General features: G+C 57.8%; 53 protein-coding genes, 2 tRNA genes and 4 pseudogenes (2 of these 59 running past the window's edge). 40 read left to right on the forward strand and 19 right to left on the reverse strand.

What is annotated here, in order from left to right; genetic code table 11:
* Positions 1-163, forward strand: the 3' portion of a protein-coding gene (locus HMPREF1024_RS15975; RefSeq protein WP_009308388.1) for a DUF3574 domain-containing protein. It extends 272 nt beyond the left edge of the window; only the last 163 of its 435 coding nucleotides appear in the window; its start codon lies off the left edge, out of view; its stop codon occupies positions 161-163.
* A gap of 30 nt (positions 164-193) precedes the next feature.
* Here HMPREF1024_RS15975 and HMPREF1024_RS15970 read toward each other — a convergent pair whose 3' ends face one another.
* Positions 194-1,378, reverse strand: a complete 1,185-nt coding sequence (locus HMPREF1024_RS15970) for a NupC/NupG family nucleoside CNT transporter (protein ID WP_002898911.1) — start codon at positions 1,376-1,378, stop codon at positions 194-196.
* A gap of 270 nt (positions 1,379-1,648) precedes the next feature.
* On the opposite strand from HMPREF1024_RS15970, the pseudogene efeU reads away from it, so the two are divergent.
* The 4 genes and pseudogenes from efeU (at position 1,649) to phoH (ending at position 6,240) form a co-directional block, all read left to right on the forward strand.
* Positions 1,649-2,480: pseudogene (efeU, locus tag HMPREF1024_RS0126245) on the forward strand (iron uptake transporter permease EfeU).
* 51 nt (positions 2,481-2,531) lie between these two features.
* Positions 2,532-3,659 (forward strand): iron uptake system protein EfeO, encoded by a 1,128-nt coding sequence (efeO, locus tag HMPREF1024_RS15965; protein WP_009308391.1) that lies wholly within the window; start codon positions 2,532-2,534, stop codon positions 3,657-3,659.
* A gap of 4 nt (positions 3,660-3,663) precedes the next feature.
* Positions 3,664-4,947, forward strand: coding sequence for an iron uptake transporter deferrochelatase/peroxidase subunit (efeB, locus tag HMPREF1024_RS15960; protein WP_004147893.1), 1,284 nt, complete (start codon positions 3,664-3,666; stop codon positions 4,945-4,947).
* Between the two features lie 504 nt (positions 4,948-5,451).
* Entirely contained in the window at positions 5,452-6,240 is a 789-nt protein-coding gene (phoH, locus tag HMPREF1024_RS15955) for a phosphate starvation-inducible protein PhoH (protein ID WP_002898923.1), read from the forward strand.
* A 381-nt stretch (positions 6,241-6,621) separates the two neighbouring features.
* On the opposite strand, the gene HMPREF1024_RS15950 is transcribed toward phoH, so the two are convergent.
* From HMPREF1024_RS15950 to HMPREF1024_RS15940, 3 genes are all read right to left on the reverse strand, one after another.
* Positions 6,622-6,709, reverse strand: a tRNA-Ser gene (locus tag HMPREF1024_RS15950).
* Between the two features lie 145 nt (positions 6,710-6,854).
* Positions 6,855-7,532: an isochorismatase family protein gene (locus HMPREF1024_RS15945; RefSeq protein ID WP_009308392.1), complete on the reverse strand. Its 678-nt coding sequence runs from the start codon at positions 7,530-7,532 to the stop codon at positions 6,855-6,857.
* Between the two features lie 18 nt (positions 7,533-7,550).
* Complete coding sequence (locus HMPREF1024_RS15940) at positions 7,551-8,411, reverse strand: pirin family protein (RefSeq protein WP_004199757.1); 861 nt, start codon at positions 8,409-8,411, stop codon at positions 7,551-7,553.
* Between the two features lie 114 nt (positions 8,412-8,525).
* On the opposite strand from HMPREF1024_RS15940, the gene HMPREF1024_RS15935 reads away from it, so the two are divergent.
* Positions 8,526-9,431: a LysR family transcriptional regulator gene (locus HMPREF1024_RS15935; RefSeq protein WP_004179309.1), complete on the forward strand. Its 906-nt coding sequence runs from the start codon at positions 8,526-8,528 to the stop codon at positions 9,429-9,431.
* A gap of 95 nt (positions 9,432-9,526) precedes the next feature.
* On the opposite strand, the gene HMPREF1024_RS15930 is transcribed toward HMPREF1024_RS15935, so the two are convergent.
* Positions 9,527-9,614: transfer RNA gene (locus tag HMPREF1024_RS15930), tRNA-Ser, on the reverse strand.
* A gap of 268 nt (positions 9,615-9,882) precedes the next feature.
* On the opposite strand from HMPREF1024_RS15930, the gene ghrA reads away from it, so the two are divergent.
* The 6 genes and pseudogenes from ghrA (at position 9,883) to HMPREF1024_RS15905 (ending at position 14,147) form a co-directional block, all read left to right on the forward strand.
* Positions 9,883-10,821, forward strand: a complete 939-nt coding sequence (gene ghrA, locus HMPREF1024_RS15925) for a glyoxylate/hydroxypyruvate reductase GhrA (RefSeq protein WP_009308393.1) — start codon at positions 9,883-9,885, stop codon at positions 10,819-10,821.
* Between the two features lie 88 nt (positions 10,822-10,909).
* Positions 10,910-11,647, forward strand: coding sequence for a phosphatase (locus HMPREF1024_RS15920; RefSeq protein WP_009308394.1), 738 nt, complete (start codon positions 10,910-10,912; stop codon positions 11,645-11,647).
* A 22-nt stretch (positions 11,648-11,669) separates the two neighbouring features.
* A complete protein-coding gene (locus tag HMPREF1024_RS15915; RefSeq protein ID WP_004140758.1) occupies positions 11,670-12,224 on the forward strand; it encodes a molecular chaperone in 555 nt (184 codons plus the stop codon).
* Positions 12,225-12,327: 103 nt separating this feature from the next.
* Positions 12,328-12,807 (forward strand): annotated as a pseudogene (locus HMPREF1024_RS0126250) (DUF1097 domain-containing protein); the annotation flags it as partial.
* 152 nt (positions 12,808-12,959) lie between these two features.
* Positions 12,960-13,487 carry an O-acetyl-ADP-ribose deacetylase gene (gene ymdB, locus HMPREF1024_RS15910; protein WP_002898953.1) on the forward strand — a complete coding sequence of 176 codons (528 nt, stop codon included), beginning with the start codon at positions 12,960-12,962 and terminating at the stop codon, positions 13,485-13,487.
* 66 nt (positions 13,488-13,553) lie between these two features.
* Positions 13,554-14,147, forward strand: coding sequence for a TetR/AcrR family transcriptional regulator (locus HMPREF1024_RS15905; RefSeq protein WP_004179313.1), 594 nt, complete (start codon positions 13,554-13,556; stop codon positions 14,145-14,147).
* A gap of 34 nt (positions 14,148-14,181) precedes the next feature.
* Here the strand turns inward: HMPREF1024_RS15905 and mdoC are convergent, their stop codons facing one another.
* Complete coding sequence (mdoC, locus tag HMPREF1024_RS15900) at positions 14,182-15,342, reverse strand: glucans biosynthesis protein MdoC (RefSeq protein WP_002898962.1); 1,161 nt, start codon at positions 15,340-15,342, stop codon at positions 14,182-14,184.
* Between the two features lie 251 nt (positions 15,343-15,593).
* On the opposite strand from mdoC, the gene mdoG reads away from it, so the two are divergent.
* The 3 genes from mdoG to HMPREF1024_RS15885 all read left to right on the forward strand — a co-directional run bounded on the left by mdoG (position 15,594) and on the right by HMPREF1024_RS15885 (position 19,962).
* Positions 15,594-17,147: a glucans biosynthesis protein MdoG gene (gene mdoG, locus HMPREF1024_RS15895; RefSeq protein WP_004140751.1), complete on the forward strand. Its 1,554-nt coding sequence runs from the start codon at positions 15,594-15,596 to the stop codon at positions 17,145-17,147.
* Positions 17,140-19,668, forward strand: a complete 2,529-nt coding sequence (gene mdoH / locus HMPREF1024_RS15890) for a glucans biosynthesis glucosyltransferase MdoH (protein ID WP_002898967.1) — start codon at positions 17,140-17,142, stop codon at positions 19,666-19,668. Before mdoG ends, mdoH begins: the two co-directional genes overlap by 8 nt.
* 66 nt (positions 19,669-19,734) lie before the next feature.
* Positions 19,735-19,962 (forward strand): YceK/YidQ family lipoprotein, encoded by a 228-nt coding sequence (locus HMPREF1024_RS15885; protein WP_002898978.1) that lies wholly within the window; start codon positions 19,735-19,737, stop codon positions 19,960-19,962.
* Here the strand turns inward: HMPREF1024_RS15885 and HMPREF1024_RS15880 are convergent, their stop codons facing one another.
* The 3 genes from HMPREF1024_RS15880 to HMPREF1024_RS15870 all read right to left on the reverse strand — a co-directional run bounded on the left by HMPREF1024_RS15880 (position 19,963) and on the right by HMPREF1024_RS15870 (position 22,759).
* Positions 19,963-20,349: a MysB family protein gene (locus HMPREF1024_RS15880; RefSeq protein ID WP_002898981.1), complete on the reverse strand. Its 387-nt coding sequence runs from the start codon at positions 20,347-20,349 to the stop codon at positions 19,963-19,965.
* A 91-nt stretch (positions 20,350-20,440) separates the two neighbouring features.
* On the reverse strand, positions 20,441-21,667 hold the full coding sequence (mdtG, locus tag HMPREF1024_RS15875; RefSeq protein WP_002898984.1) for a multidrug efflux MFS transporter MdtG: 1,227 nt from the start codon (positions 21,665-21,667) through the stop codon (positions 20,441-20,443).
* Positions 21,668-21,838: 171 nt separating this feature from the next.
* The gene (locus HMPREF1024_RS15870) at positions 21,839-22,759 is read right to left on the reverse strand and encodes a Kdo(2)-lipid IV(A) acyltransferase (RefSeq protein WP_004140735.1); all 921 of its coding nucleotides are present in this window, start codon (positions 22,757-22,759) and stop codon (positions 21,839-21,841) included.
* Between the two features lie 205 nt (positions 22,760-22,964).
* Between HMPREF1024_RS15870 and HMPREF1024_RS15865 the strand changes: the two genes are divergently transcribed.
* Positions 22,965-24,029, forward strand: a complete 1,065-nt coding sequence (locus HMPREF1024_RS15865; RefSeq protein WP_002898987.1) for a rhodanese-related sulfurtransferase — start codon at positions 22,965-22,967, stop codon at positions 24,027-24,029.
* Here the strand turns inward: HMPREF1024_RS15865 and HMPREF1024_RS15860 are convergent.
* The 7 genes and pseudogenes from HMPREF1024_RS15860 to mdtH form a co-directional block, all read right to left on the reverse strand.
* On the reverse strand, positions 24,015-24,128 hold the full coding sequence (locus HMPREF1024_RS15860) for a DUF2770 family protein (protein WP_002898988.1): 114 nt from the start codon (positions 24,126-24,128) through the stop codon (positions 24,015-24,017). The genes HMPREF1024_RS15865 and HMPREF1024_RS15860 overlap by 15 nt on opposite strands.
* A 71-nt stretch (positions 24,129-24,199) precedes the next feature.
* The gene (gene solA / locus HMPREF1024_RS15855) at positions 24,200-25,318 is read right to left on the reverse strand and encodes an N-methyl-L-tryptophan oxidase (RefSeq protein WP_009308396.1); all 1,119 of its coding nucleotides are present in this window, start codon (positions 25,316-25,318) and stop codon (positions 24,200-24,202) included.
* A 125-nt stretch (positions 25,319-25,443) separates the two neighbouring features.
* Positions 25,444-25,698, reverse strand: coding sequence for a biofilm formation regulator BssS (gene bssS / locus HMPREF1024_RS15850; protein ID WP_002898992.1), 255 nt, complete (start codon positions 25,696-25,698; stop codon positions 25,444-25,446).
* A 302-nt stretch (positions 25,699-26,000) separates the two neighbouring features.
* Positions 26,001-26,253, reverse strand: a pseudogene (dinI, locus tag HMPREF1024_RS0126260) (DNA damage-inducible protein I).
* Positions 26,254-26,325: 72 nt separating this feature from the next.
* Entirely contained in the window at positions 26,326-27,372 is a 1,047-nt protein-coding gene (pyrC, locus tag HMPREF1024_RS15845) for a dihydroorotase (RefSeq protein WP_004176586.1), read from the reverse strand.
* A gap of 125 nt (positions 27,373-27,497) precedes the next feature.
* A complete protein-coding gene (locus tag HMPREF1024_RS15840) occupies positions 27,498-28,058 on the reverse strand; it encodes a lipoprotein (protein ID WP_004150824.1) in 561 nt (186 codons plus the stop codon).
* A gap of 113 nt (positions 28,059-28,171) precedes the next feature.
* A complete protein-coding gene (mdtH, locus tag HMPREF1024_RS15835; RefSeq protein ID WP_002899096.1) occupies positions 28,172-29,380 on the reverse strand; it encodes a multidrug efflux MFS transporter MdtH in 1,209 nt (402 codons plus the stop codon).
* Positions 29,381-29,609: 229 nt separating this feature from the next.
* On the opposite strand from mdtH, the gene rimJ reads away from it, so the two are divergent.
* The 4 genes from rimJ (at position 29,610) to murJ (ending at position 33,431) form a co-directional block, all read left to right on the forward strand.
* Entirely contained in the window at positions 29,610-30,194 is a 585-nt protein-coding gene (gene rimJ, locus HMPREF1024_RS15830) for a ribosomal protein S5-alanine N-acetyltransferase (RefSeq protein WP_002899099.1), read from the forward strand.
* 9 nt (positions 30,195-30,203) lie between these two features.
* The gene (locus HMPREF1024_RS15825) at positions 30,204-30,857 is read left to right on the forward strand and encodes a YceH family protein (RefSeq protein WP_004179323.1); all 654 of its coding nucleotides are present in this window, start codon (positions 30,204-30,206) and stop codon (positions 30,855-30,857) included.
* 15 nt (positions 30,858-30,872) lie between these two features.
* Positions 30,873-31,784, forward strand: a complete 912-nt coding sequence (locus HMPREF1024_RS15820; RefSeq protein WP_004140718.1) for a Gfo/Idh/MocA family protein — start codon at positions 30,873-30,875, stop codon at positions 31,782-31,784.
* Positions 31,785-31,895: 111 nt separating this feature from the next.
* A complete protein-coding gene (murJ, locus tag HMPREF1024_RS15815; protein WP_002899104.1) occupies positions 31,896-33,431 on the forward strand; it encodes a murein biosynthesis integral membrane protein MurJ in 1,536 nt (511 codons plus the stop codon).
* Positions 33,432-33,485: 54 nt separating this feature from the next.
* Here the strand turns inward: murJ and HMPREF1024_RS15810 are convergent, their stop codons facing one another.
* Complete coding sequence (locus tag HMPREF1024_RS15810; protein ID WP_004176581.1) at positions 33,486-34,700, reverse strand: MFS transporter; 1,215 nt, start codon at positions 34,698-34,700, stop codon at positions 33,486-33,488.
* A gap of 16 nt (positions 34,701-34,716) precedes the next feature.
* On the opposite strand from HMPREF1024_RS15810, the pseudogene HMPREF1024_RS0126265 reads away from it, so the two are divergent.
* A pseudogene (locus HMPREF1024_RS0126265) lies at positions 34,717-35,746 on the forward strand (LysR family transcriptional regulator).
* A gap of 38 nt (positions 35,747-35,784) precedes the next feature.
* Here HMPREF1024_RS0126265 and rne read toward each other — a convergent pair.
* Positions 35,785-39,027, reverse strand: coding sequence for a ribonuclease E (gene rne / locus HMPREF1024_RS15805; RefSeq protein ID WP_009308400.1), 3,243 nt, complete (start codon positions 39,025-39,027; stop codon positions 35,785-35,787).
* 699 nt (positions 39,028-39,726) lie between these two features.
* Here rne and rluC point away from each other — a divergent pair.
* Positions 39,727-40,680: a 23S rRNA pseudouridine(955/2504/2580) synthase RluC gene (rluC, locus tag HMPREF1024_RS15800; RefSeq protein WP_148672056.1), complete on the forward strand. Its 954-nt coding sequence runs from the start codon at positions 39,727-39,729 to the stop codon at positions 40,678-40,680.
* A gap of 37 nt (positions 40,681-40,717) precedes the next feature.
* Here the strand turns inward: rluC and HMPREF1024_RS15795 are convergent, their stop codons facing one another.
* Positions 40,718-41,302 carry a nucleoside triphosphate pyrophosphatase gene (locus HMPREF1024_RS15795; protein WP_002899273.1) on the reverse strand — a complete coding sequence of 195 codons (585 nt, stop codon included), beginning with the start codon at positions 41,300-41,302 and terminating at the stop codon, positions 40,718-40,720.
* 141 nt (positions 41,303-41,443) lie between these two features.
* Here HMPREF1024_RS15795 and yceD point away from each other — a divergent pair, with 141 nt between their 5' ends.
* The 18 genes from yceD to thiK all read left to right on the forward strand — a co-directional run.
* Complete coding sequence (yceD, locus tag HMPREF1024_RS15790) at positions 41,444-41,965, forward strand: 23S rRNA accumulation protein YceD (RefSeq protein WP_002899276.1); 522 nt, start codon at positions 41,444-41,446, stop codon at positions 41,963-41,965.
* 16 nt (positions 41,966-41,981) lie between these two features.
* Positions 41,982-42,155, forward strand: coding sequence for a 50S ribosomal protein L32 (gene rpmF / locus HMPREF1024_RS15785; RefSeq protein ID WP_000290724.1), 174 nt, complete (start codon positions 41,982-41,984; stop codon positions 42,153-42,155).
* A 203-nt stretch (positions 42,156-42,358) separates the two neighbouring features.
* A complete protein-coding gene (gene plsX / locus HMPREF1024_RS15780) occupies positions 42,359-43,456 on the forward strand; it encodes a phosphate acyltransferase PlsX (RefSeq protein WP_004224085.1) in 1,098 nt (365 codons plus the stop codon).
* 53 nt (positions 43,457-43,509) lie between these two features.
* Entirely contained in the window at positions 43,510-44,463 is a 954-nt protein-coding gene (locus HMPREF1024_RS15775) for a beta-ketoacyl-ACP synthase III (RefSeq protein WP_002899288.1), read from the forward strand.
* Positions 44,464-44,478: 15 nt separating this feature from the next.
* On the forward strand, positions 44,479-45,408 hold the full coding sequence (gene fabD, locus HMPREF1024_RS15770; RefSeq protein ID WP_009308402.1) for an ACP S-malonyltransferase: 930 nt from the start codon (positions 44,479-44,481) through the stop codon (positions 45,406-45,408).
* 12 nt (positions 45,409-45,420) lie between these two features.
* Complete coding sequence (fabG, locus tag HMPREF1024_RS15765) at positions 45,421-46,155, forward strand: 3-oxoacyl-ACP reductase FabG (protein ID WP_002899294.1); 735 nt, start codon at positions 45,421-45,423, stop codon at positions 46,153-46,155.
* Positions 46,156-46,365: 210 nt separating this feature from the next.
* Complete coding sequence (acpP, locus tag HMPREF1024_RS15760) at positions 46,366-46,602, forward strand: acyl carrier protein (protein ID WP_000103754.1); 237 nt, start codon at positions 46,366-46,368, stop codon at positions 46,600-46,602.
* A gap of 88 nt (positions 46,603-46,690) precedes the next feature.
* Entirely contained in the window at positions 46,691-47,932 is a 1,242-nt protein-coding gene (gene fabF, locus HMPREF1024_RS15755) for a beta-ketoacyl-ACP synthase II (protein ID WP_002900666.1), read from the forward strand.
* A gap of 125 nt (positions 47,933-48,057) precedes the next feature.
* Positions 48,058-48,867 (forward strand): aminodeoxychorismate lyase, encoded by an 810-nt coding sequence (gene pabC / locus HMPREF1024_RS15750; RefSeq protein ID WP_002900669.1) that lies wholly within the window; start codon positions 48,058-48,060, stop codon positions 48,865-48,867.
* 1 nt (position 48,868) lies between these two features.
* Positions 48,869-49,891 carry a cell division protein YceG gene (gene yceG / locus HMPREF1024_RS15745; protein WP_004176577.1) on the forward strand — a complete coding sequence of 341 codons (1,023 nt, stop codon included), beginning with the start codon at positions 48,869-48,871 and terminating at the stop codon, positions 49,889-49,891.
* Positions 49,881-50,522, forward strand: a complete 642-nt coding sequence (gene tmk / locus HMPREF1024_RS15740) for a dTMP kinase (protein WP_002900674.1) — start codon at positions 49,881-49,883, stop codon at positions 50,520-50,522. Before yceG ends, tmk begins: the two co-directional genes overlap by 11 nt.
* Entirely contained in the window at positions 50,519-51,523 is a 1,005-nt protein-coding gene (gene holB / locus HMPREF1024_RS15735; protein ID WP_009308406.1) for a DNA polymerase III subunit delta', read from the forward strand. Before tmk ends, holB begins: the two co-directional genes overlap by 4 nt.
* A 10-nt stretch (positions 51,524-51,533) precedes the next feature.
* The gene (locus HMPREF1024_RS15730; RefSeq protein WP_009308408.1) at positions 51,534-52,328 is read left to right on the forward strand and encodes a metal-dependent hydrolase; all 795 of its coding nucleotides are present in this window, start codon (positions 51,534-51,536) and stop codon (positions 52,326-52,328) included.
* A gap of 296 nt (positions 52,329-52,624) precedes the next feature.
* Positions 52,625-54,058, forward strand: coding sequence for a PTS glucose transporter subunit IIBC (gene ptsG / locus HMPREF1024_RS15725; RefSeq protein ID WP_002900680.1), 1,434 nt, complete (start codon positions 52,625-52,627; stop codon positions 54,056-54,058).
* Between the two features lie 261 nt (positions 54,059-54,319).
* The gene (hinT, locus tag HMPREF1024_RS15720; RefSeq protein WP_002900681.1) at positions 54,320-54,676 is read left to right on the forward strand and encodes a purine nucleoside phosphoramidase; all 357 of its coding nucleotides are present in this window, start codon (positions 54,320-54,322) and stop codon (positions 54,674-54,676) included.
* A 4-nt stretch (positions 54,677-54,680) separates the two neighbouring features.
* On the forward strand, positions 54,681-55,055 hold the full coding sequence (locus tag HMPREF1024_RS15715; RefSeq protein ID WP_002900683.1) for a YcfL family protein: 375 nt from the start codon (positions 54,681-54,683) through the stop codon (positions 55,053-55,055).
* A gap of 21 nt (positions 55,056-55,076) precedes the next feature.
* Positions 55,077-55,715, forward strand: a complete 639-nt coding sequence (lpoB, locus tag HMPREF1024_RS15710; protein ID WP_014342994.1) for a penicillin-binding protein activator LpoB — start codon at positions 55,077-55,079, stop codon at positions 55,713-55,715.
* Positions 55,696-56,108: the start of a thiamine kinase gene (thiK, locus tag HMPREF1024_RS15705; protein WP_009308410.1), read on the forward strand. Its footprint extends 415 nt past the window's final position; 413 of the gene's 828 nt are visible here — the first part of the coding sequence; the start codon lies at positions 55,696-55,698; its stop codon lies off the right edge, out of view. The genes lpoB and thiK overlap by 20 nt, the downstream gene beginning before the upstream one ends.

Raw genomic sequence — 56,108 nt, forward strand, 5'->3', positions numbered from 1 at the left:
GAAGGGTCAGGTGGTGCGGGAGCAGAGCAAGGCGCTGATGGTGATCCATGGGCATGACGCGCAGAGCGAGGCCGGTATTGAGGCTCTGCGCCAGGGCTATAAATCACGCTTCGCGCAGGAGTCGGTGATGCGTGTCGACCAGCCGGTCTGCGTGCAGTTCTGAGTAAACGGCGGGGGCAGCCCCGCGTTTGTTTTACAGCACCAGCCCGGCGAAGCTGGCGGAAAGCAGGCTTACCAGCGTGGCGCTATACACCAGCCGCAGGCCGAAGCGGGAGACGATATTGCCCTGCGGTTCATTCAGGCCTTTGATCGCCCCGGCGATAATGCCGATCGAGGCAAAGTTGGCAAACGACACCAGGAATACCGAGAGAATGCCGAGCCCGCGAGGGGTCATGCTGGCGGCAATCTTTTGCAGCTCAATCATCGCCACAAATTCGTTAGCGACCAGTTTGGTGGCCATGATGCTGCCGGCGTTTAGCGCATCGCTCAGCGGGATGCCGATAAGCCACGCCAGCGGATAAAAGACGTAGCCGAGGATCTGCTGGAAGCTGAGACCAAACAGGGTGGCGAATAGCGCGTTAATGGCGCTGATCAGGGCGATAAAACCGATCAGCATCGCCAGAATAATCATCGCCACTTTAAAGCCGGCCAGAATATATTCCCCGAGCATTTCAAAGAAACTCTGCGATTCATGCAGCTTCTCGAGTTTTATTTCCTGCTCGCTGCCTGGCCGCGTCGGGTTAATTACCGACAGCACGATAAAGGTGCTGAACATATTGAGGATAAGCGCTGCGACGACATATTTGGCGTCCAGCATGGTCATATAGGCGCCGACAATCGACAGCGATACGGTCGACATGGCCGTCGCCGCCATAGTGAACAGTCGCCGTGAGGAGAGGTCGCCCAGTACGCCCTTGTAGGCAATGAAGTTCTCCGATTGACCGAGGATCAGCGAGCTGACGGCGTTGAAAGATTCCAGCTTACCCATGCCGTTTACTTTCGACAGCAGGGTGCCAATCACGCGAATAAAAATCGGCAGGATCCGCCAGTGCTGGAGAATACCAATCAGCGCGGAAATAAACACAATCGGACACAGGACGCCCAGGAAAATAAAGGCTAAGCCTTTTTCGCTCATGCCGCCAAAGACGAAATTGGTCCCTTCGGCGGCAAAGCCTAACAGCGAAGCAAAAAAGCCGGAAATATTTTTTACCAGCCACAGGCCGCTTTCGGCGTGCAGGAAAAAGAAAGCGAGCGCTATTTCGATAATAATCAACTGGAGAATATAACGAATACGAATTTTTTGTCTGTCGTAGCTGACAAGCCAGGCCAGGGCGAGGATCACCGCCAGCGCCAGCAGGAAATGAAAAAATGCAGTCATGTTGTTCTTTTCGCAAGTCAATAAGGCCGCCATTTAGCCATAGCCGCTACGGCGGGTAAATATCTGGCGTAAAAAATCCTTTGCTTATTCTTTCCCTTCATAACAGGCGAATATTTTCATAAGTCATTATTTGTCAGCGATTTATTTACAACTGATCATCATTCTCTGCACATTTCGCTTGTGTTTCTGAGCATTGTAATGATAATCACTATCATAAATATTACCTGTTTTTGCATTCGTTGACGGTGCTTTACATTTAAGGGTATTGGCATGTTTGTCCCATTTCTCATTATGTTACGCGAAGGCCTGGAGGCGGCGCTGATTGTCAGCCTGATCGCCAGCTATCTGAAACGCACCCAGCGCGGCAACTGGATTGGCGTGATGTGGATTGGCGTGATCCTCGCGGCGGCGCTATGTCTTGGCTTAGGCATCTTTATCAACGAAACCACCGGTGAATTTCCTCAGCGTGAACAGGAGCTGTTCGAAGGGATCGTCGCGGTCATTGCGGTGGTGATCCTGACGTGGATGGTCTTCTGGATGCGCAATGTCTCACGCAACGTCAAGCAGCAGCTGGAGCAGGCCGTGGACAAGGCGCTGCAGCGCGGTAATCACCACGGCTGGGCGCTAGTGATGATGGTCTTTTTCGCGGTCGCCCGTGAGGGGCTGGAGTCGGTCTTCTTTCTGCTGGCGGCCTTCCAGCAGGGATGTCGGCATCTGGCCGCCGCTGGGGGCGCTGCTGGGTCTGGCCACCGCTATCGTGCTGGGCTTCCTGATCTACTGGGGCGGTATCCGCCTTAACCTTGGCGTGTTCTTCAAATGGACCAGCCTGTTTATTCTGCTGGTGGCTGCTGGCCTGGCCGCGGGGGCGATCCGCGCCTTCCACGAGGCGGGCCTGTGGAACCTGTTCCAGGATACCGCCTTCGATCTGAGCAACGTGCTGTCGACGCATACGCTGTTCGGCACGCTGCTGGAAGGGATCTTCGGTTATCAGGAGACGCCGAGCGTCAGCGAAGTGGCTGTCTATCTGCTTTATCTGATCCCGGCGCTGGTGCTGTTTGCCCTGCCGCCGCGGAATAATACCACTGCCTCGCGGGCTGCCTGATCGGGCGCTGCGAGCTTATAAGCGACACTCTACTTACCGAAAGGGATGATCATGATGATTCATTTTCGCCGTAATGCGCTGCGGGTGACCGTGGCCGCGCTGCTCAGCTCTGCATTCGGTGCTCAGGCTGCGGATATCCCGCAGGTCAAAGTCACCGTCAACGACAAGCAGTGCGAGCCGATGCAGGTGACCGTTAACGCGGGTAAAACCCAGTTTATTATTCAGAACCACAGCCAGAAAGCGCTGGAGTGGGAGATTCTGAAAGGGGTGATGGTGGTGGAAGAGCGCGAAAACATCGCGCCGGGCTTTACTCAGAAGCTCACCGCGAACCTGCAGCCGGGCGAATATGACATGACCTGCGGCCTGCTCACCAACCCGAAAGGCAAACTGATCGTCACCGGCGCCGCCACCAAAGACGCGGCGAAAGCGGATGCGGTGCTGAGCCTCGGCGACGCGATCACCGCCTATAAAGCCTATGTGACGACGGAAACCGCGCAGCTGGTTAGCGGCACCAAAGCCTTTACCGACGCGGTGAAAGCCGGCGATATCGAAAAAGCGAAAGCGCTGTACGCCCCGACGCGTCAGCATTACGAGCGCATCGAGCCCATTGCCGAGCTGTTCTCTGACCTTGACGGCAGCATCGACGCCCGCGAAGACGACTTCGAGAAAAAAGCGGAAGATCCGAAATTTACCGGTTACCACCGTCTGGAAAAAGCGCTGTTTGGCGATAACAGCGTCAAGGGGATGGAAAAATATGCCGATCAGCTGAACAGCGATGTGCTGGAGCTGCAAAAGCGTATCAGCGAGCTGGCGTTCCCGCCGTCAAAAGTGGTGGGCGGCGCGGCAGGATTAATTGAGGAAGTCGCGGCCAGCAAGATCAGCGGTGAAGAAGATCGCTACAGCCATACCGATCTGTGGGACTTCCAGGCCAACATTGACGGCGCGCAGAAAATTGTCGACCTGCTGCGCCCGCAGCTGCAAAAAGAGAACAGCGCGCTGCTGGCGAAAGTGGACGCCAACTTTAAGAAAGTGGACAGCATCCTCAGCAAATATCGCACCAAAGACGGCTTCGAGACCTACGATAAGCTGACCACCGCCGACCGTAATGCGCTGAAAGGGCCGATCACCACCCTGGCGGAAGATCTGGCTCAGCTGCGCGGGATCCTGGGGCTGGACTAAGTCGATGGCACAGCAGAAACCCCACGACGTGAACGAGCCGTCACGTCGTCGCTTACTGAAAGGGATCGGCGCGCTTGGCGGCGCGCTGGCCATCACCGGCGGCTGCCCGGTAGCGCATGCGGCAAAAGCGGAAAGTTCCCCGGGGACGCTCACACCCGACGCGCGCCAGGAAAAGCAGCCATTCTATGGCCGGCATCAGGCGGGCATTCTGACGCCGCAGCAGGCTTCGATGATGCTGGTGGCCTTCGATGTGCTGGCGGCTGATAAAGCCGACCTCGAGCGGCTGTTTCGACTGCTGACCCAGCGTATCGCCTTTTTAACCCAGGGCGGCCCGGCGCCGGACACGCCGAATCCGCGGCTGCCGCCGATGGATTCCGGCATCCTGGGGCCGTGGATTGCGCCAGATAACCTGACCATCACCGTCTCGGTCGGCCATTCGCTATTTGATGAGCGCTTTGGCCTGGCGGATAAAGCACCGAAAAAGCTGCAGCCGATGACCCGCTTCCCCAACGATTCGCTGGATGCCGCGCTGTGCCATGGCGACCTGCTGCTGCAGATCTGCGCCAATACTCAGGATACGGTGATCCACGCCCTGCGTGATGTCATCAAACATACGCCGGATCTGCTGAGCGTGCGCTGGAAGCGGGAAGGGTTTATCTCCGACAGCGCGGCGCGTAGCAAAGGCAAAGAGACCCCCATCAACCTGTTGGGGTTTAAGGACGGCACCGCTAACCCGGCGAGCCACGACAGCGCGTTGATGGATAAGGTAGTGTGGGTGACAGCCGATCAGGACGAGCCGGCCTGGACCGTGGGCGGCAGCTATCAGGCGGCGCGCATCATCCAGTTTCACGTGGAGTTCTGGGATCGGACGCCGCTCAAGGAGCAGCAGACGATCTTTGGTCGCGACAAGCACACCGGTGCGCCGCTGGGGATGAAAAACGAACACGATACCCCGGATTACAGTAAAGATCCTAACGGCGAAGTCATTGCGCTGGATAGCCATATTCGTCTGGCCAATCCCCGCACGCCGGAAACCCAGTCCAGCCTGATGATGCGCCGCGGCTACAGCTATTCGCTGGGGGTTACTAACGCCGGACAACTGGATATGGGGCTGTTATTCGTTTGCTATCAGCACGATCTGGAAAAGGGTTTTCTGACGGTGCAGAAACGGCTTAACGGCGAGGCGCTGGAGGAGTATGTCAAACCGATCGGCGGGGGCTACTTCTTTGTTTTACCCGGCGTAGTTGATGAAAAACACTATCTGGGAGAGTCGCTGCTGCAGGCCTGATACCGACCCTGCCCGTAAGGGCAGGGCGTTTTCTGCTGTTTTTCTCATTTTTCTTATATTTCCTGCCATGTGTTATATTTCTGTAATACAAATGACCGATAGTCTCCTACACTTGCTTAAGAACTATTTGTTGCGTCATTGTGAAAAATAAGTTGCATTAAGAATCTTTTTTGATGTACTTATTACATACGCGGTAGTTCCCGGCAGTGTGACGTTTCACTATGGAGATCGCGAATGGTAAGGTCCCGTACCGGACAACGTAAAACCTCAGACCGTACTCTTCAGCACGGAAGCCCCGCTTCCGGCAGCGATTTTCTTACTCTTTCTCTCTCCGCTTCGCATTATTACAACCTTGGCAGGGTACGCGGTGCGCGTAGCCGCGACTCGTTGTCAGTTCTACCGGCAAGCAATGGCTTACAAGGAAGCCAAACCTCAATCGTTCGTGCGCATAGTCGCGTCGATGTTGACGCGTGTGATGTAAACCAACAACGCAAGGTGCTATCCATGGGAAGACAAAAAGCAGTGATCAAAGCTCGTCGTGAAGCAAAACGTGTGCTGAGACGGGATTCACGCAGCCATAAGCAGCGTGAAGAAGAATCGGTCACATCGCTTGTGCAAATGAGTGGCGTAGAAGCAATTGGCATGGCGCGGGACAGCCGTGATACTTCCCCAATTGAGGCGCGCAATGAGGCTCAGGCGCATTATTTGAATGCCATCGACAATAAGCAGCTGATTTTCGCTACCGGCGAAGCTGGATGCGGCAAGACCTGGATCAGTGCGGCGAAGGCAGCTGAAGCCCTGATCCATAAGGATGTGGACAGAATTATTGTTACCCGTCCCGTTCTGCAGGCCGACGAAGATCTCGGCTTCTTACCGGGAGATATCGCCGAGAAGTTCGCTCCCTATTTCCGACCGGTTTACGATGTGCTGGTGAAAAGGCTGGGGGCTTCCTTTATGCAGTACTGCCTGCGTCCGGAAATCGGCAAGGTGGAAATCGCGCCGTTCGCCTATATGCGCGGACGTACCTTTGAAAATGCGGTGGTGATTCTGGACGAGGCCCAGAACGTGACCGCAGCGCAAATGAAGATGTTTTTAACCCGCCTCGGGGAGAACGTGACGGTCATCGTCAATGGCGATATCACCCAGTGCGACTTGCCCTCTGGCGTGAGATCTGGCCTGAGCGATGCGCTGGCGCGTTTTGAGGAAGACGAGATGATCGGCATTGTGCGTTTCACCACCGATGACTGCGTGCGCTCGGCTCTCTGCCAGCGGACGCTGAAAGCCTATTATTAATCGTCATACTGTGAGCAAGGCCCGGGCTAGCCCGGGCTTTGTTGTTTTTGGGCATCCTCCCGGCGGCGCTGCGCTTAGCCGGGCTACCTGGCGGGTACGGTCTGGTAGCCCGGGAGAGGCATTGCTGCCGACCCCGGGGATGTCTGCGGTGCCACATGCGAAAAAAAAGCCCGTACATGCGTACGAGCTCTTCTTAAAATATGGCGGTGAGGGGGGGATTGACTCGCTTCGCTCGCCCCTGCGTGGCAGCCCGCTCGCAGGCTCGCAGTCTGTCCAACTGGCTGCGCCAGTTGTCGAACCCCGGTCGGGGGTTCTCATCCCCCCTGCGGAGAATATAAAAGAAAAGAGCCTGTACTTGCGTACAGGCTCTCATCTCGAATATGGCGGTGAGGGGGGGATTCGAACCCCCGATACGTTGCCGTATACACACTTTCCAGGCGTGCTCCTTCAGCCACTCGGACACCTCACCATATTGTCTTGCTGCTCACCTTGGGTGGGCAACGGGGCGCTACTATAGGGAGTTGCGTTAAAACGGTCAAGCATATTTTCTTCTTTCTTTGCCGTTCGCTCACGCAATGAACAATGCCCCGCTGCGGCTCAGCGGGGCGGGCGTTTTAGCGCTGGGAATCCAGCTGTTCGTTATTCTTCACGACGTCCTGCGCTTTGCTGTAGCTTTCGATCAGCAGCTGGTAGGCCGGGAAGACTTTGGTGTACACCTCCGCCCATTCTGCGGCGTCCGGGCGATTCCAGGTGCGCTGCAGCTCAGAGGCGACGGCGGCGGTATCCATTGGCACTACGCCGGCCTGTACCACGCGAGCCAGGGTGATCTCCTGCGCCATTTTGCTGTAGGTGCCGGAAGCGTCAATCACGGCAAACACTTTATAACCGTCGGCGACAGCGGCGATAGCCGGGAAGGCCATGCAGACGCTGGTGATGGTCCCGGCGATAATCAGCGTTTTACGGCCGGTCGCTTTCACCGCGGCGACGAATTCCGGGTTATCCCAGGCGTTAATCTCACCTTTACGGGCGATGTATTTCGCATGCGGCGCGTTTTCATGAATATCCGGGATCAGCGGACCGTTCGGCCCCTGCGGCACGGAGGCGGTCGTGATCACCGGGATCCCGGCAAGCGACGCCATCTTGGCCAGCGCGGCGGCGCGAGCGCGCAGCTCTGGCATCGGCATATCGCCGACGGTCTGGAACAGACCGCTCTGATGGTCAATCAACAGCATTGCGGTATCGTTAACATCAATCACCGGACGAGCACCGTTAAAGTTAGCGGGAGTAGACATAGTATTCACCTCAATCAGTTAGATTTGGCCAAAGCGGCCGCTGTTAAAATCGCGTACAGCTTCTGCGATCTGCGTTTTGTTATTCATGACAAACGGGCCATAGCCCACAATCGGCTCCTGTAGCGGTTCTCCGGCCATCAGCAGAACTTTTGCCGGGGCGGTCGCCTCCAGATGCACTGCGTCACCTGCCTGGCTCAGGACGGCCAGCTGGCCTTCGCGAGCAGATTCGGAACCGTTAATGATCACTTCCCCTTCCAGCACCACCAGCGCGGTACTCCAGCCCTCCGGTTGGCGCAGCGTGAGGTCGTGCCCCTGATTCAGCTGCAGATCCCACACGTTAAGCGGTGAGAAGGTATGGGCCGGGCCGCTGACGTCGTCATACTGGCCGGCAATAACCCGAACCTGTCCGGCGCCGTTCGCCAGCGCCACGGTGGGGATCGTCCCGGCGGTAATGCTCTGGTAGCCGGGGGTCGCCATTTTGTCTTTCGCGGGCAGGTTGACCCACAGCTGGATCATCTTCAGCTCGCCGCCGCTGCGGGTGAAGGCCTCCGAGTGGAACTCTTCGTGCAGGATCCCGGCGCCCGCCGTCATCCACTGCACGTCGCCTGGACCAATCACCCCGCCGCGTCCGGTGGAGTCGCGATGCTCTACTTCACCGGCGTAGACGATGGTGACGGTTTCAAATCCGCGATGCGGATGCTCACCGACGCCGCGTTTTTCGCTGCCCGCCGGGAAGGTGTACGGCCCGGCATAGTCGAGCAGTAAGAAGGGGCTCAGCTGCTGGCCGTGCGTCTGATAGGAAAACATCGAGCGAACCGGGAAGCCGTCGCCTACCCAATGCTGCGCAGGCGCGGTGTAGACTCCTGTGATCTGTTTCATGGCTTTCTCCTGTGTATCGGTATCTGATGTGAATAAGCTTATATCCGGGACGACGTATGCGGTAGTGTGCAAAAATGACCTATACTGTTCCAAAAATGGAACAATGGAGGAAGGATGCAGGATCTCAATGACTTCGCCTGGTTTGTCCAGGTGGTAGACCATGGCGGTTTCGCCGCGGCGGGGCGAGCGCTTGACCAGCCGAAATCCAAACTCAGCCGTCGCATTGCGCAACTCGAGGAGCGGTTGGGCGTGCGTTTGATTCAGCGAACCACCCGTCAGTTCGCGGTCACCGAGGTCGGGCAGACCTTTTATCAGCATTGCAAAGCGATGCTGATTGAGGCCGAGGCGGCGCAGCAGGCGGTCGAGACGCTGCGCGCCGAGCCGCGCGGTAGCGTCAGGATCACCTGTCCGGTCACCTTGCTGCATGTCCATATCGGACCGATGCTGGCGCGATTTATGGCGCGCTATCCTGGGGTAACGCTGCATCTTGAGGCGACCAACCGCCGGGTGGATGTGGTCGGGGAGGGCGTTGATGTGGCGATCCGCGTCCGTCCCCGGCCCATCGAGGATAGCGACCTGGTGATGCGCGTGCTGGCGGACCGCGGGCACCGGCTGGTAGCCAGCCCGGATCTCATTTCCCGGCTCGGACGTCCGCAGGCGCCGTCCGAGCTGAGCGCCTGGCCGGGCCTCAGCCTGGGTGCGAACAAGCATCAGCATAAATGGCAGCTCACCGGGCCCGGGGGAGCGAGAGCGGAAGTGTATTTCACGCCGCGAATGGTGACCACCGATATGCTGGCGCTGCGCGAGGCGGCGATGGCCGGCGTAGGCGTGGTGCAGCTTCCTTTATTAATGGTGCGCGATCAGCTGGCGTCAGGTGAATTAGAGGTGGTTCTGGACGAGTGGCAGCCGCGGCGGGAAGTGATCCATGCGGTATTTGCCTCACGGCGCGGGCTGCTGCCCTCCGTCAGGGCGCTGGTGGACTACCTCAGCGAAGAGTATCAGCGGATGGAGGAGGATTAGCTTCGGGATTGGCTTTTCTCGAGGGGCCTCCCCCCCCCCGGCAGAGAATATAAAAGAAAAAAGCCCGTACTTGCGTACGAGCTCTTCTTAAAATATGGCGGTGAGGGGGGGATTCGAACCCCCGATACGTTGCCGTATACACACTTTCCAGGCGTGCTCCTTCAGCCACTCGGACACCTCACCATATTGTCTTTCCCGTTGTTGTCGGGAACGGGCGCTAATGTAGGGAAATACGTATCGCCCGTCAATCAACTTTTTGCAAAAAAAGCGCGTTTAGACAAACTTTGAGCAACTTGCTCCTTAAACGTGCGAAATCCGTTTTTTTTGTCGCCAGTAGCTTTTCCCTTTTCGCTCGGGGGAAATTTGTTATGCTGGCAAACCAATAGAAAACAATGAGTAAAATAAGACGCCAGCGTCAATCGGCCAAAGGCGTCTGCTATCAGGAGCCCCTATGGAGATTATTTTTTACCATCCGACCTTTGATACCCAATACTGGATCTGTGAGCTGGAAAAGCAGTTACCCGGCGCGCGGGTGCGCGAGTGGAAAGCAGGCGATAACCGGTCGGCGGACTATGCCCTGGTCTGGCATCCGCCGGTAGAGATGCTGCAGGGCCGGGCGCTGAAGGCCGTGTTCGCCCTCGGGGCAGGGGTGGACTCTATTCTCAGCAAGCTGCGCGACCATCCGGATATGCTGCCGCTGTCGATTCCGCTGTTTCGTCTCGAAGATACCGGTATGGGACGGCAGATGCAGGAGTATGCCGTGAGCCAGGTGCTCCACTGGTTCCGCCGCTTTGATGACTATCAGGCGCTGAAGCTGGTTTCCCGCTGGCAGCCGCTGCCAGAGTACCGCGCCGACGAATTCACCGTCGGGATTATGGGCGCCGGCGTGCTGGGGGCGAAGGTTGCGGAAAGTCTGCAACCCTGGGGGTTCCCGCTTCGCGTCTGGAGCCGTAGCCGCAAATCCTGGCCGCAGGTGCAGAGCTTCGCCGGCCAGGCCGAGCTGGGCGAATTCCTGCAGGGCACTCGCGTGCTGATCAACCTGCTGCCGAATACCGCCGAAACCGCCGGCATTATTAACCAGACGCTGCTGGCGCAGTTGCCTGATGAGAGCTATGTCCTCAACCTTGCTCGCGGCGTGCATGTCGTTGAAGAGGATCTGCTGGCGGCGCTGAACAGCGGTAAGCTCAAAGGGGCGATGCTCGATGTCTTCAGTCGCGAACCGCTGCCGCAGGAGAGCCCGCTATGGGCGCATCCGCGGGTGGCCATGACCCCCCATGTGGCGGCAGTGACCCGTCCAATGGAAGCTATCACCTACATTGCGGAGACCATTAGCCGGCTTGAGCGAGGGGAGCCGGTAAGCGGTCAGGTCGACCGCCAGCGCGGTTATTAAGACGAGAGAACCCCGCCACGGCGGGGTTTTTGCTAATCAATAGCCCGGTTTCCTGCTATTCTTGCGGCAAACAGAAGAGGAGAATGTGATGTATCCCGTTGACCTGCACATGCATACCGTCGCCAGCACCCATGCCTACAGCACCCTGCACGATTATATTGCGGAAGCAAAGCGTAAAGGGATCAAACTCTTCGCCATCACCGACCACGGCCCGGACATGGCGGATGCTCCGCACTACTGGCACTTCGTTAATATGCGCATCTGGCCCCGCCTGGTAGACGGGGTGGGGATCCTGCGCGGTATTGAGTCGAACATTAAAAATATTGAAGGCGAGATCGACTGTTCCGGACCGATGTTGACTTCTCTCGATCTGATCATCGCCGGATTTCATGAGCCGGTGTTTCCGCCGCAGGATCGTGACACCCATACACAGGCGATGATAGCCGCGATGGCCAGCGGTAAAGTGCATATGATTAGCCATCCGGGTAATCCGAAATACCCAGTGGATATCCCGGCGATTGCCGAAGCGGCGGCTCGCTACCAGGTGGCGCTGGAGATTAATAACTCCTCGTTCGTATCATCGCGCGTGGGCAGTGAAGACAACTGCCGGGCCATCGCCGCCGCAGTGCGTGATGCCGGGGGATGGGTGGCGCTGGGCTCGGACTCTCACACCGCCTTTACCCTCGGGGAGTTTACCGAATGCCGCAAGATCCTTGATGCGGTCGATTTCCCGGAGGAGAGGATCCTCAACGTTTCTCCGCGTCGCCTGCTTAACTTCCTCGAGTCGCGGGGTATGCCGGCGATCCCGGAATTTGCTGACCTTTAATTTGTATAACTGGAATAACTGAATGAACGAGTTTTCAATCCTCTGCCGCGTGCTGGGTTCGCTGTATTACCGTCAACCGCAGGACCCGCTGCTGGTGCCGCTGTTTACCCTGATCCGCGAGGGCAAACTGGCCGCCAGCTGGCCGCTTGAGCAGGACGAGCTGCTGGCGCGTCTGCAGAAAAGCTGTGAAATGCAGTCCCTGGCGACGGACTATAATGCGCTGTTCGTCGGTGAAGCCTGCAGCGTCCCGCCGTACCGTAGCGCGTGGGTGGAGGGTTCCTCGGAAGCGGAAGTTCGGGCTTTTCTGAGCGAACACGGCATCCCGACAGGGGAAGGTCCGGCGGATCATCTCGGCTCGCTGCTGCTGGCCGCCTCCTGGCTGGAGGATCATGCCGCAGAAGACCAGAGCGAGACGCTGGAGCTCCTGTTCGCCGACTATATCCTGCCGTGGTGCGGGACGATGCTGGGGAAAGTCGAAGCCCATGCGCACACGCCGTTCTGGCGCACCATGGCGCCGTTGACCCGCGACGCCATCGCCGCGATGTGGGACGAGCTTCAGGAAGAAGATGAGCAATAATATGTGATGTAAATCACTGTTTGAATGAAACTGAAAGAAAGTTCATTCATATACTGTGTTTTAGATCGCATTCTTCCGGCGCGTATCTGCTAGGATACGCGCCATGAACATACTCTTCGCAATCGCATTAACGACAGGCATCCTCTCCGGGATTTGGGGGTGGGTGGCGGTCGCTCTCGGCCTGCTGAGCTGGGCCGGATTCCTCGGCTGTACGGCCTATTTCGCCTGCCCGCAGGGCGGCTTGAAAGGGCTGGCCATCTCGTCCTGCACGGTGATGAGCGGCGTGGCCTGGGCGTTAGTGATTATCCACGGTAGCGCGCTGGCGCCACAGGTGCAGATCCTCAGCTATATGATGACCGGTGTGGTCGCCTTCCTGATGTGCATTCAGGCGCGACGGACGCTACTGTCGTTTGTCCCGGGCACCTTTATCGGCGCCTGCGCGACCTTCGCGGCAGACGGCGACTGGCGTCTGGTGATCCCTTCCCTGGCGCTGGGTCTGGTCTTTGGCTATGCCATGAAAAATAGTGGCCTGTGGCTGGCGGCCCGTGCGGATAAGCATAAATCGTTCGCCAACGACAACGCCTGTTCGGCGGGACGACTAAAAAACAGGACCTTACGGGTCCTGTTTTTTTATCTTCTCGTCACCGGACAAAGCGATAATCTTGCTCCCGCAGGCGAGAATGCCCTAGTATCGGCAGAAAGCCGTATCCACACGCTATGCCGACAGGAGGAGAAATGGCTGTTAAACCTGAGGTAATTCTCGGCGATATTACGACACTTGATGTCGATGTGATTGTTAATGCGGCAAATCCCTCGCTGCTGGGTGGTGGCGGAGTAGACGGGGCCATCCACCGGGCGGCCGGTCCCGCGCTGCTGGCGGCTTGCAAGCAGGTGCTGCAGCAGCAGGGCGAATGCCCTCCCGGGCATGCGGTAATTACTATTGCCGGCAATCTGCCGGCCAGCGCGGTGATCCACACCGTGGGCCCGGTCTGGCACGGCGGTGACCGCATGGAGGCGCAAACCCTGGCCGATGCTTACAAAAACAGTCTGCAGTTGGCCTCGGCAAACAACTATCGCTCCATTGCGTTTCCGGCGATAAGCACCGGCGTGTATGGCTATCCGAGAGAGGAAGCGGCGGCGATCGCCGTGCGCACCGTCACCGCGTTTCTCACTCGCTATAACCCTCTTGAGCGCGTCCTGTTCGTCTGTTTTGACGAGGAAACGGCGGCTATCTATCGCCGCCTGCTGGCGTCATACCCCTGATTCAACAGAATAGGCTATGATAACCGCCAGTCTTGACGGGAATGATGGGTAGCAGGAGGGAGCAGGGTGTCAGAAGGAAAAGTCCAGCAGAAACAGCAGGCGCGCCGCGCGGAGATCGTTGTCGCTGCGCAAAAATGTTTCGCTGAAAAGGGGCTGCACGGCGCTTCCGTCGCCGATATCGCCCGGGAAGCGGGCCTGAGCGTCGGTCAGCTATATCGCATTTTTGCCAGCAAGGAAGCGATCATCGAAGCGATTGTTAGCGAAATCGTCAACGCCAGAGTCGGGGAGATGATCGATGAGAACCACAATCTGGCGCGTAAAGCGGCGGTTTTGGCTGGCAGGATCCCGACGTCGGCAGCCACCAAAAGCGATAATTATCTGCTGATGGAGATCAATGCCGAGGCCTCGCGTAACCCACGCTTGCGTGAGATCCTGATGCAGGCCGATCGGCGGTTGAAAGAGGAGGGCGGTCGCCTGTCGCAGCGCTACCATCCCGGGCTCAGCGATGCGCGACGCAATGCCGCATCAGAGCTCATCGCCGTTCTGACAGAGGGGGCAGCCTACCGCTGTGAGCTGAGCGCCTCCACCCCGGTCGATAAGGCAGATTTAGAAGCCCTGTACAATATGATTTTCGACCGGCTTTTTGACGAGCAGGCATAATACGGCACGCCTGGCGTGCCGCACAGGCTAATGGTTAGCTGGCCGAGGCTGGGGTTTTGGCCGGTTTGTTCATCGGTTTACCGGAGAACAGGAAACGCAGCAGCGGAATGCGCAGGTGAATTTCATACAGGATCAGGGCAATACCCACCACAAAAACCAACCCGCCAATAAAGCCTAAGGTATTGGACTTAATGACCGGGGTGATCCACGCCCCGTACAGCAGCGTCAGCGGATGGTGCACCAGGTAAATAAACAGCGAAGCATTGACGAAATAGGTTACGCGCGCCGACTGGAAGTTCAGCAGGCGATGGCCGAGCGAAAAGACCACATTGACCATCCACAGCCCAAGCACCATGGTGATCACCGATTCCGTTTCATACATCCAGCCGTCGCCGGAGCCGTACTGCTGGTTCAGCCGGTAGGCGATAAATCCCAGCAGCGCCGCTGCACAGCACCATGGTGACGGGGTGGTAAACATCGCCTTCAGACGCGGATTAATAAAGGTCTGCGCCCCCAGCACAAAGAAGGGAAGATAGAACAGCGTCTGCATCACCACAAAGTTAAACAGACCATTGCTAAGCAGCGGCGGGTAAATCAGGAACAGCGATCGGCGGATCAGCGCGTAAAGCACCCCCAGCGCAAGGAAAATCATCGTTAGCTGGCCCATAGTGACAGTGTCACCAAAGGCTGAGGCACCCCCTGCCGGGCGGCGCGTCAGCCATTTAAACAGCACCACGCCCAGCGAGGTCAGCACCACCAGCACCAGTAAAAACCACAGGTGGGAAATAAGCTCCCACGCCAGGGTGTTAAATTTGTCGTACCCGGAAAGGGTGTGCCAGTTTTCCGCCTTGCCGTTGACGTACTGCAGCATAATAAACTGCGGCAGCGTCAGCAGTGGGATAGCGGTCAGCATCGGAATACCGACCCGTTCGACGCGCACTTTCCACCACTTTTTCAACGGGTAGCGCAGGAACAGCATGTAGGAGAAATAGCCGGAGATGACGAAAAAGACCTGCATCCGGAAGGCATGGATGAAGTCATTAAACAGCGTCAACCACCACGAGGGCTCAGCGCTGTTGACATGCCAGCTGTGGCTGGAATAAATCAGCGAAATGTGGAAAGGGATCCCCAGCAGCATCAGCCAGGCGCGGATGCTGTCGAAGAAATATTCACGCTGTACCGGAGTATTATTCATACGATTCACGACAATCTCAGATAATTCGTCTTATCACTCAAGATGATAACGCTTACATTATCAGCAACCCTACATGAACTCGGGGTACCTGTCTCCAGGATAAGCACGCAAAGTGCAAACGGGATAGCGAACTGTTTATTCCCTGCGCCGCTACGCTGAACAAAGCAGGGATTATGTTGTCGGATTGCCTGAGTTTCCATTAAAATAGATCGGATCGATTTAAGCACACAAAGGGGGAAGTGCTTACTTATATGAAACATAAACCACAGATGATGAAAATGCGTTGGTTAAGCGCAGCCGTAATGTTGTCCCTGTGTACTTCATCTGCATGGGCATTTAGCATTGATGACGTTGCAAAAGAGGCCAAAACGTTAGCCGGGAAAGGCTATGAAGCGCCGAAGAGTAACCTGCCCTCCGCTTTCCGCGACATGAAATACGCGGATTACCAGCAAATTCAGTTTAATCACGATAAAGCTTACTGGAATAACCAGAAAACCCCATTCAAGCTTGAATTTTACCATCAGGGTATGTACTTCGACACGCCGGTCACCATCAATGAAGTGACGGCCACCAGCGTGCGCAAAATTAAATATAGCCCGGACTATTTTAACTTTGGTAACGTTCAGCACGATAAAGACACGGTGAAAGACCTCGGTTTCGCCGGCTTCAAAGTACTGTATCCGATCAATAGCAAAGATAAGAACGATGAGATCGTCAGCATGCTCGGTGCCAGCTACTTCCGCGTGCTGGGTCAGGGTCAGGTTTACGGCCTGTCCGCGCGCGGCCTGGCTATCGATACCGCGCTGCCGTCCGGCGAAGAGTTCCCGCGTTTTCGCGAGTTCTGGATCGAGCGTCCTAAAGCCACCGACAAACGTCTGACTATCTATGCGCTGCTGGACTCCCCGCGGGCAACCGGCGCTTATCGCTTTGTCATCATGCCGGGACGCGACACCGTGGTAGATGTCCAGTCCAAAGTTTACCTGCGTGACAAAGTGGGAAAACTGGGCGTGGCGCCGCTGACCAGCATGTTCCTGTTCGGTTCCAACCAGCCTTCTCCGGCGCTTAACTATCGTCCGGCGCTACACGACTCCAATGGTCTGTCGATCCTGGCCGGTAACGGCGAGTGGATCTGGCGTCCGCTGAACAACCCGAAACACCTTGCCGTTAGCAGCTATGCGATGGAAAACCCGCAAGGGTTCGGCCTGCTGCAGCGCGGCCGTCAGTTCTCGCGCTTCGAGGATCTCGACGATCGTTATGACCTGCGTCCGAGCGCCTGGATCACCCCGAAAGGGGAGTGGGGCAAAGGGAAAATCGAACTGGTTGAAATCCCGACCAACGATGAAACCAACGATAACATCGTGACTTACTGGACGCCGGATCAGCTGCCGGAGCCGGGCAAGGAGATGAACTTCAAGTACACCATCACCTTCAGCCGCGATGAAGACAAGCTGCATGCGCCGGATAACGCTTACGTTATGCAGACCCGCCGCTCTACCGGCGACGTGAAGCAGTCGAACCTGATCCGCCAGCCGGACGGCACCATTGCTTTCATTGTCGACTTCACCGGCGCCGATATGAAAAAACTGCCGGCGGATACCCCGGTCGCCGCCCAGGCGAGTACCGGCGATAACGCTGAAATCGTTGAAAATACCGTGCGTTACAATCCGGTGACCAAAGGCTGGCGAATGATCCTGCGTTTGAAGGTGAAAGATCCGAAGAAAACGACGGAAATGCGCGCCGCGCTGGTTAACGGTGATGACACGTTGAGCGAAACCTGGAGCTATCAGCTGCCTGCCAATGAATAAGATAACAAAGTACATTGACGCATTGCCGCTGTCGGACGCCGAGAAATCGGCGCTGCCGGACACCAGCCTGCAGGCCGTTCATCAGGCCCTGGATGACGACCATCAGACCTTCGCCCGCGAAGACGACTCCCCGCTGGGGTCGGTCAAGGCACGGCTGGCGCATAGCTGGCCGGATTCGCTGTCTGGCGATCAGCTGGTGAAGGACGATGAAGGCCGTACTCAGCTGCATGCGATGCCTAAAGCCAAGCGCTCCTCAATGATCCCGGACCCGTGGCGTACCAACCCGGTCGGCCGCTTCTGGGACCGTCTGCGCGGACGCGATGTCACGCCGCGCTATCTCTCCCGTCTGACGCAAGAAGAGCGCGAGAGTGAGCAAAAATGGCGTACCGTCGGCACCATTCGTCGCTATATACTGCTGCTGCTGACGCTGTCGCAGACCGTGGTAGCCACCTGGTATATGAAAACCATTCTGCCTTATCAGGGCTGGGCGCTGATCAACCCGGCCGACATGGTGGGGCAGAACCTGTGGATCTCGTTCATGCAGCTGCTGCCGTACGTGTTGCAGAGCGGCATTCTGATCCTCTTCGCGGTGCTGTTCTGCTGGGTTTCCGCCGGCTTCTGGACCGCGTTAATGGGCTTCCTGCAGCTATTGATCGGCCGCGATAAGTACAGTATTTCCGCCTCGACGGTCGGTGACGAACCGTTGAACCCGGCGCACCGTACGGCGCTGATAATGCCGATCTGTAACGAAGACGTTGACCGCGTTTTCGCCGGCCTGCGGGCGACCTGGGAGTCGGTGAAAGCGACCGGTAACGCCGCTCATTTCGACGTCTATATCCTCAGCGATAGCTATAACCCCGATATCTGTGTGGCTGAGCAAAAGGCGTGGATGGAGCTGATTGCCGAAGTGCAGGGCGAAGGGCAGATCTTCTACCGCCGCCGTCGTCGTCGAGTGAAGCGTAAGAGCGGCAACATCGATGACTTCTGCCGCCGCTGGGGCAGCCAGTATAGCTATATGGTGGTGCTGGACGCTGACTCGGTGATGACCGGTGAGTGTCTGAGCAGCCTGGTGCGCCTGATGGAAGCGAACCCGAATGCCGGGATCATCCAGTCTTCCCCGCGCGCCTCGGGCATGGACACGCTGTATGCGCGTTGCCAGCAGTTTGCCACCCGGGTGTACGGTCCGCTGTTTACGGCGGGTCTGCACTTCTGGCAGTTGGGGGAGTCCCACTACTGGGGCCACAACGCCATAATCCGCGTGAAGCCGTTCATTGAGCACTGCGCGCTGGCGCCGCTGCCGGGCGAGGGCAACTTTGCGGGGTCGATCCTGTCGCACGACTTCGTCGAAGCCGCGCTGATGCGCCGTGCCGGCTGGGGGGTGTGGATTGCCTACGATCTGCCGGGCTCCTATGAGGAGCTGCCGCCGAACCTTCTGGACGAGCTGAAACGCGACCGTCGCTGGTGTCAGGGCAACCTGATGAACTTCCGCCTGTTCCTTGTCAGAGGGATGCACCCGGTTCACCGGGCGGTCTTCCTTACTGGCGTGATGTCCTACCTGTCGGCGCCGCTGTGGTTTATGTTCCTTGCCCTGTCGACGGCGTTGCAGGTGGTGCATGCCCTTACCGAACCGCAGTACTTCCTGCAGCCGCGTCAGCTGTTCCCGGTGTGGCCGCAGTGGCGGCCTGAGCTGGCCATCGCGCTGTTCGCCTCGACCATGGTGCTGCTGTTCCTGCCGAAGCTGCTGAGTATTATTCTGGTGTGGTGTAAAGGGCCGAAAGAGTACGGCGGATTTATCCGCGTCACGCTTTCACTGCTGCTGGAGGTCCTGTTCTCGGTCCTGCTGGCGCCGGTCCGTATGCTGTTCCACACCGTCTTCGTGGTCAGCGCCTTCCTCGGCTGGGAGGTGGTATGGAATTCGCCGCAGCGTGATGATGACTCCACGCCGTGGGGGGAAGCCTTTATGCGCCACGGCTCGCAGCTGCTGCTGGGGCTGGTGTGGGCGGTCGGGATGGCATGGCTGGATCTGCGCTTCCTGTTCTGGCTGGCGCCGATTGTTGTCTCGCTGATCCTCTCGCCGTTCGTGTCGGCGATTTCCAGCCGGGCGACAGTGGGCCTGCGCACCAAGCGCTGGAAGCTGTTCCTGATCCCGGAAGAGTATTCGCCGCCGCAGGTGCTCAAGGATACCGATGCGTACCTGACGATGAACCGTCAGCGTTCGCTGGACGATGGCTTTATGCACGCGGTGTTTAACCCGTCGTTTAACGCCCTCGCTACCGCAATGGCCACTGCGCGCCACCGTCAGGGTCATATCCTGGAGATCGCCCGCGAGCGCCATGTCGAGCAGGCGCTGAATGAAACGCCGGATAAGCTGAACCGCGATCGCCGACTGGTGCTGTTGAGCGACCCGGTAACCATGTCGCGTCTGCACTATCGCGTATGGGCCGCGCCGGAGAAATACTCTTCATGGGTGAACGCCTATCAGCAGTTGGCGCTTAACCCGCTGGCGCTGAAAACGAAATAAGCCGTACGTTAAGGAAAATACCGGCAGCGATGCCGGTATTTTTTTATCTGAAATACGAGGATGTGGATGCGAATACTACCGATCATTGCCATGGCGCTGCTGCTCAGCGGCTGCGGCAGCATTATCAGCCGTACGGTGCCCGGGCAGGGGCATGGCAATCAATATTACCCGGGCGTACAGTGGGATGTTCGCGATTCGGCATGGCGCTATCTCACCATTCTCGACCTGCCGTTCTCGCTGGTATTTGATACGCTTCTGCTGCCTCTGGACGCCAGCCACGGACCCTATAACTGATTAACGCTCGTCCCACTCGTCGGCTGCCGTCTGCCCCTCTTCGGTGTCCAGCGAGGGCTCGAGCTGAAATTCGCCTTCATCCCATTCGTGGAGCGTATTTTCCTCCAGCCACTCCTGACGCAGCTCTATCTCATCATAATCCCCGTCGAAGACGCTCTGCGCGGCTTCGCCGCTGAGCATCGGGAGGCATTCGCCTTGTTCCTCTTCGTCAGCAAAAAATTCGGCCTGCCAGGCGATATCGCCATCCTGCAGCACATACTTTTGAATGTTGAGCTGCTCAACGTTGGCGCTCTCTTCATCGCTGTCAGGGTTGTTGGCGAGAAATTCTTCACGTGCTGCATCAATAGCTTCTTCAAGCGTGGCGTAGAACATCGAATCCTTTGGCATAGCGAATCTCCTGAGAAGAATATGAATTGAACACGATTCAATCTATAGAAGGCGGTACGCACGGCGTCAAGGGACAGAGCCACTCTCGACGTTAATTTACTGAATGCGAAGTATCCGCGGCTGGCCGACGCAGGCTGAGGGTGGAGTAGATCGCATTAAACAATACCACCCCTGCGGTGACCAGAAATACAGCGCGGAAGCCATAGTTAGCGGAAACCGACGCGCCAATCAGGGGGCCGGTAACGTTGCCAATATCGCGGAACGACTGGTTATAGCTGAAGATTCGCCCGGAGATCTGACTGGTGGAGTTGTACACCAGCAGGGTTTGCACCGCCGGCAGCAGCGCGCCGTCCGCGGCGCCGAGCAGGAATCGCAGGATACCTAACTGCAGCGGGGTCTGAACGAACGACATCGGGATCAGGAGTAGCACCGAGATAATCAGCGCCACGATGAGGATTTTTTCCGGCCCGATGCGATCCCCCAGTTTGCCCAGCCGCGGGGCGCTCATCAGCGCGGCAATGCCCGGCACCGAGGCGATCATTCCGCTGATAAAGGCGATATTACTGACGTTGCCCGCGAGATCGCGTACATAAAGCGTCAGGATCGGCGCAATGGAACCGGTGGCCACCTGGATTATCAGCGAGGTCACAAACAGGCTGAGCACCAGTTTGGGATTCTGCAGCGAAGAGAACACCTCTCTGGCACTGAGCATCTCTTTCCTGGCGATCGGCACAAAATTTTCGCGGATTAAAAACAGGGTAAACAAGAAACAGATAAATAGTACCGCCGCGGTCATAAAGAAGACGGTGCGCAATCCCCAGTGGTCGGCCAGGAAGCCACCTGCCAGCGGGCCGAGCAGGGCGCCGCTTACCGCGCCGGTAGACAGTGTCCCCAGCGCCCAGCCGCTTTTATGGCGCGGGATCTGGGTGGCAATCAGGGCGTTGGCGTTGGGAATAAAGCCGCCCAGCAGGCCGAGCAGTGCGCGCAGCAGCAGAAACTGCCAGATATTCTGCGCCATTCCCATCAGCATCATCACGATGGCCATCCCGAGGGCGGAACGCAGCAGCATGATTTTTCTCCCCTTGCGATCAGCAAGCCCCCCCCAGAACGGCGAGGCGATGGCAGAGAAAAGAAAGGTAATACTAAAGACCAGCCCGGACCACATGTTCAGGGCGCTATGCCCGGTGACGCCGAGCTGTTCGACGTAGAGTGGCAGAAAGGGCATGACCAGGCTGAAGGCGGCGCCGGTTAAAAAGCAGCCAAGCCAGGTCACGGTCAGGTTTCGTTTCCAGTTAATGGGGGTTTCAGCAGACGACATAGGGTTCCACTGGCCTGCGCGGCAGGTCAAATTAAGAGAAAATATGAGCCTGCTAATTATGCGCCTGAGAAATAGATGCCGCAATGGAGGAGAGCTTTTAAAGCTAAAGGAGAGCCTAAAGCCTGAGCGGCGAAGCTTCCCGGCCGGGATGAGCGCGGCCGGGAAAAGGGATCAGTAGCGGGAGGGCATGCCTTCGGGGCGGGTTTTGAAGCGACGATGGAGCCACATATACTGTTCCGGGGCCATCATGATGCACTGCTCAACGATCTTGTTCATCCACGCGGCGGTGGTTTCCGCGTCGTCCAGCGGCGGGGAACACTCTGGCGGCAGGATAATCAGTTCATAACCTTTACCGTCCGGTTTGCGACGCGGGACGAAGGGCACGATGCAGGCTTTGGACATTTTCGCCAGCATCCAGGTGCCGGAGGTGGTCGCCGCCTGGTCGACCGCAAACAGTGGGGCAAAGACGCTGGCGGTCGGGCCGTAATCGTGATCCGGTGCGTACCACACCACTTCGCCTTTTTTCAGTGCCCGGATCATGCCTTTCAGATCCTTACGGTCAATCATATCCTTGTTGGAGCGCAAGCGGCCCCAGGTCTGCAGCCAGTCGATCACCGGGTTGTCGTTGGGGCGATAGACGCCAATCCCCGGCTCGTTCATACCGAACATCCGCGCTCCCATCTCGAGAGTGAGGAAATGAATACCGATCAGCAGAATGCCGCGCTGCTGCGCCTGCACATCGCGAATATGCTCAAAGCCGATGGTGTCGGTCCAGCGGGCGATACGGCGAACCGGCCAGAACCAGGCCATACCGGTCTCCATCAGCCCCATGCCCACCGATTCAAAGTTCATCACCACCATTCGGTGGCGTTCCTGCTCGCTTTTCTCGGGGAAGCAGAGCTCAAGGTTGCGATAGGCGATTTTCGCCCGGCGCTTCATAAAGCGCATGGCCAGACGGCCGATGGCGTTCCCGAGGCGGTAGATCAGCGGGTAGGGCAGTTGGACAACCAGCCACAGCAGGCCGATACCCAGCCACAGCAGCCAATAGCGCGGATGCAACAGCGCCGGAGAAAATTTAGGCAAATGAGTCATTTCATACCCGTATCAGTGAGCAACGTCTTATATTATCGCATTTTTTTACCGGCCAGCCAAAGGCGGCGACAGTCAGCTCGTTTTGTTAAGCGGGGCGCGACCGGGTGAGAGAAATGTAGCGTAAAATGTAGGGATGTAAATTAATTAGCTTTGCTATATCATGCCCGCCGTTTATTTCCTCATTTCTATGTCGAGCAGGTACACCATGCCAGTGTTACACAACCGCATTTCAAATGAGACGTTAAAGGCGCAAATGCTGGCTGAGACCGAGCCGCGCACGACGATCTCATTCTATAAATATTTCACCATTGTCGACCCGCAGGCGACCCGTGATGCGCTGTGGGTTGCCTTAACCCAGCTGAAGGTCTTTGGCCGCATCTATCTGGCCCGGGAAGGGATCAACGCGCAAATCAGCGTGCCGCAAAGCAACGTTGAGGCTCTGCGTGAGTTTCTCTATGGCTTCGATCCGGCGCTGGCGGGGCTGCGTTTCAATATCGCCGTGGAGGACGATGGTAAGTCTTTCTGGGTGCTGCGCCTGAAAGTTCGCGATCGTATCGTCGCCGACGGCATCGACGATCCCTCGTTTGACGCCTCCAATGTGGGGGAGTATCTCAAGGCGGCGGAAGTCAACGCGATGCTTGACGATCCGGATGCCGTGTTTATCGATATGCGCAACCACTATGAATATGAGGTGGGCCATTTCGAAAACGCGCTGGAGATCCCGGCGGATACCTTCCGCGACCAGCTGCCGAAAGCCGTGGAAATGATGCAGGACCATAAAGACAAGAAAATTGTCATGTATTGCACCGGCGGCATTCGCTGTGAAAAAGCCAGCGCCTGGATGAAGCATAACGGCTTCAATAAGGTCTGGCACATCGAGGGTGGCATCATCGAGTACGCCCGTCGCGCCCGCGAGCAGGGGCTGCCGGTGCGCTTCATTGGCAAAAACTTTGTCTTTGATGAGCGGATGGGCGAGCGGATCTCCAATGACGTTATCGCGCACTGTCATCAGTGCGGCGCGCCGTGCGACACCCATACTAACTGCCTGAACGATGGCTGCCATCTGCTGTTTATCCAGTGCCCGAGCTGCGCCGAGAAGTTTGCCGGCTGCTGTAGCGAAGCCTGCATGGAAGAGCATAAGCTACCGGAAGAGGAGCAGCGTAAGCTGCGCGCCGGGCGTGAAAACGGCAACAAAATCTTTAATAAATCCCGTGGCCGGCTGAATACCAAACTCGGGATCCTCGACCCGGAGCCGTCAGAAAAACCATAACCAGACGAGATCGATGATCGCCAGCAGCAGCCAGAGCGCCAGGTAGATCATAAAATGCTCGCGCACGTTGTTGACCAGCATATTAAACAGGCGACGCATAACCGCTCTCAATCACTAACGGCCTCAGCAGAGGCCGTTTCTTTACCCAACGGCAAAAGTGCCGCATTCCATTACGCGTTAAAGCGCGCCAGAGAAAAGGGGGCCAGATTGAAGCTCGATGCTTCGCCCTGAGCAAACTGACTGGCAATTTCGCCCAGCACCGGCGCAAACTTAAAGCCGTGGCCGCTCAGCCCGGTGATCAGCAGCGTGTCTGGCCTGCCTGGCAACGTATCGATAATAAAGTCCTCATCGACGGTATTGTCGTAGGTACAGGAGGCGCCGTGCAGGCAGCCGCCGATGCCAGGCAGGACGTTACGCAAAAACGGGAAGGATTCGGAACCATCGCTGGCGACAGCGCCAAACACTACCCGTTCCTGCGGGGTGGAGATCGGCTGGCCGCCGTTATGCTTGCCAATTTTCAGTTCATTATCTTCCGCCGGGAAACCGTAATATTGATCGCCATTGGGCAACTCGCCGGTGAAGGCCGGGAAGTGATTCTTGCTGCTGTAACGGCCATCGGCCTGGTACCAGGCGAACACCTTGCGTACCGGCTGGATAGGGAGGTCCGGAAGCAGGCGGGTGACCCAGGTGCCGGCGCTGACCAGCAGCTTTTTACCATGATATTCACCGTCGAGGGTATCGATGGTGATCCCGTCAGCATGGTGATGAATAGCCGAGACCGGACAGTTGAATAGCTGCGCGCAGCCTGCTTCCCGCGCCAGACGGATCCAGGTTTCTACGGCCAGTTCGCTGCGCAGTACGCCGGAAGCGGGTTCGAAAATCGCCCGATAGTCATCGGGGAGGCGTATCTCCGGCCAGCGCTGCATCACGGCCTGGGCATCCAGCTCTTCCACCTCAAGCTGGAACGCACGGGCGCTGGCGGCGACGTTGGCGAGAAAAGCGGAGCTGGCGGGGCCGAGGTTAATGACGCCGGTGCGTTCAAACACGGCTTCGCCACTGATCTCTGCCAGTTCATCCCATAGCTGCTGGGCACGCAGCACCAGCGGAACATATTTCTCACCTTCGCCATAGGCGTGACGGATAAGACGGCTGCTGCCGTGATGGCTGCCTTCCTGGTGGGGAGGTTGATGGGCATCGGTCATCAGAACATTGAGTCCGGCACGGCGCGCATAATAGCCAGCGGCGGCGCCGACGGAGCCGCTGCCAATAATGATAAGATCGTATTGCATGGTGAGTTCCGGGTAATTGCCTTGTTAGCAGGGTAATTAACTCCCTGTGCTTATACAAGCCCGAAAATAATTCAGGCACCCGCAGGTGCCTGTTAAGTTTAATGTTAAGTCATTCGCAAGCCGCGTTAATGTCGGCGGTACTCGTTTTCCTGGTATTCGCCAGATTCAATCTTCGCAATGCCTGCTTCCAGGATTGAAATAAACTGACGTGCGACGTCCGTCGTTAGCCATAGCGTCTGGCCGATCTCAGCATCATTACTGTTTTCTTGAGTGGGGTTCTGGTAGTGCAGGCGCAACATCAGCGCATCGTAGCTATCAACGGTGCTGATGTCCCATCCAACGAGGGGATGGGTCTGAATGACTTCATTATTTTTTTCCATCATAACCCCTTATTCATATGTTAAAAGACAACAATTCTCGAGGTTTAATGCATATTTTTTGAAGCAAGTTAATTATATCAGGGATCAAGAATAAACTCGAGAAATTAAATGAAAGGCAGCATGATTTTCTTCTTTTGCCGCTTTTTTACTCAAGATAAGCGCGTAAAATGGCCACTTTAGTCGATATTGAGCAGAATAATCAGGACTATTCTGAACAGAAGAGGGGATAAAAAAAGCCGGGGCGACCCGGCAAAAAAAGCACAATGAGGGAGCAAACCAGAGTAACTGGATCCCGCCATGCTTCAGGAGAGATCGTGGACAAACCAGTCGTCCGCGCTTTCCCATGTTTCCTGCAGGATTTCGCTTATCCGGTCTTTGTCTTCTTTTCAGGGCGCCAAACACCGAGAGCTGATTACCGGTGGCGTAGCGGACGCTCACCTGGCTATCGATGGCCGGGAATTGCTCGGCGATACGGCGAGAGAGTTCGTTATTCAGCGCTTCCAGCGCGCCGTTAGGTAAGGCGGTCGTTTTGGCGATAGACACTTCAATGCGCATAATTGCCCCCTGCGTTCGATGCTGGTTATTTATACAGTATCCGGTTAGCGTTGACAACAGGGGGCTGCGTTTTTATTTCTTCACGGTCCAGCGAACGGTTTCACCCGCCAGGAAGGGCACCAGGGTGTCATTAGGCAGGGCAATGCTGTCCACAACGGTCGTCTCTTCACGCACCAGTTCAACGTAGCTCTCATTGACCGGCAGACCGTAGAAGCGCGGGCCGTTCAGCGAGCAGAAAGCCTCAAAGTGCTGCAGAGCGTTCATTTCTTCAAACACCGTGGCGTAGCTGCCGAGGGCGGTCGGGGCGTTAAAGCAGCCGGCGCAGCCACAGCTGGCTTCCTTACGGTGGCGGGCGTGCGGCGCGGAGTCGGTGCCGAGGAAGGCGCGGCTGAAGCCGCTGGCGACCAGCTCCCGCAGAGCCTGCTGATGAATATTGCGTTTAAGTACCGGCAGACAGTACAGGTGAGGGCGAATGCCGCCCACCAGCATATGGTTGCGGTTGAACATCAGATGCTGCGGGGTGATGGTAGCAGCCAGCAGTTCATTACCGTCACGCACGTACTCGGCGGCGTCTTTGGTGGTGATATGTTCAAAAACCACTTTCAGGCCGGGCAGGCGCTGGCGCAGGGGCTCCATCACCGTCTCAATAAAGCGCGCTTCACGATCGAAAATATCAATCTCGGCGTGAGTGACTTCGCCGTGAACGAGCAACGGCATCCCCAGTTTTTCCATCCGCTCCAGCACTGGCATAATGGCGTCGGTGCTGGTGACGCCGTGGCTGGAGTTAGTGGTGGCATTGGCCGGGTAGAGCTTGGCGGCGGTGAAAACCCCTTCGTTAAAGCCGCGTTCCAGCTCCGCTGGGTCGAGGGAGTCTGTCAGATAGCAGGTCATCAGCGGGGTAAAATCATGCCCGGCCGGCACGGCGTCCATAATGCGCTGGCGGTAAGCGATAGCCGCCGCGACGGTGGTGACAGGCGGCACCAGATTCGGCATCACGATCGCCCGGCCATAAAACTCACTGGTATAAGGCACGACGGTTTTCAGCATATCGTCATCGCGCAGATGGATATGCCAGTCGTCTGGGCGGCGGATTTTCAATACCTGGGATTGTGCTGTCATGGAAGGCTCCGGCTAATAGGTTCAGTCATCAGGGCTGTTTTTTGCCGGGCACTAAGGATAAGCGTAAACGTTTTCCTTTGCACTCATTTCCGTAAAAAATTCAGGGCGCCGTAGCGCCCTGGAGATTAATTGGTAAAGGGGATAACAATCTCGCCTGGCTTCACCTCTATACCTTTGGCGTATTTCTTCGCCAGCGCTTCGCCGGTGCTGGCGTCCTCACGCAGGACATAAGCCGGCTGCTGGCTGAAGTAGCTGCGCAGAGACTGATTCAGGTAGGGGAGCAGGGCCTGAATAACCGACTGCAGCTTCTCCGGCGCCACTTTGGCATCGACCACTTCCATTTCCTGCAGGAAGATGGCGCCTTTCTCTCGGTCAAAGGTTGGCAGCGCTTTGAGCTTCAGATCGATCGTCGCTTTCTGCGTGCCGAACAGGGAGTTAAGATCGACGTTGGCGATCCCGCTCAGGGTGACTTTGCCCGGCTCCTCGCGCCCGATAGCGCTGGTCAGGTTCTGCAGTTCGATATGGGCGTCGGCAACGCCTTTCAGACCAATATCTTTGGCGAAATGGTTTCGCTTCTGCAGGGCCTGGTTAATCTCCTGCTCGCTTACCGTGTATTGGGTCAGCTGATTACAGCCGCTCAGCAGGCCGCTGACAATTAGCGCGGCGGCGATCAATATCTTTTTCATGGGGTTCCTCAAGCTCATACCTTCCTTCATCCTGACACAAAGCATCATGACCTGTCAGCACCCATCGCGCCAGCAGAATAGGCTGAAAGCAGGAGAAACCGCCGCCGCGCGCATCAGGTGCGCGGCTCCAGCATACCGGAGGCAGAGCGTTTCGGACTGAATTGCCACCATAGCGCCAGGAAGGTGATAACCCCGATGGCGCCGAGCATCAGCCACGGCAGTTCGGGCTGGCCGACGGCTTTCCCGGCATCAAACAGCCAGCCGCCGCCCGCGTAACCCAGCGCGCCGCCGAAGGCGAGCCCCAGACGGCTGAAACCCATATAGCTGCCACGCGCCCGGGCGTCCGCCAGCGAAGCGCCCAGCGTCTCGCGGGCGGGTTCGGCAATGATAGAGCCGATGTAAAACAGGCAAATCAGGGTAAACAGCTGCTGTAAACTGCTGGTCATCCCGATGGGGAGCATGGCCAGGGTCATCACCAGCAGACCGGCCATCAGCCGGTGCTCAAGGCGGAAGCGTTTTTCGCTCCAACGGGCAATAGGATAGAGCAGGGTGAGCGAAATGGTGGCTTCGATGGCGTACATCCATTTCACGGCGGCCGGCGAGCCGGCGATGTCATTCACCATGATCGGCAGCATCAGCATCACCTGCACCGCCAGCATATAATAGCCGGTCAGCGTCAGGACATAGGTGACGAAGCGTTTGTCCCGCAGCACCCGGCCCAGCCCCTCGCGAATCGGCGTTTTCACCGTCGAGAGCTTCCATGCCGGCAGATACCAGGCGTTAAACGCGGCGCAGGCGATAAACAGCGCGGCGCCGGCGCTGCACACCAGGCGAAAATCATACTGCAGCAGCCAGCTGCCCAGCAGCGCGCCAATCACCGCGCCGGCGCTATCCTGCATCATCAGGATGGAGAAAAAGCGGCCGCGCTGATGCGGACGCACCAGCTTAACCACCAGCGCCGCCCGCGGCGGATCGAACAGTGTACCGCCGAGTCCGGAGAGTATGCACGAGAACCACAGCACCCACGGCTCATGGGCGACGGCCATCGCCGCGAAACCGCCGGCACGCATCAGCATACCGGTGACGATCATCGGTTTCGCGCCGAAGCGGTCGGCGATGGCGCCGCCAAAGATGCCTAATCCCTGCTGTACCAGCTGGCGCAGGCCGAGCGCAATGCCGACCATCAGCGCTGCCCAGCCCATCTGATCGACAAAGCGGATGGAAATCAGCGGAAAAACGACAAAAAAGCCCAGCACGACCAGCATGTTATCGACTAACAGGAAATATTTACCCAGGCTCCTTGCCTGCGAGACGCGGGACATTTCCCCTCCAGGGAAAAATAGAGATAAGCGAGGATATTCTGCGGGCAATCTGCTGCTTTTCCCAGCACCCTTGCGACAATATTTTTTTATCAAAAAGCAAGATCGATTGAGCCTATTCATCGAAAAGAGGAGATGGCGCAGAAAATGGTATGTTGCTGTTTTCACACTATCGTGCAGGAAAGGTATAGTGATGAAAGCAAGAGTGAAGTCAGGGGGACTGAAAAAGGAAATGTTTGGCTATCGCAGTAACGTGCCGAAGGTGCGTTTGACGACGGACCGGCTGGTGGTGCGCCTGGTTCACGATCGTGACGCCTGGCGTCTGGCCGATTATTACGCCGAAAATAAAGCGTTCTTAAAACCCTGGGAGCCGGTTCGTGACGACAGCCACTGCTATCCCTCCGGATGGCAGGCGCGTCTGTCGATGATCGCTGAGTTTCATAAGCAGGGGTCAGCTTTTTATTTCGCGCTGCTCGACCCTGAGGAAAAAGAGATCATCGGTGTGGCGAATTTCTCCAACGTGGTGCGCGGATCTTTCCATGCCTGTTATCTTGGCTATTCTATTGGCGAGAAGTGGCAGGGGCAGGGGCTGATGTTTGAAGCGCTGACGTCGGCGATTCGCTATATGCAGCGCACGCAGCATATTCATCGCATTATGGCCAACTACATGCCGCATAATCAGCGCAGCGGCGCGCTGCTGGCGCGGTTGGGGTTTGAAAAAGAGGGTTACGCCAAAGATTATCTGCTGATTGACGGGCAGTGGCGTGACCATGTACTGACGGCGCTAACGACGCCGGACTGGTCTGCGGGACGTTAAGGAGAGAGGATGAAATATCAGTTAACTGCGCATGAAGCGCGCGTCATTGGCTGCCTGCTGGAAAAGCAGGTCACCACCCCCGAGCAGTATCCGCTGTCGGTAAATGCTGTGGTGACCGCCTGCAATCAGAAAACCAACCGCGAGCCAGTGATGTCGCTGAGCGAAAGCGAGGTCCAGGCCCTGCTGGATACGCTGGTGAAACGGCACTATCTGCGCACGGTCAGCGGATTCGGTAATCGCGTCACCAAGTATGAACAGCGCTTTTGCAACTCTGAATTTGGCGATCTGAAGCTTAGCGCCGGCGAGGTCGCGGTGGTCACGACGCTGCTGCTGCGCGGTGCTCAGACGCCGGGCGAACTACGCAGCCGGGCGCAGCGGATGTATGAGTTCAGCGATATGGCGGAAGTGGAAAGCGTGCTGGAAGGGCTGACGACGCGCGAAGATGGCCCCTTCGTCGCCCGGCTGCCCCGGGAGCCGGGAAAACGGGAAAGCCGCTATATGCATCTGTTTTGCGACGATATGGACACGCTGATCACCACAGTGGAAGCTCTCGCGCCGCTGGACGATGACGGCGATCTGCGCGCCAGGGTTGAAGCGCTGGAGGGCGAGGTGGCGGAGCTGAAAGCGCGCCTCGATTCGCTGTTACACCATCTGGGAGACTAAAACGTGGGGACAAGATTGCGCATTGGGGTGGTCGGCTTAGGCAGCATTGCGCAGAAAGCGTGGCTGCCGGTGCTGGGGGCGGCGGAAAGCTGGACGCTGCAGGCGGCCTGGTCGCCGGGTAAAGAGAAGGCGCTGCGGATCTGCGAAACCTGGCGGATGCCATACGCTGATTCCCTCGATGCCCTGGCGGCACAGTGCGATGCGGTCTTTGTCCATACCTCGACGGCTTCACATTATGAAGTAGTGAATCACTTACTGAATGCCGGGGTTCATGTTTGTGTGGATAAACCATTGGCGGACAAGCTGAGTGAGGCGGAGACGCTGGTCGAGCTGGCGGCGCGACGTCGACTGACGTTGATGGTCGGTTTTAATCGCCGCTTCGCGCCGCTCTATCGGGAGCTGAAGGGGCGGCTGGGCGAGGCGGCCTCGCTGCGGATGGATAAGCATCGTAGCGATAGCGTCGGTAACGATCTGCGCTTTACGCTGCTTGATGACTATCTGCATGTGGTGGATACCGCGCTATGGCTGGCCGACGGTCAGGCGCGTCTGCGCGGCGGCGCGCTGAAGATCACCCCGCAGGGCGAAATGCTCTATGCCGAACATCAGTTCAGTTCGCCCCGGCTGCAGGTCACCACCAGCATGCATCGTCGCGCAGGCAGCCAGCGCGAGTGGGTGCAGGCGGTCACGGATGGCGGGCTATATGCCGTCAGCGAGATGCGCGAATGGCAGGAGGAGTGCGGTCATGGCGTGGTCCAGCGCCCGGTTGCCGGCTGGCAAACCACCCTTGAGCAGCGCGGCTTTGTCGGCTGCGCGCGCCATTTTATCGAATGCGTGCAAAATCAGACAGTTCCTGAAACTGCAGGCGAACAGGCGCTGCTGGCTCAGCGGATCGTTGAGAAACTGTGGCGCGACGCCATTAGCGAATAATCCATTGTAACAACTGACAGTAGTAATTCATGTTGAACCCGGTAGACTATCGCCACTTTCCAGCGCCCGCATTTGCGGGCGTTTTACTCCAGGGTTTGGAATAACAGCGTAATGAACCTTTTAAAATCACTGGCGGCAGTCAGTTCGATGACCATGTTTTCGCGCGTGCTGGGCTTTGCCCGCGATGCGATTGTGGCGCGTATTTTTGGCGCCGGGATGGCGACTGATGCCTTTTTTGTCGCCTTCAAACTGCCTAACCTGCTGCGGCGTATTTTTGCCGAAGGCGCCTTCTCACAGGCGTTTGTGCCGATCCTTGCCGAATATAAAAGCAAGCAGGGCGAAGATGCCACCCGCGTGTTTGTCTCATACGTCTCCGGGCTGCTGACCCTGGCCCTGGCTATCGTTACCGTTATCGGGATGCTGGCGGCGCCGTGGGTAATCACCATTACTGCGCCCGGCTTTGCCGATACCGCCGATAAGTTTGCGCTAACCACCCAGCTGCTGCGTATTACCTTTCCCTATATTTTGCTGATCTCCCTGGCTTCGCTGGTGGGGGCGATCCTCAATACCTGGAACCGCTTCTCGGTGCCGGCCTTTGCGCCGACGTTCCTCAACGTCAGTATGATTGGCTTTGCGCTGTTTGCCGCGCCATATTTCCATCCGCCGGTGCTGGCGCTGGCCTGGGCGGTGACGGTCGGCGGCGTGCTGCAGCTGGCTTACCAGCTGCCGCATCTGAAGAAGATTGGCATGCTGGTCCTGCCGCGAATTAATCTGAAAGATGCCGGCGCGATGCGGGTGGTGAAGCAGATGGGGCCGGCGATCCTTGGCGTGTCGGTAAGCCAGATCTCCCTTATCATCAATACCATTTTCGCCTCATTCCTCGTGTCGGGCTCGGTGTCGTGGATGTATTATGCCGACCGCCTGATGGAGTTTCCCTCCGGCGTGCTGGGCGTGGCGCTCGGCACTATCCTGCTGCCATCGCTGTCAAAAAGCTTCGCCAGCGGTAACCATGACGAGTATTGCCGGCTGATGGACTGGGGACTGCGTCTCTGTTTTCTGCTGGCGCTGCCGAGCGCGGTGGCGCTGGGGATCCTCGCCAAACCGCTAACCGTGGCTCTGTTCCAGTACGGCAAATTCAGCGCCTTTGACGCGGCGATGACCCAGCGCGCGCTGGTGGCTTATTCCGTGGGGCTGATGGGCCTTATCGTGGTGAAAGTGCTGGCGCCGGGCTTCTATTCCCGTCAGGACATCAAGACCCCGGTCAAGATTGCTATTATCACCCTGATTATGACCCAGGTAATGAACCTGGCGTTTATCGGCCCGCTGAAGCATGCGGGTCTGTCGCTGTCCATCGGCCTGGCGGCCTGCCTGAACGCCGCGCTGCTCTACTGGCAGCTGCGTAAACAGAAAATTTTCACCCCGCAGCCAGGCTGGTTGGCCTTCCTGCTGCGTCTGATTATTGCAGTGCTGGTTATGGCCGCGGCGCTGCTGGGCGTCATGCATCTCATGCCTGAGTGGTCGCTGGGGACGATGCCGTTCCGTCTGATGCGTTTGCTGGCGGTGGTTATCGCCGGGGTGGTAGCCTATTTCGCCACGCTGCTGGTGCTGGGCTTCCGCGTGAAAGAGTTTGTCCGTCGCACGGCGTAAGCGGTTGTGAGGGTAGAAAAACCCCGCTTCGCCTCAGGCGAAGCGGGGTTTTTTTTATGATGCGCTGCGTTCGGCAGCGAGGATGCGGGCATTCTCCAGCAGACGGATCGCCAGGGCTAGCGCGCCAGTGATCACTGCCAGCGTGACCACTCCGTTCCAGCCGGCCAGCACGTACAGCTTACTGCCCAGCACCGACCCCAGCGACATCCCGATAAACACCACGGTGAACAGCAGGGCGTTGAGGCGGCCGCGGGCCTGTGGCTCAAGGCCATATACCAGGTTCTGATGCGCCACCAGGCTTGACTGCAGGCCAAGGTCAAAGCCAATCGCCGACAGGGCAATCAGCGCCAACTGAGCGTGCACTGGCAGCAGCGGCAGCATAAACATCAGGGCAAAGGAGAGGGTGACCAGCGCCGCACCCATCTGTGTCACCTTACCGGCGCCAAATTTATCGGCCAGACCGCCGGCAAGCGGCGCGGCCAGCGCCCCGGCGGCCCCGGCGATACCGAAACCGCCCGCTACTGCGCTGCCCATGTGATAGTGTTCGGAGAGCATCACCGCCAGCGTCGACCAGAAGGCGCTAAAGGCGATGGAGAGCGCGCCCTGAGCTAGCGCGGCGCGGCGTAATGCCGGGTAACGCTGCCACAGATGCGCCATCGAGGCCATCAGCTGCGGATAGCTCAGCGTCGAGTGCACAGCGAAGCGCGGCAGGACGCGCCACATTACCAGGCCAATCAGCGCGACGCTGACCGCCGCCGCCTGATACATCACCCGCCAGCCGAATACGGCGCCCACCACGCCGCTGACCGTCCGGGAGAGCAGGATCCCCAGCAGCAGCCCGGTCATCACCGTGCCCACCATTTTTCCCTGCTTGCCCGCCGGGGCGAGGATCGCCGCCGCCGGGACGATATCCTGCGCCATGGTCGCCGCCATACCGATCAGCAGACTGACCACCAGCAGTGAGCTGAGCTGGCCGGTGAGGCTGCACAGGAGCAGCAGGAGCGCCAGCAGCGCGCTTTTCACCAGGATCAGCCGGCGGCGATCGTGGCGGTCGCCGAGCGGGAGCAGGAACAGAATGCCGAGCGCATAACCCGCCTGCGTCAGGGTAGGGACCAGACCCATACCTTCTACAGTCAGGTGGAGATTGGCGCCCATCAACGGCAGCAGCGGCTGCGCGTAGTAAATAGAGGCGACGCTAAAGCCGGCGCCGAGTGCGAGAATGAAGATAATCCAGCCTGCGTCGCGGGTGGAAAGGGAAGTCGGTGTCATGTTCAATGCCTCATAGATGCGATGGGGCTATTTTTCCCTGAACGCGACTGGCGCGGTAGCCGGGCTGGTGGTAAAACGGTTATACGTAGCACGTATAGGCAAAAGGAAAATGAAAAGACAAGAGCGTATAGACCGCATTGAGCTGATGCGCACCTATATCCGCATCGTAGAGGCCGGATCGCTCTCCGCCGCCGCAGGGCAGATGGACACTACCCAGGCGACCGGTCAGCCGCCGCCTGCAGTCCCTTGAAGGGCTGCTGGGGGTTAAGCTGATCCTGCGCACCACCCATGCGATGAAGCTCACTGACGATGGCGAACGCTGTTATCGTCACGCCCGTCAGGTGGTGGACGCCTGGCTGGCGCTGGAGGATGACCTGCGTATTGCCGACGATCGGCCGGTGGGCGTTCTGCGAGTGCGGGCGCCCCACGCGTTTGGCCAGCAGCAGCTGCTGGCGCCGCTGGTGGCATTTCTACAGCGCCATCCGCAGCTGTCGGTGGAGTGGATGCTAAACGATAATACCGTCGACTTCCTCAGCGATAATATCGACTGCGCTATTCGCGTGGGGGCGGAGGTGGATCCAGCAACGGTATCCGTACTGCTGGCGGAAGTGCCGCGCTGCGTAGTGGCTTCTCCTGAGCTGCTGGCGAAGTATCCGCCGTTAACCTCGCTGGAGGCGTTATCGGGCCTGCCATGGATCGCCATTAATACCTTTTATCAGCATGAGGTACGGCTCAGGCATCAGGCAAGCGGGCAGATTGTCTCTACAGCGATTACTCCCTGTCTGAGCACTGACAGTCTTTACGTCGCGCGCAACACCGCGCTGGCGGGGCTGGGGGTGGCGATGGTGTCCAGCTGGACGGTCGTGGAGGATATTGCCGCCGGACGGCTGATTGAGCTGTTCCCGCAGTGGCGACCCGCCTCGCTGCCGGTTCATCTGGTTTATCCCTGGGCGCGCTATTACCCGACACGCCTGCGTAAGTTCCTCGACCTGATGCGGGAGATCATGCCGGATCTCGCCGGGATGCAGCGTCCGCAAAGCGCATAAAAAAACCGGCCAAAGGCCGGTTTTTTTATTAAGCACGCTTACTCGACGGGCTGTGGGCGAGTCGGTTCAGCGGTGGCTTTATGGGTCGCGCTATGACCACCGGCGGCGCCTTTACCTTCAAAGGCGAACGGCGGGCGCACCCAGGTGCTGTGACGCGGTGCTTCCGGGACATAGTCCGGAGCTGGCGCACGGGTCATTGGCGCGGTGGCATGGCGATGACCCGCCACTACGACCGGCTTGCTCACCGGGGGCTCGGCTTTGACCGGTTCGGCAGGGGCCGCTTCGGTCACTGGCGCTTGCTCCACGGTTTCTGCGACCGGGGCGATAGTTTCCACTGGCGCTGCAACGACAGGCGTCGTTTCCACCGCTTCAGGTTCTACCACCACCGGCTCGGGGTCGAGCGTCACTGGCGCGATAGCCTGAGGCGCTTCGACAGCCGGTGCTTCGGTGACCGGCTCCTGAGGCGCTGGCTCGACGGCTGCTGGCGCGACAACTTCCGCAGCATCAACGACCAGCGGCTCGGCGGCCGCTACCGGCTCGACGACTACCGGCTCAGCGGTTACTGGTTCCATGGTAGCCGGCTCGACGGTGACCGGCGCAGCGGTAACGGTTTCAACGACGGCAACCGGGGCCGCTACAGCCTCGACAGTTTTCGCGACGCTGGCGTCCTGAACCTGAACCTCTTCCGGCTGCTGATCCTGCGGACGAACCACCGGGTAGCGGATCCAGACTTTACCGGAAGCCATCTCCGGCGATGCGCAGGCTACGGTCAGCGGCATAGGCGACTGGGTCGGATAGCGTTCGTCACGATAGCGACGACGACGCTGACCGCTGACGCGCAGGTGACGCGGGGAGCGACGTGAGCGACGCGGCATACCGTTCGCTTCACGGGATTCGCCATTTTCGTCCTGGTCCGCAACGCTCTCCACCCCTGCCGGCAGCTCGGCTTTCACCGGCTCGCTGTGCGGAGCGATAACTTCAGCCACTACGGCTTCTGGCACGATCTCGGCAACTGGCTCGACGACAGCGGACTCAACGCGCACTTTCTGTGCCAGCTGGCGCGGTTTACGACGCGGCAGAGTTTGTACACGCTCTTCCTGCTCCGTCTCCTGCACAACCGGCTCTTCGCGAGTCTGCGCTTTGGCTTCCTGCTGCGCCTGACGTTTGTCGTCATTGCGGCGGCGGGTGCGTTCGCGGCGCGGCTGCTGCTCGTCACGGGATTTCGCTTTCTCCGCGTCGTCGCCTGAGGTTTGGCGAACATCACGGGCTTCCACGTTCTGCGACGGCTTCTCGCGACGGTTGCGACGGTTCTCTTCACGCGATTCGCGCGGTTCACGGCCCTCGGCATTGTCCGCACGGGTGTCGCGATTGTCACGGTTATCGCGGTTGTCACGATTGTCGCGGTTATCACGGCGGTCGTTGCGGTCGTTGCGGTCGCGGCGGTTGTTGGCGCGCGGTTTACGACGCTCCTGCTGACGCTCCGGTTTTTCTTCCGCTTTCTTCTCGACCTGAACTTCAGCCGGTTTGGCCTCTTCGGCGCCAGAGAAGATATTCTTCAGCGCGCTGAAGAAGCGTGAGAGCAGGCCAGGCTGCGCCGGTGCGGCGGCCGCGACCGGTGCCGCTGCGGCGACAGGCGCGGCGGCAGGCTCTTCGAGCATCGGGGCTGGCGGCGCATCTGGCATGACAAAAGCGGCCAGGGCCGGCTGTTCCGGACGTTTCCGCTCCGCCGGCTCATCGTCGCCTGGCAGCGCCATCTCTTCTTCATGCAGCTTCGGCAGCAGATAGCTCAGCGTTGAGGTTTCTTCACCTTTGCGCACGCGCAGGACGGAGTAGTGCGGCGTTTGCATTTCGTCGTTTGGCACGATAATAACGCGCACATCGCCCTGACGGGATTCGATAGCGCTCACTGCGGCACGTTTTTCGTTCAGCAGATAGGAGGCGATCGGTACCGGAACAATGGCGTGGACTTCTTTGGTATTCTCTTTCAGCGCTTCTTCTTCGATCAGACGCAGAATAGAGAGCGACAGCGATTCGTTATCACGCACGGTGCCGGTGCCGGAGCAGCGCGGGCAGACGTGGTGGCTGGACTCGCCCAGCGACGGACTCAGGCGCTGACGGGACATCTCCAGCAGGCCGAAGCGCGAAATATGGCTGATCTGAATGCGCGCCCGGTCCTGACGGACGGCTTCGCGCAGACGATTCTCCACGGCGCGCTGGTGGCGAACCGGGGTCATATCGATGAAGTCGATAACGATCAGGCCGCCGAGGTCGCGCAGACGCAGCTGGCGGGCAATTTCGTCAGCCGCTTCGAGGTTGGTATTGAAGGCTGTCTCTTCGATATCGCCGCCGCGGGTGGCGCGGGCGGAGTTGATATCGATCGCGGTCAGCGCTTCGGTGCTATCGATAACGATAGACCCGCCGGAAGGCAGGCGCACTTCGCGCTGGAAGGCGGACTCAATTTGCGATTCGATCTGATAATGGCTGAACAGCGGGATTTCACCGGTGTACAGTTTGATTTTGCTGCTGAAATCCGGACGACCCAGCGCGGCGATATGCTGGCGCGCCAGCTCAAGCACTTTCGGGTTATCGATCAGGATTTCGCCGATGTCCTGGCGCAGGTAGTCACGGAAGGCGCGGACAATGACGTTGCTTTCCTGGTGGATCAGGAACGGCGCCGGACGGCTTTCCGCGGCTTTTTGAATCGCTTCCCAGTGCTTCAGGCGGAAGCTCAGGTCCCACTGCAGGGCTTCGGCGGATTTGCCGACGCCAGCGGTGCGAACGATCAGGCCCATGCCGTCCGGAAGCTCCAGGCTCGCCAGCGCTTCTTTCAGTTCGGTACGGTCGTCGCCCTCGATACGGCGGGAAATTCCCCCGGCGCGCGGGTTGTTCGGCATCAGTACCAGATAGCTGCCCGCCAGGCTGATAAAGGTGGTGAGCGCAGCGCCTTTGTTGCCGCGTTCTTCTTTATCAATCTGCACGATAACTTCCTGACCTTCCCGCAGTACGTCTTTGATATTAGGACGACCATGCGCATTGTAGTTGGCGGGGAAGTATTCGCGGGCGATTTCTTTGAGGGGGAGGAAACCATGACGCTCGGCGCCGTAATCAACAAACGCGGCTTCAAGGCTGGGTTCAATGCGGGTGATTTTGCCTTTGTAGATGTTCGCTTTTTTCTGTTCGTGCCCGGGGCTTTCGATATCCAGGTCGTACAGGCGCTGCCCATCAACAAGGGCGACGCGCAACTCTTCCTGCTGAGTTGCGTTGATTAACATTCTTTTCATCGTAACTTACTCATTATTCTTACATTGACGACTAAGCTGCGGGCAGAGTAATGCCTTTCCGGGGGAAAACCGATGGCCTCGTGTCTGGTTCACGTCGCCAACCTCACGGTTGTCGCGCGCTTAAGAGGCGCAGAGTGTCGGTCGCCTGTGTTTCAAACGGAAACACAGCGCAATTATTCAGGGGAACAGCCTGGGATGTATCACCAGAGAATATTCCATTTATACTCGTCGTCTTTCGCGTTGCAGGCATGGTGGCTTAACCTGCTCACCTCGATCTGGCGATCCAGATGAGCTCCCGGGAGTCCCGGAGTTGACGCCTTCCTGCGACTTGAAATCCATAGAGCCTGTACCGGTAAGGACTGCAACCCGCAGCCCGCTAACTGTCTGAAAGATCACAACGTCTTACGCCATTGCTGCGTGGGCGATCGGTCAGACAAAATTGGTCATTCCGCTAATGTCTTGTTCTAACAAGTTGCAATACGGAAAACGGTCTCATTATTCCATTGCTAACCTTGTTATAGCAAGTTGACTTTCACCTTTTATCACCCGGTTACTCACAGTTTTATCACCTGCCCATACAGATTGTTCTAATAACAAACAAAATGGCGGTCAGGTAAACCGTGAAAACAGGATAATGATAAATATAAGCATATAAAAATGAGTGGCGCTAATGCGTCCGGCTATTTAGAATCGCGCACCATGAAAACTGAGACCCCAACCGTAAAAATGGTTGCCATTGCTGCTGATGAAGCGGGGCAACGTATCGACAACTTTTTGCGTACGCAATTGAAAGGCGTACCGAAGAGCATGATTTATCGCATCCTGCGTAAAGGCGAGGTGCGGGTAAACAAAAAGCGCGTGAAGCCGGAGTATAAGCTGGAAGCGGGCGATGAAGTCCGTATCCCGCCGGTACGCGTGGCGGAGCGTGAAGAAGAGGCGGTATCGCCGCACCTGCAGAAAGTGGCCGCGCTCTCTGAGGTGATCCTCTATGAAGACGATCATATTCTGGTGCTCAATAAGCCTTCTGGTACCGCGGTACACGGCGGCAGCGGCCTGAGCTTCGGCGTGATTGAAGGGCTGCGCGCCCTGCGCCCGGAGGCGCGCTTCCTTGAGCTGGTGCATCGTCTCGACCGGGATACCTCCGGCGTGCTGCTGGTGGCGAAAAAGCGCTCAGCGCTGCGTTCGCTGCACGAGCAACTGCGCGATAAAGGCATGCAGAAAGATTATCTGGCGCTGGTGCTCGGCCAGTGGCAGTCGCATACCAAAGTGGTCCAGGCCCCGCTGTTGAAGAATATTCTGCAGAGCGGGGAGCGCATCGTTCGCGTGAGTCAGGAAGGCAAGCCGTCGGAGACGCGCTTTAAAGTGGAAGAGCGTTACGAATTCGCCACGCTGGTGCGCTGCAGCCCGGTCACCGGCCGCACGCATCAGATCCGCGTTCATACCCAGTATGCCGGCCATCCTATCGCTTTTGACGACCGCTATGGCGACCGCGAGTTCGACAAGCAGCTGTCCGCTACCGGCTTAAACCGCCTGTTCCTGCACGCGGCGGCGCTGAAGTTTACCCACCCGGGGAGCGGGGAGATGATGCGCGTTGAGGCGCCGCTGGACAACCAGCTGAAGCACTGTTTACAGGTGCTACGGAAGAGCAAATAAGCGCAACGGCGGAATCAGTTCCGCCGTTTTTTTTGCCTCAGCCTAACAGCGGGTTGTAGTTTTCACGGCGCAACATCTGACAGAGCGCGATTAAGGGTAAACCGACCAGGGTGTTCGGGTCGCGGCCTTCCAGCCGTTCGAACAGCGTAATGCCCAATCCTTCGCTCTTGAAACTCCCGGCGCACTGCAGCGGGTTCTCTTTGCGCACATAGCCTTCTATCTCTTTATCACTGAGATGGCGAAAGTGAACGTCAAAGGGTTCGCATTCGGTTTGTAGATGGCCGCTGGCAGAGTTGTACAGCGCCAGTCCGGTATAAAAGGTAATGATTGATCCGCTGGCCTTTCTTAACTGCCTGCGGGCATTTTCCTCGGTGTGCGGTTTGCCGGTGATTTCACCGTCCAGTACGCAAACCTGATCGGAGCCTATAATAAGGTGATTAGGGAAGCGTGTGGCCAGACTTTGCGCTTTGGCCTGCGCCAGTCGGGTGACAAGCTGACGTGCGGATTCATCAGGCCGGGGCGTTTCGTCGACGTCAGGCGCGGCACATTCAAACGGTAAACCCAGTTTTTCCAGCAGCATGCGCCGCCAGGGAGAGGTTGACGCGAGGATAAGATCAGACATATTTTTTCATCCACATATAGCGCTTCGCAGAGCATCATCTTAAACTATGCGCCGCAATGTGTGCGAATAAATGGCAAAAGGCAACCTGAGGCTGCCTTTTTCTTTGACTCTATGACATTACAAAGTTAATATGCGCGCCCTATGCAAAAGGTAAAATTACCCCTGACTCTTGATCCGGTACGCACGGCTCAAAAACGCCTTGATTACGAAGGCATCTATGCCCGCGATCAGGTTGAACGTGTAACCGATTCTGTAGTCAGCGTGGACAGCGATGTGGAATGCAGCATGTCGTTCGCTATCGATAACCAGCGTCTCGCCGTTATTACTGGCGATGCAAAGGTAACGGTAACTCTCGAATGCCAGCGTTGCGGGAAACCGTTCTCCCATCACGTCCACACCACGTATTGTTTTAGCCCCGTCAGAAATGACGAACAGGCCGAAGCACTACCGGAAGCGTATGAGCCGATTGAGGTTAACGAATTCGGTGAAATCGACCTGCAGGCAATGGTCGAGGATGAAATTATCCTCTCCCTGCCCGTAGTTCCGGTGCATGATTCTGAACACTGTGAAGTGTCCGACGCGGACATGGTCTTTGGCGAACTGCCTGAAGAGGCACAAAAACCAAACCCATTTGCCGTATTAGCCAGCTTAAAGCGTAAGTAATTGAGGAGTAAGGTCCATGGCCGTACAACAGAATAAACCAACCCGTTCCAAACGTGGCATGCGTCGTTCCCATGACGCGCTGACCGCAGTCACCAGCCTGTCTGTAGACAAAACTTCTGGTGAGAAACACCTGCGTCACCACATCACTGCCGACGGTTTCTACCGCGGTCGCAAGGTTATCGCTAAGTAATCACGCGATACTCGCAGGATTTCCCGTTGCAGGCCATGGCGGGCGTGTGCGTCCCTGGAAACTCGGTTAACCCGGTCGCTGGGGGCATTTATGCCCGGATTGTTGCGTCTGCAGCGTGAATATTCGCGGGTGCCAGCGTGATGAAGCTTAGTGAGGACTCCCCGGGCAACTGGGGAATCACCGAACCGGGCAGCGACGATACCTTGACACGTCTAACCCTGGCGTTAGATGTCATGGGGGGCGATTTCGGCCCATCCGTGACGGTGCCTGCAGCACTGCAGGCACTGAACTCTAATTCGCAACTCACACTTCTTTTAGTCGGCGATCCCGACGCCATCACGCCATTACTCGCCAAAGCTGACTTCGAACAACGTTCGCGTCTGCAGATTATTCCTGCGCAGTCAGTTATTGCCAGTGATGCGCGACCCGCGCAGGCTATCCGCAGCAGTCGCGGAAGCTCAATGCGCGTGGCGCTGGAGCTTGTGAAAGAAGGGCGGGCGCAAGCCTGCGTCAGCGCTGGCAACACCGGCGCGCTGATGGGGCTGGCGAAACTGCTGCTCAAACCGATCGAAGGTATTGAGCGGCCGGCGCTGGTGACGGTTTTACCGCACCAGCAGAAGGGCAAAACCGTGGTGCTGGATCTCGGCGCCAACGTCGATTGCGACAGCACGATGCTGGTGCAGTTCGCGGTAATGGGCGCGGTGCTGGCGGAAGAAGTGGTCGGCATTGCCAACCCCCGCGTCGCTTTGTTGAACATCGGCGAAGAAGAGATGAAAGGCCTCGGCAGCATCCGCGATGCTGCCGCAGTGCTCAAAACGCTGCCTTCCCTCAACTACATCGGCTATCTTGAAGCCAATGAACTGTTGACCGGAAAAACCGATGTGCTGGTTTGTGATGGATTCACGGGCAACGTCACATTAAAAACCATGGAAGGTGTTGTCAGAATGTTCCTTTCACTGCTGAAATCTCAGGGAGAGGGCAAAAAACGGTCGTGGTGGCTGCTGTTACTAAAACGTTGGTTACAAAAAAGCCTGGCGAGGCGATTCAGTCACCTCAACCCCGACCAGTATAATGGCGCCTGTCTGTTAGGATTGCGCGGTTCCGTGATCAAGAGTCATGGTGCTGCCAATCAACGCGCCTTTAGCGTCGCGATAGAGCAGGCAGTGCAGGCGGTGCAGCGGCAGATCCCTCAGCGGATCGCCGCGCGCCTGGAATCTTTATACCCAGCTGGTTTCGAGCTGCCGGAAAGCGACAGTGACGTGAACGCCCGACAGCAAAGCGGGACGAATGGCCACGATTGACGCCGCGGCGGTTGAACGAGGCGGGTATATCACCCAAGAGTGACTGAGCGTACATGTATACGAAGATTATTGGTACCGGCAGCTATCTGCCCGAGCAAGTGCGTACAAACGCCGACCTGGAAAAAATGGTAGAAACCTCTGACGAGTGGATTGTCACCCGCACAGGTATCCGTGAGCGTCGTATTGCCGCAGCGCATGAAACAGTTGCTACGATGGGCTTTGAAGCCGCAAAGCAGGCGCTGGCGATGGCGGGCGTGTCCGCGGAGCAAATTGGTCTGATTATCGTTGCGACCACCTCCGGCACGCACGCGTTTCCGAGTTCTGCATGCCAGATCCAGTCAATGCTGGGCGTTAAGGGTTGCCCGGCGTTTGATGTCGCCGCCGCCTGCGCCGGTTTCACCTATGCGCTAAGCGTCGCCGATCAGTATGTGAAGAACGGCGCGGTAGATTATGCGCTGGTTGTTGGCGCCGATGTGCTGGCGCGCACCTGCGATCCGGCGGATCGCGGAACGATTATTATTTTCGGCGACGGCGCCGGCGCGGTTGTGCTGGGCGCCTCCGAAGAGCCGGGCATTATCTCGACGCATCTGCATGCCGACGGCAGCTATGGCGAACTGCTGACCCTGCCGAACGCCGATCGCGTCGATCCGGAAAACCCGATCTATCTGACGATGGCCGGCAACGAAGTCTTCAAAGTAGCGGTCACCGAGCTGGCGCACATCGTTGATGAAACGCTGGCAGCGAATAATCTTGAACGTTCAGCGCTGGACTGGCTGGTGCCGCATCAGGCTAACCTGCGTATTATCAGCGCGACGGCGAAGAAACTGGGTATGTCGATGGATAACGTCGTTGTAACCCTCGACCGCCATGGCAACACCTCCGCGGCGTCAGTCCCTTGCGCGCTGGATGAGGCCGTCCGCGATGGCCGTATTCAGCGCGGTCAGCTGATTTTGCTGGAAGCCTTTGGTGGCGGTTTCACCTGGGGTTCCGCGCTGGTTCGTTTTTAGTATAAGGATTTAAACATGACGCAATTCGCATTTGTGTTCCCGGGGCAGGGCTCTCAGGCCGTAGGCATGCTGGCCGAAATGGCTGCCGCCTGGCCGGTCATTGAAGAGACCTTCGGTGAAGCTTCCGCAGCGTTGGGTTACGATCTGTGGGCGCTGACGCAACAGGGCCCGGCAGAAGAACTGAATAAGACCTGGCAGACTCAACCGGCGCTGCTCGCCGCCTCCGTGGCGCTGTACCGCGTCTGGCAACAGCAGGGCGGCAAAGCGCCAGCGCTGCTGGCGGGTCACAGCCTCGGCGAATACTCCGCGCTGGTATGCGCGGGCGTTATCGGTTTCGCTGATGCCGTTCGCCTGGTTGAGCTGCGTGGTAAATTCATGCAGGAAGCCGTACCGGAAGGTACCGGCGCCATGTCCGCGATTATCGGTCTGGACGACGCCGCTATCGCCAAAGCCTGTGAAGAGTCTGCCGAAGGGCAGGTGGTCTCTCCGGTGAACTACAATTCCCCGGGCCAGGTGGTTATCGCCGGGCACAAAGAGGCCGTTGAACGCGCTGGCGCCGCCTGTAAAGCCGCCGGCGCCAAACGCGCGCTGCCGCTGCCGGTGAGCGTGCCGTCCCACTGCGCGCTGATGAAGCCAGCCGCAGAAAAACTGGCGGTAGAGCTGCAGAAAATCACCTTCAACGCGCCGACGATTCCGGTGGTGAATAACGTCGACGTGAAGTGCGAAACCGCGCCGGACGCCATTCGCGACGCGCTGGTGCGCCAGCTGTACAGCCCGGTGCAGTGGACCAAAACCGTTGAGTTTATGGCTACCGAGGGCGTATCGCACCTGTATGAGGTTGGCCCGGGTAAAGTCCTCACCGGCCTGACCAAACGTATTGTTGACACCCTGACCGCTTCCGCGCTTAACGAGCCGGCGGCGATGTCTGCGGCGCTTGAGCAATAAAAGAGGAAAACCATGAGTTTTGAAGGAAAAATCGCGCTGGTTACCGGTGCAAGCCGCGGTATTGGCCGTGCTATCGCTGAAACGCTCGTCGCCCGTGGCGCGAAAGTTATCGGTACTGCGACCAGCGAAAGCGGCGCGCAGGCGATCAGCGACTATTTAGGCGCCAATGGTAAAGGTCTGATGTTGAATGTGACCGACCCGGCATCTATTGAATCTGTTCTGGAAAATGTGCGCGCAGAGTTTGGCGAAGTGGATATCCTGGTGAATAATGCCGGGATCACTCGCGACAATCTGTTAATGCGCATGAAAGATGACGAGTGGAACGATATTATCGAAACCAACCTGTCATCGGTTTTCCGTCTGTCAAAAGCGGTAATGCGCGCTATGATGAAAAAGCGTCATGGACGTATTATCACTATCGGTTCTGTGGTTGGTACCATGGGAAATGCGGGTCAGGCCAACTACGCCGCGGCGAAAGCGGGTCTGATCGGCTTCAGTAAATCACTGGCGCGTGAAGTTGCGTCCCGCGGTATTACTGTAAACGTTGTTGCTCCGGGCTTTATTGAAACGGACATGACGCGTGCGCTGACCGATGAGCAGCGTGCGGGTACGCTGGCGGCAGTTCCTGCGGGGCGCCTTGGCACCCCAAATGAAATCGCCAGCGCGGTTGCATTTTTAGCCTCTGACGAAGCAAGTTACATCACTGGTGAAACGCTGCACGTCAACGGCGGAATGTACATGGTCTGACCGAGATTTGTGCAAAACGTTCAGGAACCGCGCACTTCGCACGGTTCTCTGTGCGGTTTTGTGCGAAAAGATTTGCGTTCTTAGGGCAAACGGCCTCAAAATAGCGCAAAATCGTGGTAAGACCTGCCGGGATTTAGTTGCAAATTTTTCAACATTTTATACACTACGAAAACCATCGCGAAAGCGAGTTTTGATAGGAAATTTAAGAGTATGAGCACTATCGAAGAACGCGTTAAGAAAATTATCGGCGAGCAGCTGGGCGTTAAGCAGGAAGAAGTTACCAACAATGCTTCCTTCGTTGAAGACCTGGGCGCTGATTCTCTTGACACCGTTGAGCTGGTAATGGCTCTGGAAGAAGAGTTTGATACTGAGATTCCGGACGAAGAAGCTGAGAAAATCACCACCGTTCAGGCTGCCATTGATTACATCAACGGCCACCAGGCGTAAGTGAACATCTCCAGGCGGTCATTCGACCGCCTGAGTTTTATCTTTTTTTGTCCCACAAGAATCTATTTTCCCTCCCTGGAGGACAAACGTGTCTAAGCGTCGTGTAGTTGTGACCGGACTGGGCATGTTGTCTCCTGTCGGCAATACCGTAGAGTCTACCTGGAAAGCTCTCCTTGCCGGTCAGAGTGGCATCAGCCTGATCGACCATTTCGATACTAGCGCCTATGCAACGAAATTTGCTGGCTTAGTAAAGGATTTTAACTGTGATGACATTATCTCGCGCAAAGAACAGCGCAAGATGGATGCCTTCATTCAATATGGAATTGTCGCTGGCGTTCAGGCCATGCAGGATTCTGGCCTTGAAGTGACGGAAGAGAATGCAACCCGTATTGGCGCCGCTATCGGCTCCGGTATCGGCGGTCTCGGCTTGATCGAAGAAAACCACAGTTCGCTGGTTAACGGCGGACCGCGCAAGATCAGCCCATTCTTCGTTCCTTCCACAATTGTTAACATGGTGGCCGGCCATCTGACCATCATGTTTGGTCTGCGTGGGCCAAGTATCTCTATCGCGACCGCGTGTACTTCAGGCGTGCACAACATCGGCCAGGCCGCGCGCATCATCGCCTATGGCGATGCCGATGCGATGGTGGCAGGCGGCGCGGAAAAAGCCAGTACCCCGCTTGGCGTGGGCGGCTTCGGCGCGGCGCGTGCGCTCTCCACGCGCAATGACAACCCGCAGGCGGCGAGCCGTCCGTGGGATAAAGATCGTGACGGCTTCGTGCTGGGCGACGGCGCGGGTATGGTGGTGCTGGAAGAGTACGAGCATGCCAAAAAACGCGGCGCCAAAATCTACGCCGAGATAGTTGGCTTCGGCATGAGCAGCGATGCTTACCACATGACGTCACCGCCGGAAGATGGCGCGGGCGCAGCGCTGGCAATGGTGAATGCTATTCGCGATGCGGGCATCGAACCGGGCCAGATCGGCTACGTCAACGCCCACGGCACCTCGACGCCGGCCGGCGATAAAGCGGAAGCGCAGGCGGTTAAGTCTGTCTTCGGTGATGCGGCGAGCCGCGTACTAGTGAGCTCTACCAAATCCATGACCGGGCATCTGCTGGGTGCGGCAGGGGCGGTAGAGTCGATTTACTCTATCCTGGCGTTGCGCGATCAGGCGGTTCCGCCGACGATCAACCTCGACAACCCGGATGAAGGCTGCGACCTCGACTTCGTTCCACACGAAGCGCGTCAGGTTTCCGGTATGGAGTACACCCTGTGCAACTCCTTCGGCTTTGGCGGCACTAACGGTTCGCTGATCTTCAAAAAAGTGTGACAGGGCTTGCCCCGGCACTGCTTTAACAAAAGGCCCGTTCGTCGGGCCTTTTTTATTCAGCTTTCTCCCCTTGTTCTCTGCTCTGGGTCCTGACACACTGACCGACCAGTGAAAAGGAGTCCTTTATGTTCTTGATAAACGGCGTTGTACAGGACACGTTGGCAGCGAACGATCGCGCCACCCAGTTTGGCGACGGCTGTTTTACCACCGCCCGCATCCAGCAAGGGCAGGTTGCGCTACTGGACGCCCATCTGCAGCGTTTACAGACAACCTGTGAAAAATTACATATCCCATTTAACGACTGGCTGACGCTGAGCGAAGAGATGCAGCGTCTGGCTCGGCCGCACGCGCAGGGCGTGCTCAAGGTGACTCTCACCCGCGGCGTTGGGGGAAGGGGATACAGTACGGCAGGCTGCGTGTCGCCCACTCGCATTCTCAGCTTCTCTCCATTCCCGGCGCATTATGCGCGCTGGCGGGAGGAGGGCATTACTCTGACCCAGAGTCCGGTGCCCCTGGGGCGCAACTCCTGGCTTGCCGGCCTGAAGCACCTTAATCGCCTTGAGCAGGTGCTGATCCGCTCTCATCTTGAGCAGACGGACGCCGATGAGGCGCTGGTCCTTGACAGTGACGGGTGGCTTACGGAATGCTGTGCCGCGAATTTATTCTGGCGTCAGGGACGTGATGTATTTACTCCGCGACTCGATTATGCCGGGGTCAACGGCATTATGCGGCAGCGCTGTATCGCGCAGCTGGCACCATCGACGTTTCGCGTTGTCGAAGTGACAGCGCGTCCCGAGACGTTGCGGGAGGCCGATGAAGTGCTGATCTGCAATGCGCTGATGCCGCTGGTGCCGGTTCGCCGCTGGGAGGAGACCACCTGGTCCTCGCGTGAGCTTTACCATTTTTTAGCCCCTTTGTGTGAGCTGTCTGGTTAGTATGAAGAAAATGTTACGTTTTATCCTGTTGCTGGTCGTGCTGTTGGGCATCGCCGCGGCGGCAGGCATGTGGAAGGTACGCCAGCTGGCGGACAGCAAGCTGCTGATTAAGGAAGAGACCATCTTTACCCTCGAAGCCGGCACCGGCCGGCTGGCGCTGGGCCAGGATCTCTATCGCGAGAAGGTGATCAATCGCCCGCGCGTTTTCCAGTGGCTGCTGCGGGTGGAACCTGAGCTGTCTCACTTCAAGGCCGGGACCTATCGCTTCACGCCGCAAATGACGGTGCGCGAGATGTTGCAGCTGCTGGCCAGCGGCAAAGAGGCGCAGTTTCCGCTGCGCTTTGTCGAAGGCATGCGCGTCAGCGACTACCTGCGCCAGCTGCGCGATGCCCCGTACGTGAAGCACACGCTTGAAGACGATAGCTACGCGACGGTGGCTAAGGCATTAGGTCTTGAGCATGCCGACTGGGTAGAGGGCTGGTTCTGGCCGGATACCTGGATGTACACCGCCAACACCAGCGATATCGCCATCCTCAAGCGCGCGCATCAGAAAATGGTCGCCGAAGTGGCGAAGGTCTGGGAAGGACGGATGGAGAATCTGCCCTATGCCGATCAGAACCAGCTGTTGACCATGGCCTCGATTATTGAAAAAGAGACCGCGGTAGCGGAAGAGCGCGACCGCGTCGCGTCGGTATTTATCAACCGCCTGCGCATCGGTATGCGCTTGCAGACCGATCCGACCGTAATCTACGGGATGGGCGAAGGATATACTGGTAAGTTAACGCGTAAGGATCTCGAGACGCCGACCGCATACAATACTTATACCATCAGCGGTTTGCCGCCGGGCCCTATCGCGGTGCCGGGCGAGGCCTCGCTGAAGGCGGCCGCCCATCCGGCGAAAACGCCATATCTTTATTTCGTCGCCGACGGGAAAGGGGGCCATACGTTTACCACAAACCTGGTCAGTCATAACCGTGCGGTGCAGGATTATCTGAAAGTACTTAAGGAAAAAAATGCGCAGTAACTATATCGTCATCGAGGGGCTGGAGGGCGCCGGGAAGACCACCGCACGTCAACTGGTGGTGGAGACGCTGCAGTCGGCGGGTATTCACGATATGGTGTTTACCCGCGAGCCGGGGGGCACAATCCTTGCCGAAAAACTGCGTAGCCTGGTGCTGGATATCCAGTCCACGGGCGATGAAGTGATTAACGATAAAGCGGAAGTGCTGATGTTTTACGCGGCGCGCGTCCAGTTGGTGGAGACCGTGATTAAGCCCGCGCTGGCCCGCGGCCAGTGGGTGATCGGCGATCGTCACGATCTGTCGACGCAGGCCTATCAGGGCGGCGGCCGGGGAATTGACCGCACGATGCTGGCGACGCTGCGCGACGCGGTACTCGGTGATTTTCGCCCCAATCTGACGCTGTATCTCGACGTCACGCCGGAAGTGGGGCTGCAGCGCGCCCGGGCCCGCGGCGAGCTGGATCGCATTGAGCAGGAGTCCATGAACTTTTTCAACCGTACCCGCGCGCGCTATCTTGAGCTGGCCGCCGCCGATCCTTCTATCCGCACGGTTGACGCAACTCAGCCGCTGGATGCCGTGGCGCGCGACATTCGCGCCACGATCGCCCAGTGGATGGCGGAGCAAGCGGCATGAAATGGTATCCGTGGCTGCGCCCCTCGTTCGAGCAACTGGTCGGTAGCTATCAGGCCGGACGAGGCCACCACGCCTTACTGTTACAGTCCCTGAACGGGATGGGCGGCGAGGCGTTGATTTACGCGCTGTGCCGCTTCCTGATGTGCCGCCAGCCCGAAGGACATAAAAGCTGCGGCCACTGCCATAGCTGTCAGCTGATGCAGGCCGGCACGCACCCCGATTACTATGCGCTCAGCCCCGAGAAGGGCAAGAGTGCGCTGGGTATTGACGCGGTGCGCGATGTCAATGAAAAGCTCTATGAACATGCGCGCCTTGGTGGGGCAAAAGTGGTCTGGATTAGCGATGCTGCCTTGCTGACCGATGCCGCCGCCAACGCGTTGCTGAAAACGCTGGAGGAGCCCCCGGAGAATACCTGGTTCTTCCTCGCCTGCGAGGAGCCGGCGCGTCTGCTGACCACTCTGCGCAGCCGCTGTCGCCTGCATCATCTGGCGCCGCCGTCTGAGCCTTATGCTCTGGCCTGGCTGGAGCGTGAGGTGAGCCTGCCGCAGGAGTCATTGTTGACCGCGTTACGCCTGTGCGCCAGCGCGCCGGCTGCGGCGCTCGAACTGTTACAGGAACCGCTGTGGACGGCGCGGCAGCAGTTGTGTCAGGCGCTGGCGGCTACCCTGGCGAGCGATGACTGGCTGGCGCTGCTGCCGATACTCAATCATGAACAGGCGGCGGTTCGCCTGCACTGGCTGGCGTCGCTGCTGGTCGATGCGCAAAAACGACAGCAGGGGATTACCCTGGTGAGTAACCCTGACGTCTGGCCGCTGCTGGAGCAGCTGGCGCACAGCCTGCCCGCCGCCCGGCTGCAGGCGATTGCCCATGACGTCTGTACCTGCCGCGAGCAATTGCTCAACGTTGTCGGTGTCAACCGCGAACTGCTGCTTACCGAGCGCCTGCTGCGCTGGGAACATTACCTGCAACCCGGGACGGTTTTACCCGTCTCCCACCTCTGAGTGAGACATTATGTTTTTAGTCGACTCCCACTGCCATCTTGATGGTCTGGATTATCAAACTCTACACAAAAACGTCGACGACGTGCTGGCAAAAGCGGCCGCACGCGATGTGAAATTTTGCCTCGCCGTCGCCACGACGCTGCCTGGCTACCGCAGTATGCGCGAACTGGTGGGGACGCGTGACAACGTCGTCTTCTCCTGTGGCGTACACCCATTAAACCAGGACGAGCCCTGGGAGGTAGAGACTCTGCGCGCGCTGGCAGCGGAAGAGGGCGTCGTGGCGATGGGGGAGACCGGTCTGGATTATTTTTATACCCCGGAAACTAAAGCCCAACAGCAAAGCTCGTTCCGCGACCACATTCGTATCGGCCGTGAGCTCAATAAGCCGGTGATCGTCCATACCCGTGACGCGCGTGCCGATACTCTGGCTATTTTGCGCGAAGAAAAGGTGACGGATTGCGGTGGCGTACTACACTGTTTCACTGAGGACAGGGAGACAGCGGGCAAGCTGCTCGATATGGGGTTCTATATCTCGTTTTCCGGTATCGTCACTTTTCGTAACGCCGAGCAGCTGCGTGGTGCGGCGCGCTACGTGCCGCTGGATCGCCTGCTGGTTGAAACCGATTCGCCGTACCTGGCGCCGGTCCCCCACCGCGGCAAAGAGAACCAGCCGGCGCTGGTCCGTGACGTTGCCGAGTATATGGCGGTACTGAAGGGGGTGTCGCTTGAGCAGCTGGCTCAGCAGACCACCGACAATTTTGCCACCCTGTTCCACATCGACCCCGCCCGTTTGCAACCTGCTTGATCTGCTTATTATTTTAAGGCTCGTAATTAATAGCCAAAGCGAGTAAAGTTCACCGCCACAAAAGTGGCGGTGAAGGTTTTTTAGCAACATCTGGATACAATTTATGTAAGTTGATGTAAATTTTTACCGGAAGGCTGATTGAAACGTGATAGCCGTCAAACAATCATCCCGTTAATTATTTTACTCTGTGTAATAAATAAAGGGCGCTTAGATGTCCTGTCCACGGCACGGTTCTCCCCCCGGGCCAATGCGTGAAAGCGTAAAAAAGTACCAAATACTCAGGAGCACTCTCAATTATGTTTAAGAATGCATTTGCTAACCTGCAGAAGGTCGGTAAATCGCTGATGCTGCCGGTATCCGTACTGCCTATCGCAGGTATCCTGCTGGGCGTCGGTTCCGCTAACTTCAGCTGGCTGCCAGCCGTGGTCTCCCACGTTATGGCAGAAGCAGGCGGTTCAGTTTTCGCCAATATGCCGCTGATCTTCGCTATCGGTGTGGCCCTCGGCTTCACCAATAACGACGGTGTATCCGCACTGGCTGCAGTCGTGGCTTACGGCATCATGGTGAAAACCATGGCGGTTGTTGCGCCGCTGGTGCTGCATTTACCTGCTGACGAGATTGCGGCAAAACACCTTGCTGATACCGGCGTGCTTGGCGGTATTATCTCCGGTGCTATCGCCGCCTACATGTTCAACCGCTTCTATCGCATCAAGCTGCCAGAATATCTCGGCTTCTTTGCGGGCAAGCGTTTTGTGCCGATTATCTCTGGTCTGGCCGCTATCTTCACCGGCGTGATCCTCTCCTTCATTTGGCCGCCGATCGGCTCCGCGATCCAAACCTTCTCCCAGTGGGCTGCTTATCAGAACCCAGTGGTGGCGTTTGGTATCTACGGTTTCATCGAACGTTGCCTGGTGCCGTTTGGTCTGCATCACATCTGGAACGTTCCTTTCCAGATGCAGATCGGCGAATACACCAACGCGGCTGGTCAGGTGTTCCACGGCGATATCCCGCGCTACATGGCAGGCGACCCGACGGCGGGCAAACTGTCTGGCGGCTTCCTGTTCAAAATGTATGGTCTGCCGGCAGCGGCTATCGCTATTTGGCACTCTGCTAAACCGGAAAACCGCGCCAAAGTGGGCGGTATCATGATCTCCGCCGCGCTGACCTCGTTCCTGACCGGTATCACCGAGCCGATCGAGTTCTCGTTCATGTTCGTGGCTCCGATCCTGTACGTTATCCATGCCATTCTGGCGGGCCTGGCGTTCCCGATCTGTATCCTGCTGGGTATGCGTGACGGTACCTCGTTCTCTCACGGCCTGATCGACTTTATCGTGTTGTCCGGTAACAGCAGCAAACTGTGGCTGTTCCCGATTGTTGGTATCTGCTATGCGATCGTGTACTACGTCATTTTCCGTGTGCTGATTAAAGCCCTGGATCTGAAAACACCGGGTCGTGAAGACACCACCGAAGAGAGCAAAGCTGGCGCCACCAGCGAGATGGCTCCGGCTCTGGTCGCCGCTTTCGGCGGTAAAGAGAACATCACCAACCTCGACGCATGTATTACTCGTCTGCGTGTTAGCGTGGCGGATGTAGCGAAAGTTGACCAGGCTGGCCTGAAAAAACTGGGCGCCGCTGGCGTGGTAGTGGCAGGTTCTGGCGTACAGGCCATCTTCGGTACCAAGTCCGATAACCTGAAAACTGAAATGGATGAGTACATCCGTAACAGTTAAGACGTAGTATCGGGGAGACTAAGGCAGCCAACTGGCTGCCTTTTTTATGCGCTAAAGTCGGTGCCCCACAAGCGATAACCCTGAAAACAGTCCGCCATATGCTTATTCCCTCAGCAGCTAAGTCTATAGTTGAATAAGAAAAAGAGCTTTCAGGTTGAAAGAGAGGGAGAATGTCGCTCATACTCTTAGCGGAACCTGTGCGTCCGCGTTTATCTGCAGAAGCAGGCCAGCGCACGGGATAAAACTTATAAGGAATCAGTCATGGCAGAAGAAACGATTTTCAGCAAAATCATTCGCCGGGAGATCCCGTCGGATATTGTCTATCAGGATGAGCTTGTGACCGCTTTTCGCGACATCTCCCCGCAGGCGCCCACCCATATTCTGATTGTCCCGAATGTTCTGATTCCTACCGTAAATGACGTCACCGCTGAACATGAGCTGGCGCTGGGCCGGATGATGACCGTCGCGGCGAAGATCGCCCGCGATGAAGGTCTTGCCGACGATGGCTATCGGTTGATCGTCAACTGCAACCGCCACGGCGGCCAGGAAGTGTACCATATCCATATGCATCTGCTGGGCGGTCGTCCGCTTGGCCCGATGCTGGCGCACAAAGGCTAACGTCATGCTCAGGACCCTTTTGGGCGCGTGTCTGGCGGCGGGGCTACTCGCCGGGTGTAGTTCACACCCGGAGATCCCGGTTTCTGACCAGCAGGCGCTGGTGATGGAGTCGAGCGTGCTGGCGGCGGGGATCAGCGCCAGCGAGCCTGCCGTCGTGGCGACAGAGATTCAGGCTACCGCCTCCTCAACGCTATATAACGAGCGCCAGCAGCCGGTTACCGTGCACTATCGTTTTTTCTGGTATGACGCCCGAGGGCTGGAGATGCATCCGCTGGACGCGCCGCGCACCATCGTGGTACCGGCCCGCTCCTCGGTCACGTTATATGGCAGCGCCAATATCCTGGGGGCGCATAAGGCCCGCCTTTATCTTTATCTGTAAGGGGTAATTATAATGATGAAAATGTGTCGCTATGCGTTAATCACAGCACTGGCGATATTCCTCGCAGGCTGTGCGGGGTTGCGGGAGCAGCCCGCGCCGGTAGAAGAGGCCAAACCGCAGCCGCAGCAGCCTGCGCAGCCGCAGCCCACGGTGCCGACCGTACCGGCGGTGCCCTCTGTCCCGGCGCAGCCTGGGCCGATTGAGCATCAGGATCAGCAGTCGGGTCAGCCGGCGCCGCGCGTGCGTCATTATGACTGGAACGGCGCGGTTCAGCCGCTGGTGGGGCAGATGCTGCAGGCGAGTGGGGTCAATGCCGGCAGTATTCTGCTGGTTGACAGCGTGAACAACCGCACCAACGGTTCGCTGAATGCTGGAGAAGCCACCACTGCGCTACGTAGTGCGCTGGCCGGTAACGGCAAATTTACCCTGGTATCGGCGCAGCAGCTGGCGGTCGCCAAGCAGCAGCTGGGCCTGTCGCCGCAGGACAGCCTCGGCAGCCGCAGCAAAGCCATGGGCATCGCCCGCAACGTGGGCGCGCAGTATGTGCTTTACTCCAATGCCACCGGCAACGTCAACGCGCCTGAGCTGAAAATGCAGCTCATGCTGGTGCAAACCGGTGAGATAATCTGGTCAGGTAAAGGTGCTGTTCAGCAACAATAAGCTAACGCGCGACGAGCTCTTGTCGCGCTTCTTTCCCCATTATCATCCTGTCGCCTCGCTGAGCCAGAGTGGCCTCAGCGGCGGCAGTGTGATTATCAGCGACGGCGACCGGCGGCACGTGCTGCGTCAGCCGCACGATCCGTCTGCCGCCACTTACTATTTTCGCCGTCAGTATCGCGCGCTCCGCCGACTGCCTGCCAGGCTGGCGCCAACCCCGCTGTTTTACTCACCCTGCTGGATGGTGGTGGAGTATTGCGCAGGGGAGGTGAAAAGCGACTTACCGGCCTCCCCGCAGCTGTCAGGCTTATTGTATGATTTGCATCAGCAACCGCGGTTTGGCTGGCGGGTTAGCCTCACACCACTGCTGGCCCAGTACTGGCAGAGGTGCGATCC

It is taken from the genome of Klebsiella sp. 4_1_44FAA (assembly GCF_000238715.1).
GTDB lineage: Bacteria > Pseudomonadota > Gammaproteobacteria > Enterobacterales > Enterobacteriaceae > Klebsiella > Klebsiella pneumoniae.

Excerpts from the sequence above, each read along its gene's own strand:
- HMPREF1024_RS15970 (WP_002898911.1), bottom strand. The coding sequence starts at position 1,378 with ATGACTGCATTTTTTCATTTCCTGCTGGCGCTGGCGGTGATCCTCGCC.
- rluC (WP_148672056.1), top strand. The coding sequence starts at position 39,727 with ATGAAAACTGAGACCCCAACCGTAAAAATGGTTGCCATTGCTGCTGAT.
- HMPREF1024_RS15935 (WP_004179309.1), top strand. The coding sequence starts at position 8,526 with ATGCAGGATCTCAATGACTTCGCCTGGTTTGTCCAGGTGGTAGACCAT.
- mdtH (WP_002899096.1), bottom strand. The coding sequence starts at position 29,380 with ATGTCCCGCGTCTCGCAGGCAAGGAGCCTGGGTAAATATTTCCTGTTA.
- mdoC (WP_002898962.1), bottom strand. The coding sequence starts at position 15,342 with ATGAATAATACTCCGGTACAGCGTGAATATTTCTTCGACAGCATCCGC.
- mdoG (WP_004140751.1), top strand. The coding sequence starts at position 15,594 with ATGAAACATAAACCACAGATGATGAAAATGCGTTGGTTAAGCGCAGCC.
- phoH (WP_002898923.1), top strand. The coding sequence starts at position 5,452 with ATGGGAAGACAAAAAGCAGTGATCAAAGCTCGTCGTGAAGCAAAACGT.
- lpoB (WP_014342994.1), top strand. The coding sequence starts at position 55,077 with ATGTGTCGCTATGCGTTAATCACAGCACTGGCGATATTCCTCGCAGGC.
- tmk (WP_002900674.1), top strand. The coding sequence starts at position 49,881 with ATGCGCAGTAACTATATCGTCATCGAGGGGCTGGAGGGCGCCGGGAAG.
- HMPREF1024_RS15730 (WP_009308408.1), top strand. The coding sequence starts at position 51,534 with ATGTTTTTAGTCGACTCCCACTGCCATCTTGATGGTCTGGATTATCAA.
- murJ (WP_002899104.1), top strand. The coding sequence starts at position 31,896 with ATGAACCTTTTAAAATCACTGGCGGCAGTCAGTTCGATGACCATGTTT.
- rne (WP_009308400.1), bottom strand. The coding sequence starts at position 39,027 with ATGAAAAGAATGTTAATCAACGCAACTCAGCAGGAAGAGTTGCGCGTC.
- yceD (WP_002899276.1), top strand. The coding sequence starts at position 41,444 with ATGCAAAAGGTAAAATTACCCCTGACTCTTGATCCGGTACGCACGGCT.
- ptsG (WP_002900680.1), top strand. The coding sequence starts at position 52,625 with ATGTTTAAGAATGCATTTGCTAACCTGCAGAAGGTCGGTAAATCGCTG.
- ghrA (WP_009308393.1), top strand. The coding sequence starts at position 9,883 with ATGGAGATTATTTTTTACCATCCGACCTTTGATACCCAATACTGGATC.
- HMPREF1024_RS15810 (WP_004176581.1), bottom strand. The coding sequence starts at position 34,700 with ATGACACCGACTTCCCTTTCCACCCGCGACGCAGGCTGGATTATCTTC.
- HMPREF1024_RS15715 (WP_002900683.1), top strand. The coding sequence starts at position 54,681 with ATGCTCAGGACCCTTTTGGGCGCGTGTCTGGCGGCGGGGCTACTCGCC.
- efeO (WP_009308391.1), top strand. The coding sequence starts at position 2,532 with ATGATGATTCATTTTCGCCGTAATGCGCTGCGGGTGACCGTGGCCGCG.
- HMPREF1024_RS15920 (WP_009308394.1), top strand. The coding sequence starts at position 10,910 with ATGTATCCCGTTGACCTGCACATGCATACCGTCGCCAGCACCCATGCC.
- HMPREF1024_RS15945 (WP_009308392.1), bottom strand. The coding sequence starts at position 7,532 with ATGTCTACTCCCGCTAACTTTAACGGTGCTCGTCCGGTGATTGATGTT.
- HMPREF1024_RS15870 (WP_004140735.1), bottom strand. The coding sequence starts at position 22,759 with ATGACTCATTTGCCTAAATTTTCTCCGGCGCTGTTGCATCCGCGCTAT.
- rpmF (WP_000290724.1), top strand. The coding sequence starts at position 41,982 with ATGGCCGTACAACAGAATAAACCAACCCGTTCCAAACGTGGCATGCGT.
- fabG (WP_002899294.1), top strand. The coding sequence starts at position 45,421 with ATGAGTTTTGAAGGAAAAATCGCGCTGGTTACCGGTGCAAGCCGCGGT.
- solA (WP_009308396.1), bottom strand. The coding sequence starts at position 25,318 with ATGCAATACGATCTTATCATTATTGGCAGCGGCTCCGTCGGCGCCGCC.
- mdoH (WP_002898967.1), top strand. The coding sequence starts at position 17,140 with ATGAATAAGATAACAAAGTACATTGACGCATTGCCGCTGTCGGACGCC.
- bssS (WP_002898992.1), bottom strand. The coding sequence starts at position 25,698 with ATGGAAAAAAATAATGAAGTCATTCAGACCCATCCCCTCGTTGGATGG.
- HMPREF1024_RS15940 (WP_004199757.1), bottom strand. The coding sequence starts at position 8,411 with ATGAAACAGATCACAGGAGTCTACACCGCGCCTGCGCAGCATTGGGTA.
- HMPREF1024_RS15795 (WP_002899273.1), bottom strand. The coding sequence starts at position 41,302 with ATGTCTGATCTTATCCTCGCGTCAACCTCTCCCTGGCGGCGCATGCTG.
- hinT (WP_002900681.1), top strand. The coding sequence starts at position 54,320 with ATGGCAGAAGAAACGATTTTCAGCAAAATCATTCGCCGGGAGATCCCG.
- fabD (WP_009308402.1), top strand. The coding sequence starts at position 44,479 with ATGACGCAATTCGCATTTGTGTTCCCGGGGCAGGGCTCTCAGGCCGTA.
- HMPREF1024_RS15885 (WP_002898978.1), top strand. The coding sequence starts at position 19,735 with ATGCGAATACTACCGATCATTGCCATGGCGCTGCTGCTCAGCGGCTGC.
- HMPREF1024_RS15825 (WP_004179323.1), top strand. The coding sequence starts at position 30,204 with ATGAAATATCAGTTAACTGCGCATGAAGCGCGCGTCATTGGCTGCCTG.
- pyrC (WP_004176586.1), bottom strand. The coding sequence starts at position 27,372 with ATGACAGCACAATCCCAGGTATTGAAAATCCGCCGCCCAGACGACTGG.
- pabC (WP_002900669.1), top strand. The coding sequence starts at position 48,058 with ATGTTCTTGATAAACGGCGTTGTACAGGACACGTTGGCAGCGAACGAT.
- acpP (WP_000103754.1), top strand. The coding sequence starts at position 46,366 with ATGAGCACTATCGAAGAACGCGTTAAGAAAATTATCGGCGAGCAGCTG.
- HMPREF1024_RS15865 (WP_002898987.1), top strand. The coding sequence starts at position 22,965 with ATGCCAGTGTTACACAACCGCATTTCAAATGAGACGTTAAAGGCGCAA.
- rimJ (WP_002899099.1), top strand. The coding sequence starts at position 29,610 with ATGTTTGGCTATCGCAGTAACGTGCCGAAGGTGCGTTTGACGACGGAC.
- HMPREF1024_RS15915 (WP_004140758.1), top strand. The coding sequence starts at position 11,670 with ATGAACGAGTTTTCAATCCTCTGCCGCGTGCTGGGTTCGCTGTATTAC.
- HMPREF1024_RS15775 (WP_002899288.1), top strand. The coding sequence starts at position 43,510 with ATGTATACGAAGATTATTGGTACCGGCAGCTATCTGCCCGAGCAAGTG.
- holB (WP_009308406.1), top strand. The coding sequence starts at position 50,519 with ATGAAATGGTATCCGTGGCTGCGCCCCTCGTTCGAGCAACTGGTCGGT.
- ymdB (WP_002898953.1), top strand. The coding sequence starts at position 12,960 with ATGGCTGTTAAACCTGAGGTAATTCTCGGCGATATTACGACACTTGAT.
- HMPREF1024_RS15860 (WP_002898988.1), bottom strand. The coding sequence starts at position 24,128 with ATGCGTCGCCTGTTTAATATGCTGGTCAACAACGTGCGCGAGCATTTT.
- yceG (WP_004176577.1), top strand. The coding sequence starts at position 48,869 with ATGAAGAAAATGTTACGTTTTATCCTGTTGCTGGTCGTGCTGTTGGGC.
- HMPREF1024_RS15880 (WP_002898981.1), bottom strand. The coding sequence starts at position 20,349 with ATGCCAAAGGATTCGATGTTCTACGCCACGCTTGAAGAAGCTATTGAT.
- mdtG (WP_002898984.1), bottom strand. The coding sequence starts at position 21,667 with ATGTCGTCTGCTGAAACCCCCATTAACTGGAAACGAAACCTGACCGTG.
- HMPREF1024_RS15840 (WP_004150824.1), bottom strand. The coding sequence starts at position 28,058 with ATGAAAAAGATATTGATCGCCGCCGCGCTAATTGTCAGCGGCCTGCTG.
- efeB (WP_004147893.1), top strand. The coding sequence starts at position 3,664 with ATGGCACAGCAGAAACCCCACGACGTGAACGAGCCGTCACGTCGTCGC.